This window comes from Paracoccus amoyensis (assembly GCF_014490725.1).
GTDB lineage: Bacteria > Pseudomonadota > Alphaproteobacteria > Rhodobacterales > Rhodobacteraceae > Paracoccus > Paracoccus amoyensis.
The window spans coordinates 1-55,492 of sequence record NZ_JACOQL010000001.1 but is presented as its reverse complement, the minus strand read 5'-3'; the positions used below and the strand labels follow the sequence as shown (position 1 = coordinate 55,492).

Below are 55,492 nucleotides of genomic sequence, written 5' to 3'. Positions count from 1 at the left end.
AAGGTGTCATGCATCAGCGCAAAAACGCCGTTCTCGTCGGCCTCGGTCATGGCGGCGATGGCCTCGGACTTGAGGCGCAGCGAACTGATGGGAAAGCCCAGCGGCTCGACCAGGCCGGTCAACCCGCGATCTTTCAGGACCCCTACCAGCGCATCCAGCGCCGTCACCACCTGGCTATGGGCGATCGCCGTGCCGTCATTCAAAGGGCACATGACCAACGCCCGCGCCCCGCATTCGGCGGCGTAATCGGCCATCCGCTGCGCCCGGTCGGGCAGATCGCCCGACCAGCGGTTGAAGGGGTAAAGCGCGTTGATCGACAGGATGGTGATGCCCTGGGCCGCCGCCTCGGCGCGAACGGCCTGCGGGGTCATGGCCGAGAGCACATCGGGGATGTCGTTGCGGATCTCGACCTCGTGGACGCCCAGGCGGCGGCACATGGCGAAGAAATCCGCCAAAGCCAGCCGCGGCGCCGAGATATGGTTGATGGCAAAGCGCATGGCGGCCCCTCAGCGGTACAGCGCCGGACGATCCGGCAGCGTGATGGGAACGATCTGGCCGCTGTCCTGCGCCTGCACGCAGGCATCCGAGGTGATCGCCGCCACATAGCCGTCCCAGCTGGACGGCCCGGCGGCGGTGCCTTGCGCGGCGGCCTTGATGAAATCGGCCAGTTCGACGTCATAGCTGTCGATGAAGCGATCCTTCCAATCCATCAGGATCTCGTTCTGCAGATGCGCCTGCTTGCGCAGCGTGATCGTCATCGGCTCTGGCAGGTTGGCCAGGCCTTCCTCGCCCACGATCTGGCACTGGATGTCATAGCCATAGCGGCAATTCACGAACACCTCGACATCGATGCGGACACCCTTGGCGGTTTCCAGCAGCACCACCTGCGGATCGCGCAGGCCGGCATGGGCGTGGCTGGATCTGCGCGGGAACACCACCTGCGCCGAGACATAGTCGTCATCCAGCAACCAGCGCAGCACGTCGATTTCATGGATCAGCGTGTCATGGATCGCCATCGGCGTGCCATAACTGTCGGGCACGGTCGGGTTCCGGTGCGCGGCATGGACCATCAGCGGTGTGCCGATGTCATTGTCGACGACCCGTTTCAGCATCCGGTAACCGGCGTCATAGCGGCGCATGAAGCCTACCTGCACCAGCCGCGAGCCATGCGCGACCTCGGCCTGAACGATGCGCAGGGCACCTTCGGCGGTCGTCGCCAGCGGCTTTTCGCAGAAGCAGGGCTTGCCGGCGGCGATGGCGGCCAGAACATAAGGCTCATGCGTCGCCCCGGTGGAACAGACCAGCACCGCGTCCACATCGGCGGCCGCGATCAGGTCCTCGCCGCTGTCATGGACGCGGGCGGCGGGAACAAGATCCTGCTGCACCTTCCGCGCCGCGTCGGTGCTGTAATCGCTGAGCGCGGTGATCTCTGCCCCGGCCAGCACCTGCGCGATGCGCCGCGTATGATCGCGCCCGATCATGCCTGTGCCGATGACACCAATTCTGACGGTCATTCCCCTGCCCTCACGTGAAATATGTATCCAGATAGCGCTGCATTTCGGTGCGCATGAATGTGCCGCTGTGATCGGCCTTGTCTTCCCAGGCGAAGACGCAGGCGGTCATGATGCCGTCAAAGCCGATCTCGGCCAGCGTGCGATAGAAATCGTCCCAGGGCACCTCGCCCTGGCCGATATTCAGGTGCTGATGGACCCGCGCCTGCGTGCCCGGCGGGTTCAGGATATAGCGCAGCCCGCTGCTGGCCTTGTGGTTGAAGGTGTCGGCGATATGGACATGGGCCAACACATCGGCACATTCGCGCAACATCGCCACCGTATCATCGCCGAAATAGAAGGTGTGCGGCGTGCAATACAGAAACTTCACCCGTGGCGAGTTCACCGTGCGGATCAGATCGACCGAGGGCTGCAGCGTTTCCGTCCAATCTTCGGGATGGGGCTCGATATGCAGGTTGATGCCCTCGCGTTCCAGGATCGGCACCAGTTCGTCCATGCTGCGCCACCAGGCGTCCTCGCAGGCCTCGATCATGGCACCGGTGTGGCAGCAATAGCAGCTGCCCTTGTCCGGGTGCGGGCCACGGCCGAATTCGCTGTTCATGGTGTCCACGCTTAGTTCCACCGCGATTTCGATGGCGCGCTTCCAGTGCTTCACAGCCGCCTGCCGCTCGCCCTCGTCATTCGAGGCCCAGCGATACATCGGCAGCAGGCTGGCGATGCCGACACCCGCATCCGACAGCGCGCGCTTGAAGGATTTCACCCGGTCGGGAAAGACGCGCGGGGCCTTGAACCATTCCAGAAAATCGGCGCGCGGGCTCAGCTCGATCGAGTCATAGCCAAGTTCTGCCACCTTCGAGGGCAGCTGTTCCAGCGTCAGATGGCGGTGCATGAAGGGGTCGAGAGCAATCTTCATCATGGGACCTTTCTGCGGCGTCACCTGTCCCGCGCGATGGCGCCGCATCGCAAGCGCGGTCCCGTCGCGGGGCGTGTTACTGGTAATTCTGCATGTTCTCGGGGGTGACGGGTTCGAACGGGATCCAGATGTTGCGTTCGGCCGGCTGGTCCTGTGCCATGGCCAGCGCGGTCTGCAAGGCGACCTCGCCCTGCCTGGCGGCATTCTGGAAGACGGTTACGTCCAGATCGCCCGCCGCCAGCGCCGCCAGCCCGTCCGGGGTGGCGTCGATGCCGGCCACCACCACATCGTCCATGCTGGTCCCTGCCGCCTTCATGGCCAGAATGGCGCCAATGGCCATTTCGTCATTATTGGCGATGACGGCATCGAATTCGACGCCCGAGGTCAGCCAGTTCGTCATCAGATCCTGCGCTTCCTGACGATTCCAGTTGGCGGTCTGTTCCTCGACCACCTTCATGCCCGAACAATCGGGTGTGGCGATCACGTCATGGATGTCCTTGGTGCGGATGATGGCGGAATGGTTTTCCAACGGCCCCATCATCACCAGCACATCGCCCTTGCCACCCAGAATCGCGCAGACCTCGCTTGTCTGCATGGTGCCGCTATCGACCTCGTTCGAGCCGACGAAGCTGACCCCTTCGGGCAGGCTGTCCACATCGCCCGGCGGGTGGTTCACATAGACCAGCGGCACCCCTGCCGCCGTCGCCGCCTGGGTGATGGCGGCGGTCGAATTGCCATCCACCGCATTGACGATGATCGCATCATAGCCATCGGCGATGAAATTCTGCACCTGATCCAGCTGGCGGGCCACATCCAGCTGTGCATCCTCGAACACCACATCCAGATCGGCGGTCTTTTCGGCCTCGGCGCCGATGGCCTCGCGGATGATGGTCAGGAAGGGGTTGTCGAAGGCGGTCATCGACACCGCCACCCGCGTCTCGGCCCAGGCCCCGCCCCCGATCGAGGTGGCGGCGACCAGCGCCGTCATGGTCAGGAATTTCCGCATCATCATCGCCTCCTTACGCTGCGCTGTCATATTCGGGTTGGGTCTTGGCGCCGGTGATATAGGCCACGACATCCTCGCCACTGGTGTCTTGCTTGCGCAGGTTGGCGCAGATGCGCCCGCGCCGCCACACCACGATCCGGTCGCACAGGTCCATCACCTGCCGCATGTTGTGGCTGATGAGGATCAGCGGCTCGCCCTGCCTCTTCAGGGTGCGGATGATGTTTTCAACCTGCGCGGTTTCCTGCACCCCCAGTGCGGCAGTGGGTTCGTCCATGATGGTCAGCTTGGAATGGAAGGTCGCGGTGCGCGCGATGGCCACGCATTGGCGCTGCCCGCCCGACATGTTCTGGATGGTGTTGCGGATATTGGGGATCTTCACCCCGGTCTTTTCCAGCCCCTTGCGGGTCGCCTCGCGCATGGCCTTGTAATCCAGGATCGAGAACGGCCCGAGATTGAACTTGCGGATCTCGCGGCCCAGAAACAGGTTGTCGGGCACGTCCAGATGATCGGCCAGGGCAAGGGTCTGGAACACCGTTTCGATCCCGGCTTCGCGCGCGGCCAGAGGGCCGTCGAAATCGACATAGTCGCCGTTGAACCAGACCTTGCCCGAGGTGCGTTTTTCCACCGCGGTGATCTGGCGCACGAAGGTGGATTTACCGGCGCCGTTGTCGCCCATGATCGCCACATGCTCTCCCTTGCGGATCTCGAAGTTGCAATCGACCAGGGCGTGAACACCGCCGTAATGCTTGGTCAGGCCTTCGGTGCGCAGGATCACCTCGCCCAGTGCGCCAACCGTCTGCGCCGCATCCGCGCCCGAGATATTGGTTTGCAGGTCGCTTGCCATGATATTCTCCGTTTTTCGTTATCTGATGGCCGCGCGGTGCTGCCGCCACTGGTCCAGCACCACGGCGCCGACGATGATCGCGCCCTTGACCATTTCCTGATAATAGGCGTCCAGCCTGAGGAAGGTGAAACCCGAGATGATGACCCCGAAGATCAGCGCGCCCAGCACGGTGCCAAGGATCGTCCCGCGACCGCCCGACAGGGAAATCCCGCCGATCACCGCCATGGCGATGGCGTCCAGTTCATACATCACCCCCATTCCGGCCTGCGCGGTCAGGTTCTTGGAACTGAGAACTATGGCCGCGATCCCGCCCAGCAGCCCGGCGATGGTATAGACCAGCACCTTGTGGCGCCGGACATGGATGCCCGACATCCGGGCCGCCGCCTCGTTCGAGCCGATGGCATAGGTGTGCTTGCCATAGACGGTGTATTTCAGGATCAGGTGGAACAGGATCGCCAGGCAGGCGAAGATCACCACCGGCATCATGCCGGCGCCGATGGCGGCATAGCTTTCGGTCGGGAAGGACACCGGCTGCCCCGCCGTCCACCACTTGGCGACGCCGCGCGCCGACACCATCATCCCCAGCGTGGCGATGAAGGGCGGGATGCCGGTATAGGCGATCAGCAGGCCGTTTATCAGACCGCAGGCAATCCCGCAGGCCAGCCCGATCACGATGGGAATGATGACCGGCAGATCAACCCATCCTCGGGCAAAAAAGACCGCGCGGGTGTTTTCCATGCCATTGATCTCACCCACCTGGGCAAAGCTCATCGCGATCATGGCGGTCATGCCGACCACCGACCCGGACGACAGGTCAATGCCGCCGGTGATGATGACCTGGGTCACGCCAAGCGCGATGATGCCGATGATCGAGACTTGCAGAATGATGATCTGCAAACGGGCCTGATTGAAAATGCCGGGCACATTGTCGCGGGTGTTGAACAGGAAACTGTCATGCATCAGCACCCGGCCCAGCAGTTCAAAGGCTACGACGATCAATACCAAGGCGATGGCGACACCGGCCTCGGCCGGAAGTCCGCGCCTGGACTTGTCGAAACTCAATCCGCCAACGCCGTGCGATGTATCCGACATGCTTCATCCTTCCCGCGAGACGACGCTCGCCTGACCTTGCCACGGGCGATGCATCGCGCACCGCCCGTCGATGAGGCGAACCCTCAGTTGCCTTGCGTGAACTCGCCCATGTTCTCCGGCGTGACCAGCTGGAAGGGGACGTAGACCTTCTTCTCGACCTTCTCGCCGCGCGACAGCTTCAGCGCGGCATCCAGCGCGCCACCGCCCTGCCCGGCTGCGTCCTGAAACACGGTCACGTCCAATTCACCCGCCGCCATCGCCAGCAGCCCGTCCTGCGTGGCGTCGATGCCGCCGACGACGACGTCATCCATATTGATACCGGCAGCCTTCATCGCTTGAATCGCGCCGATCGCCATTTCGTCATTGTTCGAGATCAGTGCATCAAACGCGGTGCCCGAGGACAGCCAGTTCGTCATCAGATCCTGTGCCTCGTCGCGCTGCCAGTTGGCAGTCTGTTCATCAATGATATTCAGCGTGACGGCGCATTTGCCGCCTTCCATCACGTCATGGATATCCTTGGTACGCTGAACCGCCGCCTGATTGGACAGCTCACCCATCATGACATAGACATTCGCCGGGTCCTTGCCCGCCGCCTTCAGCAGTTCGCAGACCTGAATGGTTTCCAGCGTGCCGGATTCGCGTTCGTCCGAGGCGACGAAGGCCTGATTGTCCGGCAGCGCGTCCACATTGACCGGCTCGCGGTTCACGAAGACCAGTGGCACGCCGCCCGCCGCCGCCGCATCGGTCATCGCCTGCGTGGCCGAGGTGTCAACCGGGTTCACGATGATCGCATCGACACCGGATGCGATGAAATTCTTGATCTGATCCAGTTGCCGTGCCACATCGTTCTGCGCATCCTCGATCTGGACATCGACATCGTCCATACCGCTGGCCTGTTCCTGAATTCCGTTGCGCAGAACGGTCAGGAAATTGTCGTCAAACAGCGCCATTGAAACGCCAATGTTTTCGGCGGCGGCACCGCTTGCAAGGCCCGCGACCAACGCGGTCGACAGCAAAAATGTCTTCATCATCTTCTCCTCCACAGACGGCGTCAGGATACGCCGCGATCCGTTCGGCCTGACCAGCAGACAAAGTTTATCCATCCGCCAGAAGCGGTGACTGTGCCGAAACTGTTCTTGTTTATGCCGACCCCCTCTTCCCCGGTCGACACGCGAAGAGTTCCTTATTTGGATAGCGCAATCAACGTAAACCGAACGGTATTTACATCATTCGTGATGCAATCATCCTGAACGATTGATGCAATTACATCATAAATTCACTTTCGGGGGTCCATATCTGTACCGGAAAGAACCTCTGCCCCGGCATGTCAGCAAAACCGCGCTCTGACGCGTCGATCATCTGCACGATCAGATCCGCTGTAATCTGCCGAACCGGGGTGGCAAGGACGACACTTAACGTGCCATCGCGCAGCCCGGACTGCGATTCGGGGGTCAGTTCGTTGACGATCAACACCAGATCACCGGGCTTGCGCATTTCCCGCGCGGCCTGAATCGCCCCTTCCATGCCGCCGCCTGCACAGTAGAGCCCGACAAGATCGTCATGGCGCGACAACAGGTTCATCGTCGCTTCATACGTCAATTGCCGTGTCTCCAGATTGATTTGCGTTTCCAGCAAATGAAATCCCGGCGCGGAATCGCGAAAGAAACTGCGAAATCCCGTTTCACGCAGTTCATGGCCATGAAACCGGGGACCGCCGATAAACAGCCCGACTTTGCCGGCCCGCGGCGCCAACCGCGAAATGAACCAGCCGGCCACCCGCCCGAGCTTCAGGTTGTTGGTGCCGAAATAGCTTTCCCGAACACCCTGTGCGAAATCGGAGAGCAGCGAATAGACAGGTATCCCCGCCTCTCGCAATTCCTGCACCGCCAGCGTGACCGAATGGTGGTCAAGCCCCGTCGCAGCCACAGCATCGACCCGCCCCTTCATTCCGCCCAATAGCCGGGCCAGTTCTTCGGGGTTGGAATCCTCAAGAAATTTCACAAGGATCTGCACGCGTCGCCATGTGCAGGCGCGGGCCTGAGCCTCGAATATCCGAAGTGTCTCTTGATAAAAGGCGTGCTGCGGCTTTTGTAAAATCAACCCCAGCCGAAATTCCGGCTTATCCGCCAGCATCCGGTGGCGAATGATATTCGCACCGTGATAGCCGATGCGTTCAGCAGCATCATGCACGCGCTTGACGGTTTCTTCACGCACGTTCTGGCGGCCGTTCAGCACCCGGTCCACGGTCGCGCGACCGACACCGGCAGCTTTGGCAAGATCAGCGATGGTTGGACGGCTCATGGTGTATTCGCATCATTGGGTGATGGAAACTATCAGGGACAATCTGCATTGCTGCAAGCACGCTGACTGCCCCAACCCAAGCCCTTAGCAATTTTCGCGCGTGTAGATGTTCACGGGGGTGATGGCCGGAATCCCGTCGCCCTCGGCCCGGTTGTAAAAGGCGGCAATCACACGCAATGCCGTCTCCACCTCCAATTCTGGATTTTGGTCGATCACGGCATCTATCGCGCCGCTTTGCAGCAAAGGCCTGCGATCCGCAGTCAGTTCATGCGTGATGAACACAACGTCATCAAGCCGCCCCAATCTGCGAAGCGCATCCACGACAGACGTTGCGCCCGCCGATTCATTGTAAACCCCCCGGATCAAGGGATTGCGGCGCAAGGCACGATAGACCAGATCCCCGGCCAGATCGCCCTTTTCCCTACTTTCAAAAACGCCGGTGATGCGACAGTTCGGATGACGCTCTGCCAACACTTGCTGAAATCCCGCTTGGCGTTCCTCTTGCCCGATCATGGTCAACAATCCGGCAATGACAATCACATCGCCCCCGGCCTGCCCCAGAAACCGCCCCATCAGCTCTGCCGCCAATCGCCCGGCCTTGTGATTGTCCGGGCCGACATAGGTTGCGCCACGGCAACGGATGTCGGTCGCCAGCGTAACGACCGGCTTCCCCGAATCCGCCAAACGCTGCAGCACCAGTGCCAGGGAAACGTCGTGTGGAAGACAGATGATGATGGCATCATGTTCTGCCCCCGCAGCGGCAACACGGCGGGCGGTTTCATCCGCGCGCGCAGCATCTGCGTGAAAAATGCGTGACTGGATATTGAACGGGTTCGGTCCCCGGTTCTGTGCCTGCAACGCCGTCGCCAGCGCCGCGTGAAAGGGATTCGTCGGCGGCTGCACAAAGGCAGCAATGCGCAACGTCCGCGCCGCCCGAGGGTCAAGCGCCCGATCCAATTGCAACCGCCGCGCGGCGGCAAAGACCCTGCGCTCTTTCGCCTCACTGACGCCGCCACGATTGTTCAGCACCCGATCAACCGTCGACGCCGACACGCCTGCCTCGCGCGCGACATCCTGCGCTGTCGACTTGTGGCCCATGACGTCCTCATTTGACGAAATTTCGTCAAGAATGGTGTTTGGCGCGGCGCAGGACAATCATAATTTCGCTCCGCGGCCACCAAGACGACCGATGCCACTCTTCCGCGTGCCGCACTGATGCCTGATTGCCCACCGCAGCCGATATGACGCCCCTGATCGAACCCCCAATTCGCGACCTGAACAAGGTGACACCATGACCAAGCGACTGAATATTGGACTGATCGGATCCGGCTTCATGGGACAGGCCCATGCCGATGCCTTTCGCCGGGCGGGCATGCTGTATCGAGATCTGCCGGCGGTGCCGCATCTTTACATGATCGCTGACGCGACCCCGGAATTGGCCGCTGATGCGGCCCAGCGTTTCGGCTTTGAAAAATCGACCGGCGACTGGCGCGAACTGGTTAATGATCCGGGGGTTGATGTCGTCGACATCACCTCACCCAATGCCATGCATCATGATATGGCGCTGGCAGCTATCGCAGCAGGCAAGCATGTCTATTGTGAAAAGCCGCTTTCGGTGACGGTTGCAGAGGCCGAAGAGATGGCCGCCGCCGCGCGAGCCAGGGGCGTGAATACCATGGTCGCATTCAACAATGTAAAAACACCGGCTGCCATGTTGGCCAGACAGATCATTGACGCGGGCGAAATCGGCACTCCGACACGGTTTCGCGGCTGGTTCGATCAGGGTTTCTTCAACGACCCCGACCTGCCCTTTTCCTGGCGCTGCACACGGAAGGAAGCGGGCTCTGGCGCGCTTGGCGATTTGGGCAGCCATGTCATCTCGGTCGCGCAATATCTGATGGGCGATGTCACCAGCACCATCGCGCAAACGCAGACCTTCTTTCCCACTCGCCCGGTTCCGCAGGGTGCCGGCGGCTACAGCGCCAAGGCAGCACCCGACGCCCTGCGGCGCCAGGTTGAAAACGAAGATCAGGTGCAGGCCATGATCCGTTTTTCGAACGGCGCTGGCGGCACGATAGAGGCGTCACGCATGTCTGCGGGCAAAGTCTTTGGCGTCTACTGGGAAGTCTCGGGCACCGAAGGTTCCATCATCATGGACGGAGAGCGGTTCAACGAACTAAAGGTCGCCCGCTTTGGTGATCCCAAGCGCGATCGGGGGTTCAAGACGCTGCTGGCGGGTTCGCAGGTGCCGCAATTCGCAGCCTTCTTTCCGTTCGATTTTGCGGGCGGCGGTCTGGGCTATTTCGACGTCAAGGTGATCGAGGTGCGCGATCTGATCGCGGGGATCTGCGAGGCCGATCGGTGCGACCCGGATTTCGACTTCGGGTTGAAGAACATGCGCATTATCGACGCGATGGAACGCTCATTAGAGTCGAAGACTTGGGAGGATGTCTGAGGCCCTTTCCGACCCGGCTTCCCCCGTCACGTGTGCCAGACCCGATGCAGGCTCCGCCACTTCATTGGGGCATTCTGGGGACGGGCTGGATGGCTGAAGAATTCATCCAATCCGTCCGCGTCCATACGCCACAGGATATCGCCGCTGTCGGATCGCGCAATCAAGACCAGTCCGATGCCTTTGCCCGCACATGACAGATTGGGAAATCATATGGCAGCTATCAGGCTTTGGTCGATGATGACGAACTTGATCTGATCTATGTTGCGACGCCCGACAACATGCATCACGAACATGCGCTGCTGGGCCTGGCGTCTTATCCCTTTGCGCTGCTGCCCAAACTTCCGGGACCGGCCAAAAAGAATGGTCGGGCTGAAACAGGGTGATCCAAGCGGCCTTCATGGGAAATTATGGATCAGCATGGCAAATGGGCTCTGTTGTGCAAATCAGCTGATGGCCGATATATAAATAATATCACCGCGCAACAGAAGAATGCAGCAAGCATCGGAAAAGGCAGGGCGAACCCTGCCTTTGACAGAAATGGGAGGGCCGATTATCGCCGACAGGCCAATGTCACCTCTACCGGGTTAGGCACCAGATCCAGTGTCGAGCCGTTGCTGGCGTCAACGCCTGCCCCAATAATCCCGCCAACCAGAACATTTCCGGCCATGGCTGCGCCACCGCCACCCGCAACTTTGTTCGTCACCCGAATTTGCTGGGGCTCGCACCCCTGTTTGGTAATCAGCACATTCAGTTCGGATTTACGCGGCACCTTGAAAGTGCAGGGCGTGTTGTCGCAGGACTCTCCGTTGCTCATCTTCACCTGCGCACCTGTCGGGGTTGAATTGACAACCAGAACATCATTTGTGCCCCGTGTGATTGTCGCGCAGGCAGAAACAAACATGACCGTTGAAATAACAAAATATTTAATCAGCATCATCGCCTCATTATTCAGATGAAGCGACGATGCTGTGGCGCGAACAATATTTCAACTTGATAGGATCTAGAATTTTATTACAAATATCAGCGATTTATATCATAAATTGCCGATATTTACGCTCCACTGATCCGCCAGATCACGTCGCCCACATCATCCGCCATCAGCAAGGATTTTTTATCCGGTCCGATCGCGACACCTACGGGCCGACCATAGGCGCTTTTTTCATCCTCACTCAGAAAGCCGGAAAGGATGTCTTGTGGTGGGCCAGACGGGCGGCCATTTTGGAAGGGCACGAAAATCAGCTTGTAACCGCTGAGAATTGAACGGTTCCACGATCCGTGCTGTCCGATCACCATACCGTCAGGAAACCCCGGTAGCGTCCCTGCGGGCATCCAGCACAAACCCAAAGAGGCGGTATGCCCACCAAGCGCATAATCCGGTGTGATTGCCCGCGCCACAAGGTCGGGATCTTGCGGCACACGGTCGTCAACGGTCTGGCCCCAATAGCAGTAAGGCCAGCCGTAAAAGCCACCCTCTTGCACCGATGTCAGATAATCCGGTGGGGTTTCATCGCCCAACCCGTCACGTTCGTTAACCACGGTCCACAACATACCTGTCGTTGGCTCCCATGCCGTGCCGACGGCATTGCGCAGACCGGTGGCAAATTCGCGTGTTTGCCCGGTTACCAGATCCAGCTCCCAGATCGACGCACGCCCTTGTTCGGCATCCATCCCCTGATCGGCGATATTGGTCAGCGAACCGACCCCCGCATAAATCCTGGTGCGATCAGGTGAAACGATCAGGCTGCGGGTCCAGTGACCATGCGGCTTGAACTCGACAAGGCGGCGGCCCTGACCGTGAATTTCAGTGGCATTTTCGGTATAAGGGAAAGCCACGATTCCATCGGTATTGCCGACATAGAACGTGCCATCAACCAGCGCCATGCCAAAGGGTTGCCGCTGATTTGCCAGAAACACGTGGCGGCCTTCTGCGACGCCGTCACCATCCGCATCCCGCCACAGCGTGATCCGATTAGCGCTGTCGCCAATGGCCTTTACGCGGCGCATGGTGGCCTGTGCTGCGCGATCAAACAGGGTTTTCGGTGGCCCCGGCTGTTCCCTGGATTCAGCAACCAGAACATCGCCGTTCGGCAGCACCTCGATCCAACGGGGGTGGTCCAGACCGGTCGCGAAGGCGTTGACCTTCAAGCCCGGCGCAGCGGTCGGCAGATGCCCTGGCTTCCAGCCGGTCGCAGCGGGCATTTTCAACGTCATGATCCCCTGCGGCTTTGCCTGCGGTATGACGGGGGTCAAACCAATCGCCTGCTGACGCGGAGATTCGGCCCGGCGCTGTCGCACCATGAAGCCGCCAATCATTCCAGTTATTTTGGCCAACAGGTCCATCAGATCCCCCATGAATGTTTCACCGGAGGATAAAGCAGTTAAAGGACAAACCGAAAGGCGGATTCAACAGTTCGGGCCACAAATGCGAAAAGGGCAATGCAAAGCATTACCCTAGCGCATAAACATCCATGCAGATGCTTTTTATCATTCGGCCCCGGTAAAACCGAAGCGAACGCAGGCAAGATTACTTGATCTTGCCTTCTTTGTACTCAACGTGCTGACGAACGACCGGATCGTATTTACGAACGGTCATTTTTTCAGTCATGGTACGGGCATTCTTTTTGGTCACGTAGAAGTGGCCAGTGCCGGCTGATGAGTTCAGCCGGATCTTGATGGTCGTCGGCTTCGCCATGGTTATCGCTCCTGCTGCGGGGAAAGTCGCGCAGCGCAAACCCCGTGGAATTCATTAGAGCCTGCCTTTTAGCCGCGATGATCCGCATGTCAACCGGAATCCTTGAGTTTCACCTAGTTTCAACCCGGATATGCATTTTGGGACACTCACCAGGACATCCGGCATTGCCGAAACAGGATTATCTGCGCGAAGGGCCTGTAAGCCGGATTCTGTCTGTCGGGTTGCCCCGAAACGGGATGACCATTCCTCTGGCCCGGCTGTTGCCAGCCGGATCTAGCTGCCTACCCGGACCTGCTGGGGCAAGGTAGCCCTGCAGCTTGCGCCGCGCGCGGTCCCTATTCGGCATTGCTCCCGGTGGGGCTTGCCATGCGGGGACTGTTGCCAGCCCCCCGGTGGGCTCTTACTCCACCGTTTCACCCTTACCCGCAGTTTGCGGGCGGTCTGTTCTCTGTGGCGCTTTCCCTGGGGTTGCCCCCGCCGGGCGTTACCCGGCACCGTCACCTTATGGAGTCCGGACTTTCCTCGCGGCACGAAGCCACGCGGTCATCCAGCCCTCCGCGCGATATTGGATATGGCGGGCATGGCTCGCGACGTCAATGGGGCAATAGGGGGCGCCGCCCCCGCCGCCTGACGGCGGCTCCCCCGGGGTATTTCAGCAAAGAAGAATCAGATCTGCACGCGCAGGGCGACGGAAGCGGCCGCGCGGCGGTCGGCTTCTGCTTCCGGTCCAGAGGCCCAGGGGCGAAAGCGAAGCCGGAAGGCAGCCAGCCGCTGATCAGGCGCGCTATCGGGATAGCCGATTCTGTCCAAGCTTTCGTGCAGCGGAATGTCCGCGCCACCTGCGCCCCAGATTGCCAGACCTTCACGTGCCAGGCGCTGCCAATCGAAATGCGGGCCGGGATCTGTCTTGCGATCAGGGGCCATATCGGAATGGCCGATCACACCTTCTGGCCCGATATGCCATCGCTGCATGATGTCGCGCAGCAGATCAGTCAGCGCATCCATCTGTCGGGCGGGAAATGGGGCATTGCCGGGATTGGCGATCTCTATCCCGATGCTGCGAGAGTTCACGTCATCGCGCCCCTGCCAGCTGCCCGCACCGGCATGCCAGGCCCGCTGATCTTCGGGCACCAATGCTTCCGCATGCCCGTCCTCGTCGATCAGCCAATGGGCGCTGACTTCTGCCGCAGGATCGCACAGCCGCGCGCGGGCCGAGGCGCAATCGGCCATACCGGTATAGTGAAGGACGATCAGTTCGGGTCGTTGCCCGCGCCGGTCCCCGAAATTCGGACTTGGATAACGGATGATCAAAGCTGCGGTTGGCGGAACGGAGCCGGGTTCCAGCCACAGACGAACCCATCACCGTCAGGGTCCATTCCGCGCGGGTCGCGGTCCGGGCCACCGGCGGCAAGGAACGCCGTCTGTGCCGCATCCGCCGATTGATAGCTGGCGCAAGCGCGGGTCGCCTGTGTGGCCGAGCCGGCGGTGCGGGCAAAGACACGCGTGCCCGGTGCATGCTCCTGCGCGAAGGCATAGCGGACCAGAACCGGCGTCGATCCCGGATAGGGACCGGTGGTCGTCTTGGGCAACATCGAATCGGGCACGATCTGCGACGGCGCATTCGGGTTTGCACGAACGGTTGATGTGGTTGCGACGGTTGCCGTGGTTGCGCGGCGGAAACGGCCTGCGCCCATCGTCGTGGGAACAGGAACCGGCGAAGCACCGGCAATCTGTTCAGGCGTGAACGCTTCGGCGGGAAGCGCCACCGGGATCGTTGCGGGCGATTCCGTATTCGTCACCAGCGCCTTTTCACGCGCAACCCGATATTCGCCGTAGGCGTTGGCCCCATATTGATAGTTCGGGTTCCACCCTTGATGTTCGCCACAACCGGCCAGCGCCAGCACCGAAATCACCAACCAGCCGCGCATCGTGCCTCCGTCATACCAATGATTTCGACCAACCTACCACCAGCGGTTCGGCTTGGCCACAAAACCCGCAGCTTTTTCAAGCACCAACGCCTGATTAAGTAAATCGGCTTCTTCGAAGGGACGCCCGAACAGTTGCAGTCCAAGCGGTAATCCGCGTGCATCCAGCCCGACGGGAACCGAAATTCCGGGCAGTCCGGCAAGATTCAGCGTCACGGTAAACACGTCGTTCAGATAGACCTGCACCGGGTCGGCATCGTCCATCGCGCCAAGCGGGAATGCCGACGAAGGCGTTGCAGGTGCCAGAATGGCATCGACACCGCTGGCATAGGCATTTTCGAAATCCTGCTTGATCAGGGTCCGGATCTTGCGTGCGCGGTTATAATAGGCGTCGTAGAAACCCGCAGACAGCACATAGGTGCCGATCATCACGCGGCGCTGCACCTCGGGGCCAAAGCCCTCGGCGCGGGTCTTTTCATACATCTCGACGATGCCATCGCCCTGCCCCAGCTTGGCGCGGCGGCCATAGCGGACACCGTCATAGCGGGCAAGGTTCGAGGACGCCTCGGCCGGTGCGATGACGTAATAGGCGGGCAAGGCGTATTTGGTATGGGGCAGTGAGATATCGACGATCTCGGCACCTGCATCGCGCAGCATATCTGCGCCCTGCTTCCAGACGGATGCGATATCATCGCGCAATCCATCAAGGCGATATTCGCGTGGAATACCGATTTTCTTGCCGCGAATATCGCCGGTCAGTGCCGCCTCAAAATCGGGCACGGGGCGTTCGGCACTGGTCGAATCCTTCTCATCCACCGATGCCATCGCACCCAGCATGATGGCCGCGTCGCGCACCGATTTGGTCATCGGCCCGGCCTGATCCAGCGACGACGCAAAGGCCACGACACCCCAACGGCTGACACGGCCATAGGTCGGTTTCAGGCCGACGATCCCGGTGAAGGCGGCCGGCTGACGGATCGAGCCGCCGGTATCCGTGCCCGTCGCCGCCAGGCACAGGTCCGCAGCAACAGCCGCAGCAGACCCCCCGGACGAGCCGCCCGCAGTCAGCTCTTGCCCGTCATCGGCTTTCCACGGATTGACCGAGCGGCCATAGACGCTGTTTTCGTTGGTCGAACCCATGGCGAATTCGTCTTGGTTCAGCTTGCCCAGCATGACTGCGCCCGCATCCCACAGGTTCTGCGTCACGGTCGATTCATATTCCGGGCGGAATCCTTCCAGAATCCGGCTGGCGGCCTGCGTCTGCACACCTTTGACGCAGAACAGATCCTTGATCCCGACCGGGATACCCGTCATCGGGGCCGCGTCGCCCGCTTTGATCCGCTGATCGGCGGCGCGGGCCATATCGCGGGCCATATCGGGTGTCTGATGGACGAATGCGTTCAACGCCCCCGATGTCTCGATCGCAGCAAGGCAGGCATCCGTCAGTTCGACCGAGGTTACATCGCCTTTGGCCAGCGCGTCGCGCGCCTCGGCAATGGACAGTTTGTTCAGATCGCTCATTCCACCACCTTCGGCACGGCAAAAAAGCCTTCGCGCGCATCGGGCGCGTTGGCCAGAATTTTGTCCTGCATGCCACCAGCCGTCACGATATCCTCGCGCCGCTTCAGCCGCATCGGGGTCACGCCAGTCATCGGTTCGACACCGTCAACATCGACTTCGTTCAGCTGTTCCATGAATTTCAGGATCCCGCTCAGTTCGCGCGCAAGGGCGGGCAGCTGAGCGTCATCGACTGCGATTCGTGCCAGATGGGCAACCTTGCGGGCCTCGTCCTCGGTGATCGACATGACATTTCCTTTCGTTGCGCGCGGGTCTACAACCCAACGGGCGCACCTGCAAGAACCGCGCGATACCAAAGGGGGACGGATGCAAGCTGCCCTATCAATCCTGCCGGTGATCGCGCTTGTTGCGATCGGGCACATGCTGCGGCGCACGCAAATCATCGCCACGCATAGCTGGCCGGGGATCGAGCAGCTTGGCTTCCGCGTTCTGTTCCCCGCCATCCTGCTGACCTCGATCTATCGGTCCGACCTGACCCTGGGCACGCTGGGCCCCTATCTGGGCGCGATGGCGGTGGCTTTTGCGATAGTTGGACTGTTGGCATTGGCCTTGCGTCGGCCATTGCGGCTGACAAACCCACGCACCAGTTCGATGTTTCAGGGCGCGTTGCGGTTCAACTCGCTGCTGATCCTTGCGGTTGCGGCGCAAGGTCTGGGGCCGAAAGCGCTGTCCGATCTGGCGGTCGCGCTGGCGTTTCTGATCCCGGCTTTCAACATTTCGGCCATTATCGCACTGACATTGCTGCCGCCCGAAACCGCAACCGACCAGGCCGCTACCCGCAAACAGGCCATCAAGCGCATCGGCAAAGAGATCGTCCGCAATCCGCTGGTGCTGGGCTGTGTTGCCGGCCTGCTGCTGAACCTGTCGGGGGTTGATCTGCCGTCATGGGTCATGGCGCCACTGGACTGGCTGGGCCAGGGCGCGTTGGCCATCGGCCTGCTGACCGTCGGCGCGGGAATCGAATTGCGGCGCCTGTGGCAAAGCGACAAGGCCATGTGGATCGGCGTCGGACTGCGCCTGCTGCTGTGCCCGGCAATCTTCCTGCTGATTGGGCTGCTGATCCACCTGCCCGCCTACCAAATTGCATCCGGCCTGCTGGCCACCGCCGCGCCCGGAGCCTCGGTCGGCTATATCCTTGCACGGCAGATGGGCGGGGATGCGGAATTTTTCGCCGACATGTTCACCTGGCAGACCGTGCTGTCAGCCGTGACGCTGCCCCTGTGGCTGGTGCTGGGCGGGATGATTGCGGGATAGCAGGACCTGCCGCCTCGCAAATGACACTCTCAAGGATGGCATCAGAAACGACACGCTGCGCCGTGGCCGCGGCAATGACACTGTTCTGGGGAATGACGGCCTTGCCGGAAATGACCTCATTGCAGGCGGCACAGGTAGGGATGTCGTCATCTATCGCTACTCTCACGGCGTGGATGTCATCACCGATTTTCCAAATAACGTCGACACCATTCAGATAATCAAGCCAAACTTGGATAGCTGGGCCGAATTGCGTCCATACATGAGCGCATCGGGCGCAAATGTCGTCATCAACTTCGGCTGAGGGAACCCGGTTCCTTATGTCCGCTCCGCTCGTCGGAGGGTCGATAAATGAAGGTGCTCAGGGGCGTTATTGCCCCTGACTCCTGTTCACGCAAACCCTTGGAAAGCCATCCCGCACCGCTGTTTCAACGCATCCAAATTTAATTTCAAAACTCGTAAAATTTCCTCTTGCGCCCATCCACGCCCTCGCCTAAACACCGCTCCACGCAGCCGGGAACACTGGCGGCGCTGAAAAAGTGGCCCGTTCGTCTATCGGTTAGGACGCTAGGTTTTCAACCTAGAAAGAGGGGTTCGATTCCCCTACGGGCTGCCACTTATCCATCTATTTCCCCATCGTTTCAGTATCTTGCACATCTGAATTGCCCTGCAATTTGGTGAACGAGGGCAATTTACTCATTCCGCCATCGGCCAATCGGGCACGTCCAGCGGCCTTTGTATAGGTCGCCGCCTCATGCGGCGTCTTGTGCGCAAGGAAGGCCATGATCTCAAATTCCGTAGCCCCGTGTTCCGCCAACCGGGTCGCCCCAGCCTTCCGCAGACCATGCGTGGAACAGTGCGGCAATCCCGCTGCGGTGCATTGATCTTTGAACCAGTTCGCAAAACTTTCGGGCTTGTAAGCGTGCCCTGCCCCATGGTGCAAAAACAGCATCACGTTGCGCGGCAAGCGATCCAGTTCGGCCCAAAGCTCGGGCAGGATCGGCAGATCGGCAGCTTGCCCGGTCTTTCCGCGTCGATAGCTGATGCGACCGTTCTTGACGTTCTGCCACCCCAGCCTGATCACATCTTGCCGCGCAGCGCCCGTGGACAGAACCAGCAGCATCGCAAGCCGGGGCTTTGTGCCTGCGCCAAAGGTGTCGAGGAACCGGGAAATCTCTTCCTCGGTCCACGTATGATAGCCGGTGTCGTTTTCCTTCCGTGTCATGGCTTTTTTCGCCGGATTCACGGTCAGCCATTCCTTGCGGATGCCGAAATTGAACAGGGTGGACAGGTTCTTGCGCACCGTGTTGGCAGCGGTTGGGCCTGTTTTCATGCCCATCAGGTGTTCGACATGGCGGGTGCGGATATCGTCCAGCGGCCATGTGCCCGCCTGCTGCTTGAGCCAGTCGAATTCGCGCCGCAGCGTATTCCGTCGACTATCCGAGGCGTTCAGATACTGTGCATCGCCCATGAACTGTTCGATGATCCACCCGACCGTGCCGAAGACCGCCGTCGAGAACACGGGCTTTTCTGCGCCGCGCAGCAGCGCCTCATACGCGGCCTTGAACTCAGTCGAGCCATAGGGATGGTCGATATAGGCGTCGATCACCTTCACGCCGTTGACGTGTTTCTTGAACCGCCAGCGCAGCTTGCCCCGTTGCCAGTTGCGAGACACGCCGGGAAATTCGCCGCCTTTATGCTTTGCCACGGCGCGCCTCAATCAGCTGGTCGATCCGGTTTGCACCTATCGACACCGCACCTGCGCGGAGAACGTGAATAGTGCCGTCCTGCGAAATGCGTAGCTCGCCCGGCTCGAAGCCAGCTGCCTGCGCGCCCTTGATGGCGCGGGTCACATCTGCCTGCCGGAACGGGGTAACGCGCGGCACCTTGTTGGTGCTATGGTCCTGCACGTCTGATTCTCCTACTTGGGTTTCAGGTAAGGCCGAGGCGGCTCGGTCGCCAAACTTGGACCGCCTCGGCTGGATTTCAGGGCCATCAATCCTCGGATCCGAAGGTGCGCAGCTTCTCAGCAGTTGCATGGGCGATCAGCCGCCGCATCTTTTCGATGTTGAAAGTTGTAACACGCCGAATGTCGGAGCCGGAAAACAGCGCCGTATCCCACTGATCCGCCGAGGGCACATCTTCGGGCAGACAGGCATGTCGAGAACCGACATAGGTTTCCACGTAGGCGATGGCCTTGGCCTCTGGATGCACTGTCGCCTTCACACAAATCGCGCATGCGATACGGCCCGCCGCTTCGCGCGAGTAGCCGCCCTCCATCAACTCGCGATAGAGCCAGATCGAAATCATATCATCGGGTTCAAAGTAACGGGTTCGGCCAGCCACCGTTGAGGGAACGCATTCTAGGAAGCCGTCCGAAACAGCCTCATTGAAACGGTCTCGATCAAGCCGAGCGACTTCACACGCGAAAGCTGTCGTCAGCCGTGGGGTAGTGCTGTCCATGTCATAACCTCTGGATTTTTTCCATAGATACCAAACTTGCAGAAAATGTCCAGAGGTTCTTTTCTTCGCCACGCCGTCACCGGATCAAAAATCCAGTTCAGGTTCATGCCTGTGCGCATCGCAATCCGGGTGATAATCATGTAAGGCCTTTCCCAACCTCCTCCGCATGCTCCTTCAAAGCGTCTTTGGCCTCGGCCAATTTCGCAACCGCGTCGAAGGCCACGCGATTGATCGCTTTGCCTTCCTCGGTTTGGTCACATCGTGTCGCCATTTCAATAATATCGATGTAACACATGGCTATGGCGATCAGGTCGCCAGCCTCAAGATCAAGACGTTTCATGGGTCAACCTCGTCCTCTATCTCATGAGCGAGGCGAGCGATCACTTCGAAAAGTGATATGTAGCATGTGCTGAAATTGCGGATGTTGTAAGCGGTATCGCTCGCGGCTACGCCGATGGCCGCAAGATGGCGGATTTGGGCGGCCTTCTCATCGACGCCAATACTGACACTGCCATCATACATGTGCCAATCGCGGCTCATACCGATACCTTGATCAGTTTGTTGACCTGCCTGTAAGGCCGTGCGGACATAGCTGCGCGCTTCGCGTTCGGAGTTGCTGTATATCTGCGCGGTCGCTCGGTCACGTCCAGAGCGAGGGACAGGCAGTCGTGGATTTCAAAGAGGCGGGCGGAAGGTAAGCCGGGGGTGTTCCCGGAAATCGGGTTGAGGCGCATTGTGGTCGCTCCATTGCGGTGTTAATACTGAAAGTATCAACACGACCAAGAAACGGCTGTCAATGCTAAAAGTATCAATTGAGCAAGTGAAGGCCGCGCGCGCGCTGCTGCGATGGTCGCAGGCTGACCTTGCTGGCGCATCGGGGATTTCCCTTCCGACGATCAAACGACTTGAGGCCGCGACAGGCGAAATTGGTGGGCGTGAGGATACCGCCACCGCGATCCGTGCAGCTCTCGAAGCTGGCGGGGTGATCTTCATCGACGAAAACGGCGACGGGCCGGGCGTAAGGTTAAGGAAAGACAAACCATGATCGAAATTGGCAAAAGCTACCGTCTTGTGATGATCGAGCGTGACGACGATGGATATCACACGGGTTCAATTGGCGTTACTGTAACAGGCCGGGATGGAAACCTGCTGCAAGTGAATGGCTGCGAAGTCATCAACATGGCGTCGCCCCTGTTTCACTCTCTGATCGATGAGGAAGGGCAGCGGGCATACTTCAAAAGGCTGGATGAAAAGTTCAAGGCTGGTCTATCTGGTAATGATGAGGACTTCAGTTGACAGAATTGGCCGGGACGCTTTCACGCCCCGGCTCTGATCAGCCCCGGCAGGGCTGCCGTGCTGATCCGCGCCACGCCCCGGAGAATCCAATGAGGCCGCGCCTTGACGGGGTTTTCGGCATAGGCTGCCGGGCACTATCCGTCTGATCCCAGATGCTTCGCAGCCCTCTGATCCGCAGGGCGCATCCCGACCCTATCTCATCAAGCCTCCACCAGCATTTCGAGGAACGCGCGATCCTGACTTTCGCGCGGATGCTCTTTCAGGTCGTATTCGATGCCGCCGATGCGAAGTCGCCATTCGCTGGTGATCTCGCGCGCCTCCGGCGTTGCGCGGATGGTCACGATGGCCGGGGCCTTCGCTGCCATGCGCGCCTGCATGATCTGTTCGCCGCCGCGCAGCGGCAGAACATGCGCCCAGCTGCGGAATTGCAGGTCATACCGCTGAATTACGCGGCCATCCGCGTCCTTTTCCATGAACGGCTTGAGGAATTCCGCCCGTTTGGTCAGCTGGCCCGCCGATTTCTGATCGCGCTGTGCCATGTCATTCTTGCCAGTCGATGAACTTCTGGGCGTCCAGCAGGGTCGCGCCGTCCAGCCCGGCTTCTTTGGCGGCGGCCATCGCCTGCAACATTGCGCCGAACGCTCGCGCCTTGCCACCGTGATCGAACGCCTGCATCGGGCGCACCACGTCGATGGTGACGGCATCGCCCAGCTTTTCCGACGCTTCCTCGGCCAGCAGGTTGGCGATTGGTTGCAGCACCAGCTGCGCCAGATGCCGCTGCGCCTCGCGCACCATCGGGCCGGTGGTGGACGGATTGACCAGCCCCGGCAGGATGCCGAACACGCCGTAGATCTCGCCCTTGGCCTCGGTCAGCAGCTTGTCGGCCAGCGTGTCTTTCAGATTCGGTGACAGCTGGTCGGGGCGCTGGCCGATCTGCGGGTTCATGCCCGCCGCTGTTGCCGCTGCAACGCCCTCGATCAGCAGCGATGCGCCGCGCCGACCTTTGAAGCCAGCGCGCAGGTCGGCCATATCTTCCTGACTGCCTTCGGGGACGGGGATAATCTGGCTGCCGATGGGGGCATCGCGGAACACGTCGCGCATGGCCGTGGTGATTTCGTCCAAGAGGCCGGCCGAGAGACGGGCGCGGGCCAGCGGCGCCGATCCGGCCCATGGCGTGGTGGCGTCACAACCGATGCGGAAGTGCAGCACCTCGCCCGCCAGCACGGTTTCGTTGCGACCGCCACCGATTTCCGGCAGGCCGACGCGATAGGCCCGCGGCTGGCCATAGCGCGTGGACAAGTCCCAATCGGTGCAGGGGATCAGCCGGTCGCGGATCAGGAACAGGCATTCGCCGCGCAAGGCCAGCGCCCGTGCGATCATCGCCATGCTGCGCCGGTCCAGCAAATGGTGCCCTGCACATCAGCCAGCGACAAGCCCGCTTCCCAGAGGGTGACAGAGCCTTGCACTGCCGCCGTCAGCTCGGCCAACCCGGACGCGCCGGAAATCCACGCCTCGCGCGCGGCCATCAGGGACGCGGTATAGCCCGGCTGCACCGCGCGGGTCTCAATCGGCGCGGATTTGCGCCGGAACAGATCCATCAGCCCCATGTCAGAGCCTCCATCGCTTGAGGTGGTTTGCGACAATGCGTTCCGCGACCTCGCCCACGGGCTGCCATTCTCGCGCCTCGATCTGTGCTTGCGGATAGGCGGGCCGGGTGACGGCCGAGAATTCCAGCAGCTGGGCGCGGGTGACGGTGCGCAGCATGCCCGCGCCGCGCCGCTCGATCCGTTCACCGCCCGAGGGGACGCGGAAACCGGGCGACAGCCCCCGGATCAGGCCCGAGGCATGGGCGGCAAGAAAATCCCGCGCCCAGCTGGTGCCGTCACCGATATCGGCCTCAATCACCACGGCATCATCGCCATCGGTGACGCGCAGGCTGCCCGCCGACCGTGAGGCCAGCGGGCGGTTGAAGTCGTGACCGGCCAGCAGGTGAATATCCTCGCCCGCCTCGATCCGGTCAGCGAAGGCACGGGCGGCGATAACCTCTTGCCGCCCCGGTGCCAGTTCGGTCGCCGCGCCATAGGGGAACGTCGCCCGAAGGCGGGTTGCCCCGCCCTCGCTGCGCAGTTCCAATGCGCCGAGTGACGCCCCCCACAGCATCAGGGTTCACCGATGCCGGTCAGGATGCGGGTCTGCATCCCGCGCGGGACGGTAAAGTCCGCCGTGACAAGGCCGGTCAGAACCAGCTGGCCCGACTGCGCCTTGGTGTAGGGGTCGCGGATCAGGTCAACGCCGCCATAGATGCCCAGATAGCCGGGCGCGATGCCCTGCACGGTCGCGGTCATGATCGCGGTTTCAGCAGGGATGACGTTGCTGATCGCCGGGGTGCCGACATGCTTGGTCAGCCGGTCCCATTCCGACACGGCGGTGCCGGTGATCAGCGCGTCATCCAGCTCTGCCCAGATGGCAGGGTCAAAGCCCAGATTGACCTGGCTGGCGCTGGTGATCGCATTGTCCTGCATGAACGCCACGATCTGCGCCCGGAATGCAGCCCACGTCGCGGTCGCGCCGACCGGGGTCACATCGATGCCATAGGTCGCCGCGCCGGGGATGATGCCCAGAGGCTGGCCCGCCGCGCCGGAACCGTTGATCGTCACCCGGTCCAGCTCAAAGCCGATGGCCGCGTTCAGATCACGCCGGATTGCCGCCTCGAGGCCGTCACCCGCCTGTTTCAGCGCCTTGCGGCTGATCACCATCTGCGCCCCGCCGGTGTGATCAGGGTTCAGGCTGCGCTCTGCCGTTTCAAACCGCTCCGGCCCGCCGACATTGCCAAGCTCGGTGGTCTGCCAGCCAAACACCGCGCCCGCCGTCGCCACCGGAAAGGCCAGCTCGCCCGAGGTAATGTTGATCCGCTGAATGCCCAAACGCTCGGCCACCGAACCGGGAAAGATGCGGTCGATGATCGGACGGATGGTTTTCGGGTTGATCTGATCAGCGGCAATGGTTTCGCCGGCGCGGGTTTCCAGCGCGGCCAGCGGCACCGGAATGCCCTGATAGCCGCCCGCGTTCCGCATCTCGGTGACGATCTCGGCCGTCGCCCCGGACAGCGCCTTGCCTTCATCCAGCGACAACGCGACCTGCCGCAGCTCGAAGCGCCCGACCAGCTCGGCATATTCGCGGTCGCTGCGGGTTTCCAGATCGGCCCCGGCCTCGCGGCGTTCGGTATCCTCTGACACCAGCGCCGCGCGGTAACGGGTTTCGTTGGTGCGGTATTCCGCGTCCAGCGTCCCCATCTGGCGGGTTTCGTCCTCGGTCGGGGTCTCTTTCCCGACCAGTTCGGCCAGCGATTGGCGGATTTCGCTTTGCCGCCGTGCAATCTTGATACTGTCCAGCATGGTGTTCCTCATGTTGCCGGTTTGGGTTCCGCTGCCAGTTCGGCAACGGCTTTTGCCCACGCCTTGCGGGCGGGCGACTGGATCGGGGCGGGATGCCCGCATTCGATCCGGGTCTTTCGGGTGTGGCAGGACGAACAGCGGGTGGCGCAGTTCGTCGGCGCGAAGGCCAGATGCGGATGCGTCCGCACCGGCTTCACATGGTCGATTTCCAGACGCCCGCGCTTGGTGCCGCAATCCACGCAGGCCCAACCGTCGTGCTCGAGGACGGCTTGCCGCAGAACCTGCCAGCGCTTGGTCGAGGTGACGCGCTTGGAATGGCGGGCGTAATCGTCGCGTTTCATGCCCATGCCACGCGCGCCTTCCGTGTCGGGGTGGCTTTCATCCGCGCGCCCTGCGCCACGGCCAGCACCGATGCCGCCGCCGCGTCGATCCGGCCCAAGGTGCGGCCCTTGGCCAGCTTGGCGTTGCCCGCCGGGTCGATCAGCGTCACGGCATCCGCGAAGGCAAAGCGCAGCAACAACGACGGCGTGACCTTCACGTCGCCATCGAACAGCGCGCGCCGGAACCGCTCGATATCTTCGGCCCCGTCCTTCCAGCCGAAACCGCGCCAGATGAACGGGACGCGCGCCAGCCCGGCATTGTTCATGGCCTCGGCGAATTCGGCATGGCGGAAGCGGTCGCCGACGATGCAGGCGGGCTGGATGCCGTCCAGCTGGCGGACGATCTCGGCCAGCCAAGGGCCGGGCGGCACAGTGTTCTCGCCCATCACGGACAGTTCGCCGCGTTCATGCATTTCCAGATACCGGCCCGCCACCGCATCCGCTTCGCCGCGATCCTTGAGCGACGGATAGGCCGGGAACGTGCCGAGTGCCTCAAGCCGCCCGGTGTCCGGCCAGTAAAACGCCGCCGCCGACATCGACCGCGATCCACCCAGATCCACGCCCAGAATGCAGGGTCCGTCGCGGGCGGGAAGTTCATCGGGCGCGATCTCTGCCGACAGCCATTCATCGACTGTGACCAGAACCGACTTGTTCTCGATCGACACCCGCTCGTTGCGGTTCAGGTTGCGGAAGCTGGAAAGGGCCGATCCGCCGCGCGCAATGGCGGTGCGGGCTGCCGAGACAAGCCAGTCCGGGCTGGACCCGATACCTTCGGACGCACCGGGGTTCGCCAGCAGCAGACTTTCCAGATCATCAGCAGGCAGGCCGAAGGGCGGGCGATGTTCCTGCACATAAGCACCAGGCGGCGGCTGATCGAGCCAGCGGGAAAACGTGTTGGTGTCATCCGCCGCCGAAGTCGAGATGATCAGCGCCCGGCCATCGCGCTTGCCGAGGCCCGACAGTATGGCGTTCTCGAGGTTGTCGCCCTTTTCGCGTTCCCATGCCGCGCGTTCATCCATGATCGCCAGCGTCGGCGCACCGCCCAGGATCGACTTGCCGTCAGCGGCAATGCAGCGCGCCAGTCCGCCGCCGTTGCCCTCGAATTCGATTTCCAGCTTGGAGCCGCGCCGGATGGTGAACAGCGCCTGATCTTCCTCGGGCAGGCCGTTGATGTAGCCCAGCACAAAGTTGAACGCGATGCGCGCCTGATCGCGGTTGCGGGCTGCGAAGATGATCTCGCGGTTCGGCTGCGGGTTCTCTTGCAGCGCGCCGGTCAGATCGGCCAAGGCCAGTCCGGCAGACAGCGCCGTCTTGGCGTTGCCGCGCCCGATGGAAAGGACGCCCACCGTCACGCCGCGCGCAAATGCACCTTTCACAAAATTCCGCTGGAAATTCGCCAGTTTAAGGGGTTTTCCGGCCTTTTTACCGTCAGGAACGCGCAACAGCCCCAAAAACTGGATGGCGCGCATCGCTGGCGACTTTCCCCCGATTTTTTCCAAAAGCCCGAAAGGAACACTCTGCCGACGGTCCCCTAGCGCGCGCAAAGTCGCGGCATTGGGACCAGTTCGCGCATCGGCTTCACGCGCTTCGGGCGATCCGGCGGGCAGACCATCGAGACGCGGACGCCCTTTCGGTCGCGCCGAAACATCGTCGTCACCGCCGAACATATTGCGCTGCAACTGCGTCATCTCTCTTCCTCTCCGTCTGGCCTGCCTATCGGTTCAGACCCCGAGCAAAGGTCGGGAAGCGGGTTAAGCGCCGGGGTTCTGAACCCAGCTCCCGCCCCGACCTCTGCAATCTTGACCTGCCCATTCGGACGAGCCCGTCGCTTTGGTCAGACCTGCCTTTCCCTCGGCCTGGTCCGCTCTCCCATGTTCGCCGCCAGAGGGTGGCAGCGGGGTCTTGAGGCTTGGAGAGACCGGCAAAGCCGGGATAGCTGCCCCTGCGGTTTCTCATCCGCACCGTGCGGCTGATGCCGCGCCGGTTTGCGCCTGACCCGTTCCTTGGTTGCGCTTTAAGCAAACGCGCCAGCTAACCCGTGAAAGCCCGCAGTCTGCCGAGGCCCGCGCTATGCGGGCCAGTATGTTCAGTCCCTGTCGATCAGGTCGCCATCACCCTCCCCCGACACCGCTGGCAGCTCGGCCACCAGCTGACGCATGACCGACAGTTGCCGGGTGCTGGGCGTCCAGCCCGGACGCTTGCGAGCGCGCTGGATGGACAGAGCAAAGCCCCGAGACCAGCCCGTTGCGTCGGCAATGACACGCCGCCAGCTGAACAGCAGGTGATCCACCTCGGGATCGCCGGTGTAGAATTGTTCGGCACTCATGCCCGCACCCGCCGATAGCGCCCGACGATGCGGACGAAGTGAGGCGAAAGCGCTACGGCCTTGGGATCACCCGGCCCACGCGCGTCGAAATAGGCCACCACCTGATCGAGGACAGCCTGCCTCAAGTCGGCAGGCAGGTCAGTGCCATCTGCACCGAATCCGGCCTGATACTCGATCACCACGACGCCACAGGGGCGCGGGCCGGTTGCCCGGATCGCGGGGCGCTGCCCGGTAATGACGCTGAAATCCTCAAAGGCGGTGTCGTCAGCGGTGATCTGGACGGTTGACCAGTCCAGCAGCGGCGCAATCGGCAGGGCGAAGGAACTGCCACGCGGCCAGCCATCCAGCGTCACACGCACCGTCTGATGCAGCAGCGCAATCTGGGCCAGCTCCTCGGCCTCGAGCGCGGCGGCATTGACCATGCGATACAGGTCAGCATCTTCATCGTCATGCATGACCCGAGCCAGAGACTTCGCCTCGGCCAGCATGTCGCTGGTCATGTCGGTTCGGTTCAGGCGTTGGATATTCATGCCGCCACCTGCCGTTCTGCGAAGGACAGGAACGCCGCCTGATCAGCTGGTGACAGTCTGGCGAAGGATGCGGCGCAATACGCCTTCCGTTCGGCCCGGCTGGCAAGATTGGCCCAGAAATTGGCCTCGGCCATTAGCCGACCAAATAGCGGCACCGGCTGGCCCGCCCGCAGCCCCTCATAGACCGCCTCTATGAACGGCAGGCGGTCATCAGGATCGCAGTCGATGACCGCGGAAATTAGGGCATGGGCAAGCGCTTCGCGGCGAAGGTTTCGCGCGTATTCTTCTTGCGTGAATTCGCCCGATTTCTCGCAGGGCAAATCTAGATTTTCGGAAGTGTTTTCAATGACCTCTGTCAGCCCATTCGGGCTAACAGAGGCGTTGATTTCATGAGGAAATGAAGTTGACCCTACGGGCTGCCACTCCGTCCAGATTCACAGCCCGGTCATGCGCAGTTCAACTGCGCAATGAAACCTCGTCCCGCCCATTTCATGAACCGAAGTTTGCCAGTTTTCGGCCTACGCAACGTGGCTGAAATGGTCGGCTTTGCCCAGCGTGATTGATGGGCTTGGGGGGCTTTGAGCAAAGGCCTCTCGGCATTTTCACGCATTCGAAAGGTGCAATAGCGGGCGGGATCTGCTATGCTGTCGTGCAAGGACGGTTCGGCCCGGCAGCTTTGCGGGCGGATGCCGGGGTCTTCGGCTGACGCTTTGCCCGATACCGGGCCCTCCAGACAGGGAGGATGCAGTCATGACCCGAGAAACGATTGGAAATCCATTAAGCTGGGGCGCACAACGATTGGCTGGTGCCGGTCGTGGCTTAGGTGCAGCTGTCGAGGGCGTGGCCAGTCACGACATGGCCCGCCCCAGAATCAACCGGATCGGCATGGCCGATATTCGGACAGCACTTCGCTTGGGCATTGAAGATTTTGCCGCGCTCCGCTCGGACGTGATCAGTGCTGTGGTGCTGTATCCGATTATTGGTTTTGTTTTGGCCGTTTGGACGTTCAACGCGGGCCAGATCCACCTGTTGTTCCCATTGGCCGCGGGGTTTCCCCTGATCGGGCCTGTCGCCGCGATCGGCCTTTATGAAATGAGCCGACGGAGAGAGCGGGGCGATGCAACCGACTGGCGTGCAGCATTCACGACGCTCAGGGGGCGTGTCTTGGGACCGGTGCTGACCCTGGGATTGTTGCTTGTGGCGATATTCGTCCTTTGGATGATCGTGGCACATGCGATCTGGGCGGCAACACTTGGTCCTGCGTCCTACGACAGCCTGCTGGACCTGCTGCGCGACGCCTTTACCACCAATGCGGGTTGGGCGATGATCATTCTGGGCTTTGGCGCGGGCTTCATCTTTGCAGCCGTGGTGCTGTGCATCAGCATCGTTTCATTTCCGATGCTGATCGACCGCCCGGTAGGCGTGCCGGTGGCCTTGTCGACGTCGCTGGCTTTCGCGCGCCACAATCCGGGCATGACCGCAATCTGGGGACTGATTGTCGCGCTTGCGCTGATGCTGGGTTCGGTTCCGGTTTTCGCCGGACTTATCGTGGTGCTGCCTGTCCTTGGGCATGCCACGTGGCACCTTTATCGCCGGGCAGTCAGCTGGCCCGCCTGAGCCACGCGATCTGCCCATGCGTCCATACGTGCTTGCAAACCGAACAGGGGCAAGCACGTATTTGATTCTTGCGAGGCTACAGGGCGCGGGCAATGACCAGACGCTGCACCTCGCTGGTGCCTTCATAGATTTGCGTCACGCGGACATCACGATAGATGCGTTCAACGGGGTAGTCCCGCAGATAGCCATAACCACCATGAATCTGGATCGCGTCCGAACAGACCTTTTCGGCCATCTCTGACGCCACCAGCTTTGCCATGGAGGCCTCGGTCAGGCAGGGCAGACCCGCTTCGCGCAACGCGGCTGCGTGCAGGACCATCTGATGCGCGGTCTCGATCCGCGTCGCCATATCGGCCAACATGAAGGCGACTGCCTGATGCTGGATGATGGGCTTGCCAAAGGTGATCCGCTCTTTCGCATAATCGCGGGCATGTTCGAATGCCGCACGGGCCATGCCGACGGATTGCGCGGCAATGCCGATGCGGCCGCCCTCCAGGTTGGCCAGCGCGATCTTCAGCCCCTCGCCTTCCTCGCCCAGCCGATTTTCAACCGGGATGCGCATATCGGTAAAGGACAGCGCGCAGGTATCGGTGCTGTGCAGGCCCAGCTTCTTTTCAACCGACATCACCTCGTAACCGGGGGTATCGGTCGGCACGATGAAGGCGGTGATGCCCTTCTTGCCCGCCGAAGGATCGGTCACGGCGAACACGATGATCAGCTGGCCGTTCTTGCCCGAGGTGATGAACTGTTTTGATCCGTTCAGAACATAGTGGTCGCCGTCACGCACAGCGCGGGTTCGGATCGCAGCGGCATCCGATCCGGTCGAAGGTTCAGTCAGCGCAAAGCCCCCGATCCATTCACCCGATGCCAGCTTGGGCAGGTATTTCCGCTTCTGTTCTTCGGTGCCGTATTTCACGATCGGCATGCAGCCGACTGAACTGTGCACCGACACGATGGTGGAACAGGGGCCATCGCCCGCTGCGATTTCTTCCAGCGCAAGAGCATAGGCAACCGTGCCAAGCTCCGATCCGCCATATTCTTCCGGCACCAGCATGCCCAGAAAGCCAAGCTGACCCATCTCATCCAGCTCTTCGCGGGGAAAGCGGGACTGGGCGTCGCGCTCCGCCGCACCGGGGGCCAGGCGTTCCTGCGCGAAATCGCGGGCTGCATCGCGGATTTGTTCCTGAGTGTCGTTCAGTATCATCAGTTGAACCTTTCGATTGCGACTGCGGTCGCCTCGCCCCCGCCAATGCAGAGTGAGGCAACGCCGCGATTCAGTCCATGCGTTTCCAGCGCATTCAGCAGCGTGACCATGACACGCGCACCAGATGCGCCGATCGGGTGGCCAAGCGCACAGGCACCACCGTGGATGTTCACCTTGTCATGCGGCAAATCCAGATCGCGCATCGCGGCCATGGCGACGACGGCGAACGCCTCGTTCACCTCGAACAGATCAACGTCATTCAGGTTCCAGCCGGTTTTCTGGGCCAGTTTCTTCATCGCGCCAATCGGGGCGGTCGGGAACAGGTTCGGTTTGTCGGCGTGGGTGGAATGGCCAACGATCACCGCACGCGGGGTCAGACCGCGCTTTTCCGCCTGAGACAGGCGCATCAGGACCAGCGCGGCACCGCCGTCAGAGATCGAGGAAGAGTTCGCCGCCGTGACCGTGCCATCTTCGCGGAAGGCCGGGCGAAGGGTCGGGATCTTGTCCAGACGCGCCTTGCCGGGTTGTTCGTCGATGGTGACGACAGTTTCGGTTCTGCCGGACCTGACCGTCATCGGCGCGACCTCGGCCGCGAACAGACCGTCGGCGATCGCCCGTTGCGCACGGGTCAGCGAGGTGATGGCAAATTCGTCCTGCGCTTCACGGGTGAACTGATAGGACTGGGCACAATCTTCGGCAAAGGTGCCCATCAGGCGGCCCTTGTCATAAGCGTCCTCAAGCCCGTCAAGGAACATGTGGTCCATGACCTGCCCGTGCCCCATACGAAAACCGCCCCGCGCTTTGGGCAACAGGTAGGGCGCATTCGTCATGCTTTCCATGCCACCCGCGACAATGACATCTGCCGTGCCCGCGATAAGCAGGTCATGGGCCAGCATCGCGGCCTTCATGCCCGATCCGCACATCTTGTTGATGGTGGTCGCGCCCGCGCCCAATGGCAGGCCAGCCTTGATCGCGGCCTGACGTGCCGGGGCCTGTCCCTGCCCGGCGGGTAGAACACACCCCATGATGATTTCCTCGACCGCTTCCGGGACGATGGTTGCACTCGCGACTGCGGCGCCGATTGCAGCGGCGCCCAGTTCGGCAGCCGTCGCGCCGGACAGATCGCCCTGAAAGCCGCCCATCGGGGTGCGGGCTGCGCCGACGATGACGATTGGATCTGAAGATGACATGAAATCCTCCTTACTTCGCAGCCATGCGCAAGGCACCGTCAAGCCGGATCACCTCGCCATTCAACATCTGATTTTCAACGATATGGCGGACCAGATTGGCGTATTCCGCCGGATCGCCCAACCGGGACGGGAAAGGCACCGATGCGCCCAGCGAATCCTGCACGTCCTGCGGCAAGCCCTTCATCATCGGGGTGGCGAAGATCCCCGGTGCGATGGTCACGACCCTGATCCCGTGCCGCGCCAGCTCGCGCGCGGCGGGCAGCGTCAGCGACGCCACCGCCCCCTTGGACGAGGCATAGGCCGCCTGCCCGATCTGCCCGTCATAAGCCGCGATCGAGGCCGTGTTGATCACCACGCCACGTTCACCCGACGAGCCCGGTTCGTTCCTCTGCATCGCCTCGGCCGCAAGGCGCAGCATGTTGAACGTGCCGATCAGGTTGATCGAAACGGCGCGGGCAAAGCTGTCCAGCTTATGCGGCCCGTCGCGGCCCAGAATTTTCTCGCCCGGCGCTACGCCCGCGCAGTTGACCAGCACATCGACGCGCCCAAAGGCGTCAAGCGCCGCTTGCACCGCGGCCTGCCCTTCGGCATCGCTGGTGACATCGGTGCGATGAAAGACAGCGTTCGGGCCAAGCTGATCGGCCACCGCGCGCCCCGCATCCCCGTTCACATCCAGCAGAACAGCGTGGCCCCCCTGCTGCACCACCATCTGCGCGACGGCATGCCCAAGACCGGAACCCGCGCCGGTGATCAGAAACACATGGTCTTTTATCTGCATTCTCAGCCCTCGGCCTGTTGTTTTTCGATCTCTGCCTTGCGCAGAAGAAAGCGCTGGATTTTGCCACTTGGCGTCTTGGGCAGCTCGGCCACGAAGTCGATCAAGCGGGGATAGGCATGGGCAGCCATGCGCGTTTTGACATGCTGGCGCAGGTCTTGGGCCAATTCGTCGCTGCCCGAATAACCGGGCGACAGGATCACGAAAGCCTTGACCAGTTCGGTCCGCTCGGGGTCGGGAACGCCGATCACCGCCGCCTCATTGACGGCGGGATGTTCCACCAACGCGCTTTCCACATCAAACGGACCGATGCGATAGCCCGAGGATGTGATGATATCATCCGACCGTCCGACAAAGCTGACGGACCCGTCCGGCTCGAATTCAACCGTGTCGCCAGTGCGGTAATATCCGCCAGCGATCGCGGGCGTGTCTTTCTGATGGTAGCCGGTAAAGAACAACAGTGGCGATTTCGCGATATCAATGGCCAGAATGCCCGGCTGGTTCGGTCCCAACTCTTTTCCGTGCTCGTCAAGAATGGCGACGCGATATCCCGGCATGGCGAACCCGGCCGAGCCTGCGCGGACATGATGGGTCAAACCGTGGTGATTGTTCACCGTCATGCCGGTTTCCGTCTGACCGTAATGGTCAAAGATCGGCACCGACAGGTATTCGTCAAACCAGCGGATAACCTCTGGGTTCAGCGGCTCACCGGCCGAGGAGACGCAGCGCAGTTTTCCCTTGATCCGCGTCGCGGCTTGCGGTCCTGCCGCGATCAGCAGACGAAAGGCTGTGGGCGACCCCGCAAGGCTGGTGACGCCCAGACGTTCGATCAGGTCATAGGTGCTGTCGGCGGTAAAGCCGCCCTCATACAGGGTCGTTGCAATTCCCAGCTGCAGCGGCCCGGTGATCGCGTAATAAAGGCCATAGGCCCAACCCGGATCGGCGATATTCCAGAATACGTCATCTTCCCGCAGGCCAATGGCGTTGCGCATATAAGCCCCGAAGGCCAGCATTGCGCGCAGCGGCACAGGCACCCCCTTGGGCAGGCCGGTCGTGCCGGATGTGGACATCATCATCAGCAGATCGTCGCCACGCCGCATGACCGGGGCAAATTCAGGCGATGCTGCCGCAAGCTGCGCACGCAAGTCGATATCGCCCTGCGGCAGAACCTCGCCAGCGTCGATCACGGTTGCGACCTGCGGGCAGTTGGCGATCTGGGCCAGTTTGGCGCGGTTCGCCATATTGGTGACGACCAGCTTGGCGCCGCTGGTGTTGAAGCGATGTTCGATGGCCGAAGGTCCAAAGGCGCAGAACAGCGGCTGATAAACCGCGCCCAGCCGCCACGCCCCCAGGATCGTTGCCACCAGTTCGATGGTGCGCGGCAGCAACCCCGCGACAACGTCGCCAGCGCCGATGCCCCACCCGGCCATGACGTTCGCCATCCGCGCCGACAACCGTTGCAGATCCTCGAACGTGTATTCGGTGATATGACCCGCAGCAGAAACCGCGCGCAGGGCCAGCCGGTTCTGCCCGACATAGCGGTCAACGCATTCGACGCAGCCGTTCAGATTGTCCAAATCACCTGAAAGGCGGGCGATCTCATCTTCGATCCGAAAATTACTGGCGGCGTCGTCATAGGTCATCGACGGTGGTGAAATCATTTGCGCATGCATGCGAAAGCTCCTCCTGCCATGTCCCGCCTCCTCGCGGGGTATGATAGGCGAATTTTACACTTACCCATATTGCAAACAATGACATTGAATGCAGATATAAGTGATCGATTTTACAATACCAGTCAGCCATGGAACGCGCCAACATCACCCCGGGATTCGTCAACGACGCATTGGATGCGGTGCGCAGCCATGGCATCGACGCGGCTCTGCTTCTGGCGGATGCTGGGTTGCCTGCGATGGTCGACCGTCCCGTCACGAATCATGAATATGGCCGATTGTGGTGGCGGATTGCCAAGGAAATTCAATGCGAGTTCTTTGGGCTGGGCGCGCGGGCAATGCGACCGGGCAGCCTTGATCTGATGTGTCACGCGGTCCTGCACAGCGGCAATCTGGAACGCGCCCTGCGCCGGTCGCTGCAGTTTCTGAACGTGATCCTTGACCAACCACGTGGCAGCCTGCGCGTGTCTGACGGCCTGGCCATCATCACGCTGGACGACAATGCTCAACGCCCGGCATTTGCCTATCGCGCCTATTGGCTGATTCTGATGGGGGTCGCCTGCTGGCTGATCGGTCGGCGGATACCGCTGCGGCGCCTGGATTTCGCCTGCCGCGCGCCGAAAGACCGGCAGGACTATCGATCTTTTTTCGGCGCGCCCGTCCTGTTCGACCAGCCGCAAACCAATCTGGTTTTCGATTCCACCTACCTGCCCTTGCCGGTCGTGCGAAGTGAAACCGCATTGGAAAGCTTTCTGCGCGGCACGCCGGCAAATTTGCTGATCCGTTATCGCCACGACGACGATCTATCGGCCCGTATTCGTGCACGACTGGGCGCGATCGCCCCGATCAATTGGCCGGGGTTCGAGGAAATGGCAGCACAGCTGGGTCTGTCTACAGCCACGTTGCGCCGCAGGTTGCGCAGCGATGGGCAAAGCTTCGGCGCGATCAAGGATGAATTGCGCTCGGTCCTGGCCCAGCGGCTTTTGACGCAAGATATGACCGTAGCGCAGGTCGCGACGGAATTGGGTTACAGCGAACCCAGTGCGTTTCACCGCGCCTATATGAAATGGACCGGTCAAAGCCCCGGTGCGTTCAAACGCAACGCCTGACCCGACCGCCCACCACTTATGGGATCCGTGATCTGTCGATGAACTTGCGCAGTGCAAAGCGCGACCGGACGGCGCGGATATTTTCCAGCTTCAACAGCCGCGTTTGCAAAAAGCGCTCATATTCATCTAAACTTTCGACCGCCACTTCCAGCAGGAAATCCTGACTGCCCGTCATCAGCACGCCTGTCACGACCTCGGCGAAGCCTGCCACAGCCTGCTGAAACCGGGTCAGCTCATCGACGTGCTGCCGCTCCAATTCGACCGAGACAAAGACAGTAATGCCGAACCCGCTGGCGACCGGATCGATACGCGCGTGATAATCGGCAATCACGCCGCTTTCTTCCAGCCGGGCCAAGCGTCGCTTGCAGGGCGTTGCAGACAGGCCCACCTGTTCGGCCAATTCGGCCAGGGTGATACGCCCATGCTTCTGCACGGCGGCAAGAATCTTGCGGTCAATCGAATCTATGGTGATTTTCATATGCACTTCCTCAATTGACGAGTGAATAACACTAATATTTCCGCTTCATCCAGCCGTCAGGCCCCTATTTCCACCACACTCATGCGTATAATCTGAGCCAATCCAGCCATGGGGAGATAGCAGGATGACCTTGACCCTTACCGACGAAACCCCGCCCAAAGGTTTCGAGCGTCTGGTTCGCGCCGAAGACCCGGCCTCGGGGCTGCGCGCCCTGATCTGCATCCATTCAACCGCGCTTGGCCCTGCGGCGGGCGGTTGCCGGATGTGGAATTACGCCAGATGGGATGATGCGCGCCATGATGTGCAGCGCTTGGCCGAAGGCATGACCTATAAGAACGCCATGGCCGATCTGGGGCTTGGCGGCGGCAAATCTGTCATTCTGGGCGACGCCAAACGTGACAAAACCCCGGAATTGTTCCGCGCTTTTGGCCGCGCCATCAACGCACTGAATGGCAGCTACTACACGGCCGAGGATGTCGGCACATCGCCTGCCGATATTGCGCAGGCCGCAACAGAGACGCCCTATGCCGTCGGGTTGGAGGGCGGTCAATATGGCAGCGGCGACCCCTCGCCTTTCACGGCAGAGGGCGTTTTCCAATGCCTGCGCGTTGGCGCAAAACACGTCTTTGGCAGCGAAGATCTGACCGGCCGTCAGGTGCTGGTGCAGGGGTTGGGCCATGTCGGCATGTCGCTGGCCGAAAAGCTGCATGCAGCCGGAGCGGCATTGATCGTCACCGATATTGACCAAGCCGCGCTGGATCGCGCTGCCCGTGGTCTGGGCGCTACGGTGATCGCGCCGGATCAGGTATTTGCGACACAGATGGATATTTTTGCCCCCTGTGCATTGGGCGCGGTTCTGAATGACACGACCGGGCCGCAACTGACCGCCAAACTGATCTGTGGTGCGGCCAATAACCAGCTTGCCCATCCCGGTATCGCGGGCGCCCTGCACGCCCGTGGCATCCGCTATTTACCCGATTACGTGGTCAACGCTGGCGGCATCATCAGTGTGGCCGGGGAAATCCACAAAGCCGGTCCCGGCTATCGGCGTGATCGGCTGGCAGGGATCGCAGGTCGGGTTGATGCGATGCTGACGCGCGCCGAGCAGGAAGATCGCAACACAACCGAAATCGCCGCTGATATGGTAAAAGAGATTCTCGCCTCTGCGAACAGGAACGTTGCATGACCAATACTCCGCCGCTTACCCTGAATGTGCCAGAGCCGGGTTGCCGCCCCGGCGACACACCCGACTTTTCGGATTTCGTGATCCCGCGGGCAGGTGCCGTGGATCGACCGCCAGTTGACGTCGACCCCGACGACATCCGCGACATGGCCTTTTCGATCATCCGCGTCCTGAACAAGGACGCCGAGGCCGTTGGCCCATGGGCCGAGGGCCTGTCGCAGGAGGAATTGCTGCAAGGTCTGCGGCACATGATGCTGTTGCGGGCTTTTGATGCCCGGATGCTGACCGCGCAACGCCAGGGTAAGACCAGCTTTTACATGCAGCATCTGGGGGAAGAGGCTGTCAGCTGCGCCTTCGCGATGGCGCTGGAACCCGGCGACATGAACTTTCCGACCTATCGTCAGGCCGGATTGCTGATCGCGCGGGATTACCCGATGCAGACGATGATGAACCAGATCTATTCCAACGCGAAAGATCCTCTGCATGGGCGGCAATTGCCGATCATGTATTCGTCCAAGGATCATGGCTTCTTCAGCATCTCGGGCAATCTGGGCACGCAATTCGTGCAGGCTGTCGGCTGGGCCATGGCATCGGCCATTTCGGGCGACACGCGCATTTCTGCGGCGTGGATCGGCGATGGTTCGACCGCCGAAAGCGATTTTCACAGCGCGATGGTCTTTGCCTCGACTTATAATGCGCCGGTCATCCTGAATATCGTGAACAACCAGTGGGCAATCTCGACCTTTCAGGGGATTGCGCGGGGCGGCGTGGGCACATTTGCAGCACGCGGACACGGGTTCGGGATCGCCTCGGTCCGGGTCGATGGCAATGATTATCTGGCGGTGCATGCGGTTGCCAAATGGGCGGCGGAACGCGCGCGTCTGGGCCACGGCCCGACACTGATCGAACATGTGACCTATCGCGCGGGCGGCCATTCGACCAGCGATGATCCATCCGCCTATCGCGCCGCGGATGAGGGTGCGGCATGGCCGCTGGGCGATCCCATCGACCGGCTGAAACGTCATCTGATCCGCATTGGCGCATGGTCCGAAGAACGCCACATTCAGGCCGAAGCCCAGATCAGGGATGAGGTCGTCGCAGCCCAAAAAGCCGCCGAGGCGAATGGCACCCTGGGTCAGGGCACGGCCCCATCGGCCCGCGACATGTTTGAAGGTGTATTTGAAACCATGCCGCCGCATCTTGTCCGGCAGCGTCAGGAAGCAGGGTATTAAGATGGTGCAGATGACCATGATCGAGGCCCTGCGCGACGCCCATGATGTCGCCATGGCCAATGATGACCGCGTCGTCGTCTATGGCGAAGATGTCGGCTATTTCGGTGGCGTCTTTCGCGTGACGGCGGGGCTGCAAAAGAAATACGGCAAGTCGCGCTGCTTCGACGCGCCGATCAACGAGGCCGGTATCGTCGGCACCGCCATCGGCATGGCCGCCTATGGCCTGCGCCCGGTGATCGAGATTCAGTTCGCCGATTACGTCTATCCCGGCATGGACCAGATCGTGTCCGAGGCTGCACGCCTGCGTCACCGCTCGGCCGGGGATTTCACCTGCCCGCTGGTGATCCGCATGCCCACGGGCGGCGGCATCTTTGGCGGCCAGACGCACAGCCAATCACCCGAGGCGTTTTTTACCCATTCATCGGGCCTGAAAACCGTGGTCCCATCCAATCCGCGTGACGCCAAGGGGCTGTTGCTGGCGGCAATCGCCGATCCCGATCCGGTGATCTTTCTGGAACCGAAACGACTTTATAACGGCCCCTTCGACGGTCATCATGACCGCCCGGTGACAAGCTGGAAAAAGCATCCCTTGGGCGATGTTCCCGAAGGGAACGAGATCATTCCACTGGGTAAGGCCCGCATCACCCGTGAAGGCAAGGATGTCACCGTTCTGGCCTATGGCACCATGGTCTATGTGGCCGAAGCGGCGGCGGCGGAAACCGGTATCGACGCCGAAATCATCGATCTGCGCACGCTTTTGCCGATTGATCTGGATACGATCAAAGCCTCGGTCGAGAAAACCGGCCGCTGCGTGATCGTGCATGAGGCGACGAAAACTTCGGGTTTCGGGGCCGAACTGTCGGCTTTGGTGCAGGAAAACTGCTTCTATAGTCTGGAAGCGCCGATTATCCGCGTCACCGGATGGGACACACCCTATCCACATGCGCAGGAATGGGATTACTTCCCCGGCCCGGTCCGTGTCGGCGCCGCGTTGAAAACCGTGATGGAGCGCTAAGATGGGTATCTATGCAATCCGCCTGCCCGATATCGGCGAAGGCGTGGCCGAGGCTGAACTGACCGAATGGCACGTCAAACCCGGCGATGTCGTGAAGGAAGACGACGTCCTTGCCGCCGTGATGACCGACAAAGCGGCCATCGAGGTGCCCAGTTCCGTCAGCGGAACCGTGGTCGAACTGGGTGGTGAGATCGGGGACATGATCGCCGTGGGCGGCATCCTGATCCGGCTAGAGGTCGACGGCGAAGGCAATGAATCTGCGGCCGCGCCGGCGAAACCGGCAGAGGACAAACCCGCCGCTGAAACACCAGCCGCCGAAAAAGCAGCCGAAAAAGCAGCGCCCCTGAAACCGGCGGCGAAGCCTGTCGCCCCAGTCACGACCAAACCCCAGACCCCTGCGGTTGAGCGTGCCAAGGGCACCAAACCATTGGCCGCGCCCTCGGTTCGTGCCCGTGCCCGCGAAGAAGGCATCGACCTGCGCCACGTTCCCGGCACCGGACCAGCCGGTCGGATCAGCCATGACGATCTGAACAGCTTCATCGCCTCGGGCGGCATTCAGCAAGGCGGTGTGACGCGCGGCAAGAATACCGGGGTCGAGGAAATCCGCGTCGTCGGCATGCGCCGCAAGATCGCCGAAAAGATGGCGCTGTCGAAATCGCACATCCCCCACATCACCATCGTGGAAGAGGTCGACGTTTCCTCGTTGGAGGAGCTGCGCACCGCGCTGAACAAGAAATACAAGGATGCACGTCCCAAGCTGACCATCCTGCCCTTCCTGATGCGCGCGATTGTCGAATCCGTGCGCGAACAGCCTGATCTGAACGCCCGCTATGACGATGAGGCGGGCGTGATCCATCGTTATGGCGGCGTCCATATCGGCATCGCGACGCAAACCCCGGCTGGCCTGAATGTGCCCGTTGTCCACCATGCCGAATCCGGCAACCTGTGGGACAATGCCGAACAGGTGGCCGCGCTGGCCGAAGCTGCGCGCGAAGGCTCGATCTCGCGCGAGGCGCTGTCGGGCGGGACGATCACCATCACCTCACTTGGTCCGCTAGGCGCGATCGCCACGACCCCGATCATCAATTACCCCGAGGTTGCAATTGTCGGCGTCAACAAGATGGCCGTGCGCCCGGTCTGGGACGGCCAGCAATTCCAGCCGCGCAAGATGATGAACCTGTCCTGTTCATTCGACCATCGGGTGATCGACGGTTGGGATGCGGCGGTGTTTGTCCAGAAACTGAAAACCCTGCTGGAAACTCCGGCCATGCTGTTTGTCGAGGGCTGAAATGACTGATCTGACCTGTAAGCTTCTGGTGATCGGCGCCGGTCCGGGCGGCTATGTCTGTGGCATCCGCGCCGGGCAGCTGGGGATCGACACGATTGTCGTTGATCCACAGCCGCCGGGGGGCACCTGTTTGAACGTGGGCTGCATTCCGTCCAAGGCGCTGATTCATGCTGCCGATGAGTTCTACAATATCGTCCATGCGCCGCAGGGACCGTTGGGGATCTCGGTCGCGTCACCCTCGATCGATCTGGCGCAAACGGTGGCGTGGAAGGACGGCATTGTCGGGCGGCTGAACAGCGGTGTCGCCGGCTTGCTGAAAAAGGCGGGCAGTCGGCTGATCCGGGGCCATGCGGAATTCATTGACGGCAAGACCGTTCAGGTCACCGATGGCAATGACGTGCGGCGTATCCGCGCGGAATTTATTGTTATCGCCTCGGGTTCCGAGCCGGTGGAACTGCCTTTCCTGCCGTTTGGCGACGACATCATCTCATCAACCGGGGCGCTGGCGCTGGCTCAGGTTCCCAAGCGTCTGGCGGTTGTCGGTGGCGGCTATATCGGGCTGGAAATCGGCACGGCATTTGCCAAGCTGGGCAGCAAGGTCACTGTCATCGAGGCCGCAGATCGCATTCTGCCGCAATATGACGCGGCGCTGACCCGCCCTGTCATGGCGCGGCTGAAGGCATTGGGGATCGACGTCAGGACCGGCGTCAAAGCCGAAGGTTATGCAGGCAGCGCACTGCAAACCGATGCGGGTGACATTCCCGCCGACAAGGTGCTGGTCACGGTTGGCCGTCGCCCCCGCACGGCTGGCTTCCGTTTGGAAGAACTGTCCCTGACCATGAACGGCCCGTTCATCAAGATCAACGGCATGTGCCAAACCTCGATGCGGGGCGTTTATGCGATTGGCGACGTCACGGGCGAACCTATGCTGGCCCATCGTGCCATGGCTCAGGGCGAAATGGTCGCCGAACATGTCGCCGGTCACAATGTCAGTTGGGACAAGATGGCAATTCCCGCCGTCTGCTTTACCGACCCCGAGATTGTCACCTGCGGGGCAGCCCCCGGCGGTGAAGGCAGCAAATCTTCAGAATTCCCGTTTCAGGCCAATGGTCGCGCCATGACGACCGAACGCGAAGATGGTTTCGTCCGCATCGTCTGGCGCGAGGCGGATCGTGCGGTTCTTGGCATTCAGGCGGTTGGTGTGGGTATTTCGGAATTGTCTGCGGCCTTTTCGCTGGCCATTGAAATGGGCGCGACACTGGACGATATCGCCGCCACGATCCACGCGCACCCGACGCAATCGGAAGGCCTGCAAGAAGCCGCCTTGCGCGGTTTGGGTCACGCGCTGCATATCTAGCGATTGAAGAGGCATGCCATCTGCCGACAACCCGGCTTTCCCTGTCAGGCAAGACAGGGAGGCCGGGTTTTCCATTTTTATCACCTGCGTTACCGATCTGCGTAAGCCGGAAAGCCTTCAGGGCCCATCTGCGACCTTGTCATCGGGCATACATCGGTATACATCGGCATACAATTAGCTTGCCCTGCCCATCGGAACCTTCCGCGACGCAGTGCGCCAGCCCGAACCGCCATCAGACCATAGGGATCGTCATGAGCTTGTACACCGACTACCTAACAGAAATCGAAGCCCGCAAAGCCGAGGGATTGCATCCCAAGCCCATCGACGAAGATGCATTGGTGGCAGAGCTTATCACACAGATCGAAGATGCCGGCAGCGAATACCGCAAGGATTCGCTTGATTTCTTCATCTATAACACGCTGCCTGGCACGACCAGCGCAGCATCGGTCAAGGCGCAGTTCCTGAAGAAAATCATCCTTGCGGATGTCGTCGTCCCGGAAATCACCCCGACCTTCGCCTTTGAACTGCTGTCCCATATGAAGGGTGGCCCGTCGGTCGAAGTTCTTCTGGATCTGGCGCTTGGTGCCGATGCCCAAATCGCCCGGCAGGCAGGTGACGTGCTGAAGACGCAGGTATTCCTGTATGACGCGGACATGGTGCGTCTGGGCGACGCCCATGGGGCGGGAAATCCCGTCGCGAAGGATATCCTTGAAAGCTATGCGAAGGCAGAGTTCTTTACCAAGCTTCCTGACATCGAAGATGACATCAAAGTCGTGACCTATATCGCCGCCGAAGGCGATATCTCGACCGACCTGCTGTCGCCGGGCAATCAGGCCCATTCGCGATCCGACCGTGAATTGCATGGTAAGTGCATGATCACGCCAGAAGCGCAGGCAGAAATTCAGGCATTGCAGCGGCAGCATCCAGACAAGCGTGTGATGCTGATTGCCGAAAAAGGCACGATGGGTGTGGGATCGTCGCGAATGTCGGGCGTGAACAACGTCGCCCTGTGGACAGGCAAACAGGCCAGCCCCTATGTGCCCTTCGTCAACATTGCCCCGGTGGTTGCAGGCACGAACGGGATTTCGCCGATCTTTCTGACCACGGTCGATGTGACCGGGGGGATCGGTATCAACCTGAAAAACTGGGTCAGGAAAACCGATGAAGATGGCAAGCCCATCCTGAACAACGATGGCAACCCGATCCTGGAGCAGAAATATTCGGTCGAGACTGGCACCGTTCTGATCATCAACACCAAAGACAAGAAGCTTTGCGACGAAAACGGCAAAGAGTTGGTCGATATCGCTGCCGCCTTCACGCCGCAGAAGACCGAGTTCATGAAGGCAGGCGGTTCTTATGCCATCGTCTTTGGCAAGAAGTTGCAGACATTTGCCGCAGAAACGCTTGGGATCAATCCGACCCCTGTCTTTGCCCCGAACAAAGAAATCTCGATCGAAGGTCAAGGCCTGACGGCGGTCGAGAAGATCTTCAACCGCAACGCTGTCGGTGTGCTGGGCAGCAAAATCCTCCACGCAGGATCGGACGCGCGGGTCAAGGTGAACATCGTCGGTTCGCAAGACACCACCGGCCTGATGACCGCCCAAGAGCTTGAAGCGATGGCTGCGACGGTCATTTCCCCGATCGTGGACGGTGCTTATCAGTCGGGTTGCCACACGGCTTCCGTGTGGGACAAGAAGGCCCAGGCCAATATCCCGAAACTGATGAACTTCATGAACAATTTCGGCCTGATTACCGCCCGTGATCCAAAGGGCGTCTATCACGCCATGACCGACGTGATTCACAAGGTTCTGAACGACATCACCGTGGATGATTGGGCAATCATCATCGGTGGCGACAGCCACACCCGCATGTCCAAGGGCGTCGCCTTTGGCGCGGATTCGGGCACTGTGGCATTGGCCCTTGCGACGGGCGAAGCGACCATGCCCATCCCGCAATCGGTGAAAGTGACGTTCAAAGGCACCATGCAACCGCATATGGATTTCCGCGACGTGGTTCACGCAACCCAAGCCCAGATGCTGAAGCAATGCGGCGACAACGTGTTCCAGGGCCGCGTGATCGAGGTCCATATCGGAACGTTGCTGGCCGACCAGGCCTTTACCTTTACCGACTGGACGGCCGAGATGAAGGCCAAGGCGTCTATCTGCATCTCGCAGGACGATACCCTGATCCAATCGCTGGAAATCGCGAAAAACCGTATCCAGATCATGATCGACAAGGGCATGGAGAACGGGGCCAAGACCCTGCGCGGTCTGATCGCCAAGGCCGACAAGCGTATTGCCGAAATCCGTTCGGGCGAAAAACCCGCGCTGGCCCCCGATGAGAACGCAAAATATTTTGCAGAGGTCGTGGTGGATCTGGATCTGATCGACGAACCGATGATCGCAGATCCCGATGTAAATAACGCTGATGTTTCAAAGCGCTATACCCATGACACAATCCGCCCCGTGTCCTATTACGGCGGCACGAAAAAGGTCGATCTGGGCTTTGTCGGTTCTTGCATGGTGCATAAGGGTGATATGAAAATCGTCGCCCAGATGCTGAAAAACATCGAGAAATCGCAAGGCAAGGTCGAATTCAAGGCGCCTTTGGTCGTGGCTGCGCCAACCTATAATATCATCGACGAGTTGAAAGCCGAAGGTGACTGGGAAATCTTGCAAAAGTATTCCGGCTTCGAATTTGACGATATGCTGCCCAAAAGCACCGCCCGCACGGAATACGAAAATATTCTGTATCTTGAACGGCCGGGCTGTAACCTGTGCATGGGCAATCAGGAAAAGGCCGCAAAAGGCGATACGGTTCTGGCCACTTCGACGCGCCTTTTCCAAGGGCGGGTTGTTGAGGATGCCCCTGAGAAAAAGGGTGAATCGCTGCTTGCGTCGACGCCGGTCGTTGTGCTTGCGGCAATTCTGGGCAGAACGCCCAGTGCTGACGAATACAAAGACGCCGTTCAGGGCATTGATCTGACCAAATTCGCGCCGCCGTTGGAAAAGCCGGGGATGGCGCGGTCAGTTCATTTCTAAGCGGCAGACGAAACAACCCCATTCAAACCGGCAGCAGATCCGTTCTGCTGCCGGTCGCATATAGCCACCTCTCGCCCGCATCGATGGCGTGACTGCAAACCCGCAGTTTGTGATTACGGATGGCTTCGCGGCCCAGGTATCAGATGGCGCCCACGCGACACACCGTTTGAGGGCCGTCGGGAAACTCGGGGGTTCCGGTCCAACTGGGCATCATCATATCCCCGGTATCCGAACTGATAAGGTGTGAGTTGGCCAGCAACCATGCCTTTGCAACAAGACCATCGGACTTTACCAAACGCCCTGTGGAAATCGCCAAAGACAGAAAGCCACACACCAGCGCGGCCGCGGCCGAAGTGCCACCAAACCGGCAGAAATACGAACCGAACTCGCGCAGGCGCATATCCGGGTATTCCTGTTGAAACGGGCTGCTGGAATAGCCACCCCTGCCCGGAACATCTGTCGCAATCACGTCAAAGCTGGAAAATTTGTGATTGCTGTTCGTGTCAGGCACGCCGACAGCATCATAGTCCGGGCGCATCTCATCCAGCCGCACCTCGACCCGATCGAAAACTTCTGCATCATTGCTGGGGGCGAAAACGGTCGCGCTTTCCGGGCTGGAATAACTGCTGCGATATCCTTTGGCATTGATTGCACCGACCGAAATGATGCCATTGTGGTCGGTCGCAAGATTGGCTGGATAGATGGCATTTTCCTCATTCGCGTTTCCCGCTGCGCAGATCACCGGGCATTGTTTGGACACTGCCACGATCAACTGCGCCAATTCGGTCCACATTTCCTTTTCTTCGGGTTTAAGCGGCACGCGCCGTGTCGCCTGCTGCAAATCCTGCTGACCCACCATCACATCGGTCAGTTCCGGCACGATCCGCGACGGATCGGGAATGGCACGGGGCAGTAAAATCAAATCCGCCTTGATCAGATGCGCGTAAAGAAAGGCCAGTAAAAGCGATTCAGGATGCGGATCAAAATTCGTGGATATCTGAACGATCTCGCAGGTCGGATCGACACCCATATAGGGCAAGGGCAGTTGGGAAATATGCCCCGTGATATCTACCTGAGCCGCGATCGACGGGCGCGCTCCGACCAATCCGGCCACGCAAGTCCCGTGGGTCGAGAAGGTCGGTGAGACGCAGGGCTTGATCCCGCGATAATGCGCTGTTGAGCCAATGGAGAGGCGATCAACAAATTCTGTCAGCAACCGGCGGGCATGGGGCAGCCCGTCAGAAATATCCGTTTCCCATTCCAGCGGAAGGTTTCCGATCGGCTGCTTTCCATCCATGAAGCAGGAAAATGACCCCAATCGGGCCGAAAACAGATCAAGGGAAAGATCACGATTGACCACTCCCACAAGGTTGGGATGTTCAACCGCGACCGAGGTATCGATGATGGCCACACGCGTAGGCGGGTCGCAACGCTCCACCGACCAGCCATTCGGGGCGCTGTCCGCCGCAAGGACCCCCAGGGTTTTCAGATGCCAAAGCGCATCATAGCTGGGATAGGTTTCACTGGCCGGAAGAGGATTTTCAATGTTCATCTGTTCATACCCATTCAGCAAGAGCGGCAAGCATCTGATCTTCGCACACACGTTCAAGACAAGGTGTCAGCATTCGCGCCAACTGGTATCCCGCTTCCGTATCCGATCTGTAATGCACCCCCGCCCATTCACGGTTTTCCGCAATACGACGGGCGCTGTTCATCAATTCGGAACTGGCGGGATGTTCGGGCAGAATGCGCGAAAAGATGAAGGCGACGGAAAATGACTGCAGCGAATGGTTCGACGGATACGACTGATGCGGCGGATTGGGCAAAAGCGGGTTCAACCGCGGTTCGATCTGATTGGGCCGCACCACGTTATATCGGTCTTTGTAGCGCAGCCCTATTTCATCCGTCAGGGCAATGACGACGTAAAACAACCTTTCGGTCGCCTCGAAGCCACTAAACCCTTCGATCCCAAGCGGGCGCAGATAGCCTGACAGTTCCAGATTGGCTTCGCGCAGGATTTCCTCGATTCTGTTGCTTTCAGGCTCGGTCTTACGCAACGCCTGCTTTATCAAAAGCTCTTTGGCATCGGCGCGCAACATTTCAGGGGATGGCGGTAAAGGCACGGGAAGGTCGATCCAATCCGCCTTCATTGCATGAAGTTTGTCACGCTCTTTCCACGGCTCCAAAATACCGCCATGAGTGCCGGCATCCTCGTTTCGATTGCGATTTCGGTTCCGGTTTCTGTTGCGATTGCGGTTTCGGTTCAGGGAAAGGACCGACAGGACCGACCCGGACTGGGCCGAGGTCTCGGGATTGGATACGGTTTGCACGATACCGTCGTTCAGAACCAACCCGCTGGCCGTCACCGTGAAATGGTTTGAGTGCAGAATGTCCAGCCTAACCATGAAATCTACTCCGTATATCGCTTGATCGCCTCGATCAGGGTGGCTTCTTTTTCTTTTTGAGAGATACGAAACCGCTCTTTCTGCACCTCATGATCAGCAAATTGCGGATCAGTCAGCAAAAGCGATTTATAAACGTCCTGCGCTTCGTCCCTGCGTCCTTCCAGACCAAGATTCACCAGAAGATAGCGTTTTGCAGCGTTGAAACGGGGCTGCTTGCCAAGCGCATTTCTGGCGGCAACGATGGCCTGACGGCTGTCACCGATCATTGTCGAGGTCATCGCCAGCGTTGTGTCATAACTGTAGCTGATGGGACTGAAGCCGCCCAGATAGACAGCTCTTTTCGCGGCCTTATGCGCGGCTGCATAATCCCCGATATACAGCTTGTGCAGCGCATAATGGTCCCACACGAAGGCCTGATTGCGGTTAAGGTTCAGTGCTTTTTCCAGCAAATCACCGGCGCGTTCGTGATCGCGGAACACATAACCCATGGTGTGACCCAGACAGGCCAGCGAGATTGCGTTGAACGGATTGTCATTTAACGCCTTGCGCGCCAGCCTGCTGGTTTCATTAGCTGAAAATGCGTCCAGCGTGCCAAGGTTTTCGCCGACCTTGAACGACGCGGCATAGGCCTGCAATGAGGTGTAAAGCGTGTCCGGGTATCGCTCGATCATAAGATTCAGGATCGCTTCGGTATTGGACAGCGAATTGCGGTCCAGCCGGAACATCATGTTCAGCGCCGTATAGCCCGCCAACATCGGTCCCGGGGTCTGCCGTGTATCGCGCTGTCGCGACCGCAAGATGAACTTTGCCAGACGGTCGACATTCTGGCTGACAAAGCCCGAGATGACGTTGGCGTCAGGATCATACAGCTCATCCACCGACACCTGAATCGATTGGCTCCATTCAAGCGCCATATGTGCCGCGCTATACAAAAAGAAGGTCAGCGTCAGGCTTTTATGGACCTGCAACGTGCGAACGCGAATGTAATACTCGGTCTCATATGCGCCCAGAAACCTGTCCGAAGGCGTTTCGGCATCCCGCAGATCGTAGATATCGACGGGCTGAAGTTCGCTTAAATTCTGGGCTATGCCCTCCAGCAACCGATCCGCCAGATGCATCGTTGACGCATCGCATCCTTGCTGAATATTGGGAAGAATTCCCAATGAGGATCGGGGTTCAGGATTATATGGCGCGACCAGCACTTGAACCGATCTGGACCCGGGATTGGGTTTGGGCGTGTTCTTCTGCTGTTCGAACAATGCGGCCGCTTTATCTTGCCAAAGCTGACGTTCAAACAGCAACCACTCCTCGAACTCCTCGTCACGAATATCGATGCCTTCCAACAGTTCCGTTTCAGGCTCGATCCCCAGAACAGAAAGCTGCGCCGGATCATCCTGAACAACCCAATAGTCAATCCAAAGGGCATTATCGCGAAGGGCGATAGAGTTTCGGTCGACCCGCAAGATACCGTCAGACAATCCACCAAGATCCTTGCGCAGCTCGAATATCAACTGACGCAAACTGGTTGACGATTTTTCTTCGTCGCTCTGGCTCCACAGCTTGTCTCTTAGCCAGACCCGCGTCCGCTCTCTGCGGGGGGCAAGGGCCAACAGGGCCAATAATGCCTGTGCCTTCTTGATCCGTGGTGCGCAATTTTCAGACTGACCACGCCGGAGTCCAAACGGTCCCAGCAGAAAAAGCTGGGCAACGGGTCCATTGTTACCGGGTACTTCTGTCACTTCGGTATTTGCGGGTGCGTTTGGAAGGGCGACGGGGAAAAAAACTGGCTCCCTGCCTAATATCGATACCGGTTCTTCGAACGTTCTAACCGGCGTAGCACAAAGCAGGGCACTGTCACAATCATACTTGATTTTGATAGAATGGTCCATCAACTTAGATGCCCCTGCCCTTCCAAACGCAGAATCAGCATCGGATTTCTACCGTTATTTATCCGTTAGTTAGCACTGCTGCTCATCCACAAAGAAACAAAAGAGTTCAGGTTGGAAACGCACGCCCGGTAGTTAAACCTGCTGCAAATATCGCAGGGGCAAATCGACGTCTTTGTTGGCAGTGCCACCAATTGATGAGCTTCGCGGCCTTTTGCCCCACACCCAGTCCGGCTTGAAACAGCCCCGGCTATCAGACGCTTCGCTTCCGCCCGAAAACCATCCCATGCACCCTGTCGCGCGCGTGGCATCCCCGCTCCGTTACCAGCTTATCTCGCGAACGGGAAGACCCCATGAACGCGGTAATCCATTGGAAATACGAGGATGTTTCGCGCCGTCCCGTGTCCGTCGAGGGGCACTCGAGGAGGGACACAGGCCATTCAGAGACCCATTCCGCGTCAGGCGCCCAGTCTCCGAAAAGCGGATGGCCCTGCCAACGCCCTTTGAAGCAAAAAGAAAAAAGGCTCCAATCGGGGGCCCCTGGACGGATTCGGTGTCTGAATGTGGCGGACAGTGAAAAATCCATGTGCAACCATCTACGCGCCTCAAGGAACCTCAAGAATGCCATTTACCGACCTGTAAAACATAAACTATTTCTGTCACACGCCCTCATTAGGCCGCATGCGGATTCAGGCAAGCGCAGCGCCGTTGCATACCCTTTCTCTGTCCGGGTAGCACCGGAAGGAGAAGAACCTGACCCTCACCGTCAAACAATCGAGGCCGCGAAATTCGGCGTCACGAAGGAGCGTCTCAGCGATGGCAATGGCCTTTATCCAAGGCTCTACCCGTCTGGCAAGAAGGCCTTTCAGGTGCAGATTTCGGTCACCGCAGGACGGCGCAAGCGCGTCTGGATCAATCTCGGCGATTTTCCCGGGGTCAGCCCGCGACAGGCGCAATCGGCTGAGCGTCCCCGTTCCGAAACCCCGTTTCGGGAGGTGGCCGGAATCGGGTTCACCCGCAAACGCTGCGCCCTGAAAAACGGCAAGCACTTTGCCCGGAACAGGACGACGATCACGACCCAAGCCTTTCCCAGCCTTGCCGACCGCCCCATCGGTCAGATCGAGCGGCGCGAGGTCGTCGAACCGATGCCCGACTCCTCCCCGGGAACATGCCTCGGGTTCGAGCTCATGCTCATAGTCTTCCGCCCGATGAAGTGGATTGATGGCTTGCCGGAATTAGGGCTGTGGACCAACCTTCCGGAGCGGGACAAGCGTTCCGAAACCACCTTGTGCGCCTTCGGGCCTGACGTAATCATACAGCGTCGGCCGCGAGAGCGCCGCGAGGGTGACAAGACGCTCGACAACCGACAGCTTCTGCAGGTTCTTGACCGGATAGTTTCCTGTCACGGAATAGGCTGGCACAAAGCCGTAGATTTGATATGGTTCCAACGGGCCAAGATGCTCCAGCGCCCAAGGAAAAATCTCGACGCCATTCTCGTCTTTTGCTTCCAGGCGATGCGCGCCGGTTGCGATCCCGGAATAATATACTCCGACGAATTCCGATTGAGGATACTCAGCCTGAGGTCCCCGCCAAGTCACAATACCAAAACCAAGATCGATCTTCATCGATCTACCTTGCCCCATGGCCACATTAATGACACCAAGGGCGTTATACCCAAACGGAATCAGATCATCCGGATGATAGTCTGGATCATCTGCAAAGATCTCCTCAATAACAGGTCTCAGCTGGCCGGGATCGCAGACCCAATATTTCCCACTGTTCAGCGATCCCCAACCCTCTTCAATCCACCATCGCATCAACATTTCCGGCACACGCCCGCGCCAATACGCAATCTGCTCTTCAGTCGGAAAAGTCTGAAAGGCTGGCGGCGCATATTCCTTGACCAGATCACTATACCAATCTTCATCTGTATATGCCGACATATTGCATCTCCTTCATCGTCCCGGATCGACGAAAAATCAAAAAGTGGCAGGGAGGCGGTACGGGTCGATCATGGCATGACAGGAGCGCGCCTGTCCGGCGTCGAAATGGGCACAATCCCGCACAGCAAACGCAATAGCGGCTGGCTCAGCCAACCTGTCTGATTTCACGCAATCCAAAATTGCTCGTCGTCCCCCAGTCGATCAACGTGAATGGCTGCAACTGGGCCAGAAAAGAATAATGCTCAGGAGCAGGCAGCTTTTCCAGTTTATCCAACGTTCGATACCCGCCCATAGGTAAGGCTAAACGAAAGCCGTAGCATTCACGGTAGCCAAGAGGGCCAAGTTTCCTTTTTGCACGTTTGAAGAGCAATACTCCGTATTCATCCTCTTCATCAAAAACATCAGGATCCATGCTATCTATCAGAGAGGAAAAATTTATCTCCGGCCGTTTCATAAATGATTCCGGCCTAATAAATCCATTGCATGCCATAGTTGCATTGATCAGGTTAATATCAATCCCACCGTATCTGGAGCTCCAGCAATACAACCTTCCAAAAGCGGAGTGCCCGACAACAATTGTATCACGGTGATGAAAATCCGGGTCCCCCTGAAAAATTAAAGGCAAGATTCCTGAAAACACCCCAGGATCTCCAACCAACAATCTTCCGTCATATGCCGAAAAACATTGATACTGCATAAGGAAGGAAACCGCATCAGGGGGTATTAGATATTCCTTTCCATACTTCTCCCAGTCAACCAAGTCCCCAGGGAATACCACTGGATGAGATTTTTCTACATAATATTCATAGTCTTCGCTGATTTTCGACATCAGCAATCCTCCAGCGCAACGTCCATCTTTTCTTGCTTGCCCTTGATACGTTCGGCATATTCATCCATCTTATCAAGCCTCCCTTTCTTGATCCACTTGCTGCCGATTGATGAGTTGATACCTCGGTGGCCCATTCTCCAAATTTTATCGAGCCCGCCAGCCACCAGGTCAAGCGCGTGAAGCGCGGCAAGTCCTTTGGCCTCATCGTTCGCTAGCTGTTCCGCTTGACGCTTGCTATACCCTTCAGTTTCCAGAAGCGCATCTCTTCTTTTTTCCAGCCACTCCTTCCGTGCCTCCCTTTGCGCGGCCCCGCCTCTAGTGGTCTCACCTTCTTTATAAGCTCGACGCCGTTCCAGATACTCTTCCGGCGACATGTCGTTCAGTTCTTCTTCCTGCTTTTTCAGCTGATCGCGATACTCGTCGCGGTCATATTTATCTGACACCTCGAAGCATTCGACCTCGTGCTTTTCGCTTGCGACCGCTGAGACCCGGACGCCTGCGCCCGCACCGGCCCCCGCGGGCGCCGTTGCCTGATCCTGGATATCCTCCCACGCTTGCTTTCTGATCCCATCGGCGAGGTCGTAATCACCGGCTGGAAGAGCTGTCGAACGGACCTGGGCGGCTGCGTTGCCCAGAATCTCCATCTGCGGTGCGCTCAGTCCTTTCCCCGGGGTTCCGGCATAATAATCCAACTCGCTCAGGATGCCTTCGATCCGCCGTTGCGTCGCACGACCCCCGGTAATCGCATCCACCAGCTCGATAATGAGGGATTTTCCGAAGCCACCCCGACGCCCCAGGCCTGTCTGTGGTTTCACCTGCGTCGGTGGGGCCGCACTGCCAGCTTTGCTTCCGCCGCTGAACAGGCCGCCGCCTGCATCCGTCATCGTTCCTGTCGCGGCCTGCGCGACCTGATAGGGTTCGAAAGGCATCTCCTGCGCCACCAGCGACCCGGGGAGTGGATCGTCGTCGATGGGCGCTGCATAGCTGCGCGTATCCCTGCACTGCCGATATCGTAGACGTCATAGGCGGTCGAAATGACGTTTCGCACCGCTCGAACCGTGTGCCTTGGTGCTCGGTGGGACCGGCTCGCGTTGATCGCTTGATCTAACTCAAGACCGCAGCGAGCAGATTTACGAGGCCCCTGCCTGCGGTATATCCCGGATCACGCCGGGGGTCGTAGACTGTCACCTGCATACCCGCCGCGTCGTAGGGCCGGGCTGCTTTCAACAATCTTTCTATCTCTTCCCAGGAGAATCCGTCGGCCTGGGGCGAATCCACCGCTGGCATGATAGCAGAGTCGATCGCGTCAACATCTAGATGTAGCCAGTGGTTATGACCGTGGGCTGTGATTGCAGCCAAAGCTAATTCCGTGGCTGCTTCTATCCCTTCCTCGCGCATCGCGGGGAGCGATCGATAGTAGAAGCCCGCATTCTCGATTGCCGGAATGGGAGCTTCTCGGCGACGGTTGAAGTCGCGATTGCCAAGAACTGCCACGTTGGTCGTCACGACATACGGTCGACGGCTCTCGATATTCGTCAACGCACTTGGCCCCCACCCGGTTGCCAACGCGAGATCCATGCCAGCCGCGCCGCCTGTCCCGGATTGTTCGGGGAGATAGAAATCGGTGTGCCCGTCAACGAAAAGGAGTGCGGGATCACCTAGCCGCCGCAGGCCCAACATTGAACCGATCAGCAGACTGCAATCGCCGCCAATAACCAACGGAAAACGGTCAGATTTTACGACGCTCTCGACCGCGTCTGCAAGTCGGACAGCGTGCTCGGCAATTGCCGCGATGTTGCGGATGTTGATCGAGCGCCCATCATCAGCTGAGTACGGCTGCGGCTGGACGCTGATAACCTCCGCAACGTCCAACCGCGCATGCAGTCCGAGATCGCGTAACACCGCTGGACTGTGTAGCGTACCGGGTTCGCATCCGGGCTCCGGCGGCATCAAGCCCAGATTTGAGGGCGCCTCTATAAGGACGATAGGTCGTTGTGTCATTTCGACGTTCCTCTCGCCTCGACATTCCATGTTTCAAAAGTATCGTCGTCCTGCACGACAAGAGTGTCATGTAGATTGACAACTGAGCAGGAATGGTTGGGTAGCACAAGAAATCGCTCGCCAATCCGAAGATCAGGCCCGCCGTTCCGTGAAACAAATCCATGCTCTTCTGAAAGCTTCAACACGCTGAGACGCGCGCCAGTGTCGTCCCGATCAATTGCGATTGCGGTCCCATATCCTGCGAGACCCGAACTGCCGTGCGGCCCGAGATCGGAGCTTAGCGCCTTTGAACCGGCGTCAACGATGTAGGCTCCAGCATTTCAGCTAACAATTGTAGTCACGACACCCAAGGCAATATCGCTCTCACGCCCACAGACCCAGACACTGTCCCGGCTCTCGATAAAATGTCGGTCAGGGCAGCCTCAGCAACGGGCACATTCAGCGCGTCCTTCGTGGCCTGCCCCGCGATCCCGGCAAGCGCGGCAAACAGGCCCAGCTTGCCGCCGCCAACCGTCAGGTTCATCGAGCCGCCGATGCGTTCCTGATGGTTGCTGCCGATCTCGATCGACTTGTTGCTACCCACGCTTTCGATCTGATCGTTGTCCACCCGCTTCATGCGGTTGTTGAGGACCTTCAGTGTCTGGTCCTTCTGGGCGTGGATGGCAATGTTCTCCTGCCCTTGCTCATCCTCGAACGCGATCTCGTTGAAGCCTTGTCCTTTATGCGTGTTCGACCGCCACACCGCCTTGGTCTTATGCGCGGGCAGCGGGTATGGCGCATCGTTCTTGCCGTTGAACACATTGCCCACCACGACCGGCTTGTCGGGATCGCCTTCAAGGAACTCGACCAGCACCTCCATCCCGATCCTTGGGATGACCATGCCGCCCCAGCCGGCGCCGGCCCAGTTCTGGCTGACCCGGCAGCGCATCGAATAGGCGTTCGCCAGATCCCAGTGGAACCGCACCAGGATGCGACCATATTCGTCGCAGTCGATCTCGCCCTCGCCGACGACCTCGGCGGTCTGCGGGCCCTGCACCACCGCCGCGGGCGTGCGGCGTGGCGGGGCCATCGGCGCGGTGTCGGGCATCAGGGTGTAGCTGCCGGTGAAGCTGTAGCCGTCGCTGCCGGGACCGCCCGAGCCATAGGCCTCGCTGACAAAGTGATGGCTGGCCGAGAGGCACAGATAGGTCTCACCCGTTCCCGGCACCTTGTCGCCTGACAAGGTCACCCGCATGCCGGCGCCGAGGCTGACGCAATCGCCCACCGCCCGGTTGCGCCGATCCGCGCCGCGCTCCTGCTCGGTCCTGAGCC

General features: G+C 60.1%; 59 protein-coding genes, 1 tRNA gene, 1 other RNA gene and 1 pseudogene (1 of these 62 cut by a window edge). 16 read left to right on the top strand and 46 right to left on the bottom strand.

Annotated elements, in window-relative coordinates; genetic code table 11:
- The 9 genes from H4P12_RS00300 to H4P12_RS00260 form a co-directional block, all read right to left on the bottom strand.
- Positions 1 to 497, bottom strand: partial view of a TIM barrel protein gene (locus H4P12_RS00300; RefSeq protein WP_187791611.1) — the 5' portion only. It extends 292 nt beyond the left edge of the window; only the first 497 of its 789 coding nucleotides appear in the window; its start codon is at positions 495 to 497; its stop codon lies off the left edge, out of view.
- Positions 498 to 506: 9 nt separating this feature from the next.
- Positions 507 to 1,514 carry a Gfo/Idh/MocA family protein gene (locus H4P12_RS00295; protein ID WP_187791610.1) on the bottom strand — a complete coding sequence of 336 codons (1,008 nt, stop codon included), beginning with the start codon at positions 1,512 to 1,514 and terminating at the stop codon, positions 507 to 509.
- 10 nt (positions 1,515 to 1,524) lie between these two features.
- A complete protein-coding gene (locus H4P12_RS00290) occupies positions 1,525 to 2,427 on the bottom strand; it encodes a sugar phosphate isomerase/epimerase family protein (RefSeq protein WP_246448754.1) in 903 nt (300 codons plus the stop codon).
- A 73-nt stretch (positions 2,428 to 2,500) separates the two neighbouring features.
- A complete protein-coding gene (locus H4P12_RS00285) occupies positions 2,501 to 3,433 on the bottom strand; it encodes a sugar ABC transporter substrate-binding protein (protein WP_246448753.1) in 933 nt (310 codons plus the stop codon).
- 10 nt (positions 3,434 to 3,443) lie between these two features.
- Positions 3,444 to 4,274 carry an ATP-binding cassette domain-containing protein gene (locus tag H4P12_RS00280; RefSeq protein WP_187791609.1) on the bottom strand — a complete coding sequence of 277 codons (831 nt, stop codon included), beginning with the start codon at positions 4,272 to 4,274 and terminating at the stop codon, positions 3,444 to 3,446.
- Between the two features lie 18 nt (positions 4,275 to 4,292).
- A complete protein-coding gene (locus tag H4P12_RS00275) occupies positions 4,293 to 5,366 on the bottom strand; it encodes an ABC transporter permease (protein ID WP_187791608.1) in 1,074 nt (357 codons plus the stop codon).
- Between the two features lie 83 nt (positions 5,367 to 5,449).
- Positions 5,450 to 6,394, bottom strand: coding sequence for a sugar ABC transporter substrate-binding protein (locus tag H4P12_RS00270; protein ID WP_187791607.1), 945 nt, complete (start codon positions 6,392 to 6,394; stop codon positions 5,450 to 5,452).
- 235 nt (positions 6,395 to 6,629) lie between these two features.
- Complete coding sequence (locus H4P12_RS00265; protein WP_187791606.1) at positions 6,630 to 7,667, bottom strand: LacI family DNA-binding transcriptional regulator; 1,038 nt, start codon at positions 7,665 to 7,667, stop codon at positions 6,630 to 6,632.
- An 84-nt stretch (positions 7,668 to 7,751) separates the two neighbouring features.
- A complete protein-coding gene (locus H4P12_RS00260) occupies positions 7,752 to 8,765 on the bottom strand; it encodes a LacI family DNA-binding transcriptional regulator (protein WP_187791605.1) in 1,014 nt (337 codons plus the stop codon).
- Positions 8,766 to 8,958: 193 nt separating this feature from the next.
- Between H4P12_RS00260 and H4P12_RS00255 the strand changes: the two genes are divergently transcribed.
- Together H4P12_RS00255 and H4P12_RS00250 are read left to right on the top strand one after the other, a co-directional pair.
- Positions 8,959 to 10,122: a Gfo/Idh/MocA family protein gene (locus H4P12_RS00255; protein ID WP_187791604.1), complete on the top strand. Its 1,164-nt coding sequence runs from the start codon at positions 8,959 to 8,961 to the stop codon at positions 10,120 to 10,122.
- A gap of 227 nt (positions 10,123 to 10,349) precedes the next feature.
- A complete protein-coding gene (locus H4P12_RS00250) occupies positions 10,350 to 10,505 on the top strand; it encodes a hypothetical protein (RefSeq protein WP_187791603.1) in 156 nt (51 codons plus the stop codon).
- 167 nt (positions 10,506 to 10,672) lie between these two features.
- On the opposite strand, the gene H4P12_RS00245 is transcribed toward H4P12_RS00250, so the two are convergent.
- The 8 genes from H4P12_RS00245 to gatC all read right to left on the bottom strand — a co-directional run bounded on the left by H4P12_RS00245 (position 10,673) and on the right by gatC (position 16,544).
- Positions 10,673 to 10,936 carry a hypothetical protein gene (locus H4P12_RS00245; RefSeq protein WP_246448752.1) on the bottom strand — a complete coding sequence of 88 codons (264 nt, stop codon included), beginning with the start codon at positions 10,934 to 10,936 and terminating at the stop codon, positions 10,673 to 10,675.
- Between the two features lie 236 nt (positions 10,937 to 11,172).
- Positions 11,173 to 12,462, bottom strand: coding sequence for a PQQ-dependent sugar dehydrogenase (locus H4P12_RS00240; RefSeq protein ID WP_187791601.1), 1,290 nt, complete (start codon positions 12,460 to 12,462; stop codon positions 11,173 to 11,175).
- Positions 12,463 to 12,646: 184 nt separating this feature from the next.
- Positions 12,647 to 12,814 (bottom strand): 50S ribosomal protein L33, encoded by a 168-nt coding sequence (gene rpmG / locus H4P12_RS00235; RefSeq protein WP_089344652.1) that lies wholly within the window; start codon positions 12,812 to 12,814, stop codon positions 12,647 to 12,649.
- A 182-nt stretch (positions 12,815 to 12,996) separates the two neighbouring features.
- Positions 12,997 to 13,373: RNase P RNA component class A (gene rnpB / locus H4P12_RS00230), an RNA gene on the bottom strand.
- A 107-nt stretch (positions 13,374 to 13,480) separates the two neighbouring features.
- The gene (locus H4P12_RS00225) at positions 13,481 to 14,125 is read right to left on the bottom strand and encodes an N-acetylmuramoyl-L-alanine amidase (protein WP_281390341.1); all 645 of its coding nucleotides are present in this window, start codon (positions 14,123 to 14,125) and stop codon (positions 13,481 to 13,483) included.
- Positions 14,122 to 14,742, bottom strand: coding sequence for a hypothetical protein (locus H4P12_RS00220; RefSeq protein WP_187791600.1), 621 nt, complete (start codon positions 14,740 to 14,742; stop codon positions 14,122 to 14,124). The genes H4P12_RS00225 and H4P12_RS00220 overlap by 4 nt, the downstream gene beginning before the upstream one ends.
- A gap of 33 nt (positions 14,743 to 14,775) precedes the next feature.
- Complete coding sequence (gene gatA / locus H4P12_RS00215) at positions 14,776 to 16,260, bottom strand: Asp-tRNA(Asn)/Glu-tRNA(Gln) amidotransferase subunit GatA (RefSeq protein WP_187791599.1); 1,485 nt, start codon at positions 16,258 to 16,260, stop codon at positions 14,776 to 14,778.
- On the bottom strand, positions 16,257 to 16,544 hold the full coding sequence (gene gatC, locus H4P12_RS00210) for an Asp-tRNA(Asn)/Glu-tRNA(Gln) amidotransferase subunit GatC (protein WP_187791598.1): 288 nt from the start codon (positions 16,542 to 16,544) through the stop codon (positions 16,257 to 16,259). Before gatC ends, gatA begins: the two co-directional genes overlap by 4 nt.
- A gap of 79 nt (positions 16,545 to 16,623) precedes the next feature.
- On the opposite strand from gatC, the gene H4P12_RS00205 reads away from it, so the two are divergent.
- The 3 genes from H4P12_RS00205 (at position 16,624) to H4P12_RS00195 (ending at position 18,184) form a co-directional block, all read left to right on the top strand.
- Positions 16,624 to 17,571, top strand: coding sequence for an AEC family transporter (locus H4P12_RS00205; RefSeq protein ID WP_187791597.1), 948 nt, complete (start codon positions 16,624 to 16,626; stop codon positions 17,569 to 17,571).
- Positions 17,561 to 17,872: a hypothetical protein gene (locus H4P12_RS00200; protein ID WP_187791596.1), complete on the top strand. Its 312-nt coding sequence runs from the start codon at positions 17,561 to 17,563 to the stop codon at positions 17,870 to 17,872. Before H4P12_RS00205 ends, H4P12_RS00200 begins: the two co-directional genes overlap by 11 nt.
- A gap of 237 nt (positions 17,873 to 18,109) precedes the next feature.
- Positions 18,110 to 18,184 (top strand) — tRNA-Glu (locus H4P12_RS00195).
- 9 nt (positions 18,185 to 18,193) lie between these two features.
- On the opposite strand, the gene H4P12_RS19125 is transcribed toward H4P12_RS00195, so the two are convergent.
- The 5 genes from H4P12_RS19125 to H4P12_RS00170 all read right to left on the bottom strand — a co-directional run bounded on the left by H4P12_RS19125 (position 18,194) and on the right by H4P12_RS00170 (position 20,571).
- Positions 18,194 to 19,276 carry a tyrosine-type recombinase/integrase gene (locus H4P12_RS19125; protein WP_223115655.1) on the bottom strand — a complete coding sequence of 361 codons (1,083 nt, stop codon included), beginning with the start codon at positions 19,274 to 19,276 and terminating at the stop codon, positions 18,194 to 18,196.
- Positions 19,263 to 19,478, bottom strand: coding sequence for a hypothetical protein (locus H4P12_RS00185; protein WP_223115654.1), 216 nt, complete (start codon positions 19,476 to 19,478; stop codon positions 19,263 to 19,265). Before H4P12_RS00185 ends, H4P12_RS19125 begins: the two co-directional genes overlap by 14 nt.
- A gap of 85 nt (positions 19,479 to 19,563) precedes the next feature.
- Complete coding sequence (locus H4P12_RS00180) at positions 19,564 to 20,031, bottom strand: hypothetical protein (RefSeq protein WP_223115653.1); 468 nt, start codon at positions 20,029 to 20,031, stop codon at positions 19,564 to 19,566.
- 136 nt (positions 20,032 to 20,167) lie between these two features.
- Positions 20,168 to 20,371, bottom strand: a complete 204-nt coding sequence (locus H4P12_RS00175) for a hypothetical protein (RefSeq protein WP_187791595.1) — start codon at positions 20,369 to 20,371, stop codon at positions 20,168 to 20,170.
- On the bottom strand, positions 20,368 to 20,571 hold the full coding sequence (locus H4P12_RS00170) for a hypothetical protein (protein ID WP_187791594.1): 204 nt from the start codon (positions 20,569 to 20,571) through the stop codon (positions 20,368 to 20,370). Before H4P12_RS00170 ends, H4P12_RS00175 begins: the two co-directional genes overlap by 4 nt.
- A 256-nt stretch (positions 20,572 to 20,827) precedes the next feature.
- Here H4P12_RS00170 and H4P12_RS00165 point away from each other — a divergent pair, with 256 nt between their 5' ends.
- Positions 20,828 to 21,076, top strand: a complete 249-nt coding sequence (locus H4P12_RS00165) for a helix-turn-helix domain-containing protein (RefSeq protein WP_187791593.1) — start codon at positions 20,828 to 20,830, stop codon at positions 21,074 to 21,076.
- The gene (locus H4P12_RS00160) at positions 21,073 to 21,327 is read left to right on the top strand and encodes a hypothetical protein (protein WP_187791592.1); all 255 of its coding nucleotides are present in this window, start codon (positions 21,073 to 21,075) and stop codon (positions 21,325 to 21,327) included. Before H4P12_RS00165 ends, H4P12_RS00160 begins: the two co-directional genes overlap by 4 nt.
- A gap of 200 nt (positions 21,328 to 21,527) precedes the next feature.
- Here the strand turns inward: H4P12_RS00160 and H4P12_RS00155 are convergent, their stop codons facing one another.
- From H4P12_RS00155 to H4P12_RS00115, 10 genes are all read right to left on the bottom strand, one after another.
- On the bottom strand, positions 21,528 to 21,866 hold the full coding sequence (locus tag H4P12_RS00155; protein WP_187791591.1) for a phage head closure protein: 339 nt from the start codon (positions 21,864 to 21,866) through the stop codon (positions 21,528 to 21,530).
- Position 21,867: 1 nt separating this feature from the next.
- Entirely contained in the window at positions 21,868 to 22,713 is an 846-nt protein-coding gene (locus H4P12_RS00150) for a phage portal protein (protein ID WP_246448751.1), read from the bottom strand.
- The gene (locus H4P12_RS18630) at positions 22,704 to 22,934 is read right to left on the bottom strand and encodes a hypothetical protein (RefSeq protein ID WP_246448750.1); all 231 of its coding nucleotides are present in this window, start codon (positions 22,932 to 22,934) and stop codon (positions 22,704 to 22,706) included. The genes H4P12_RS00150 and H4P12_RS18630 overlap by 10 nt, the downstream gene beginning before the upstream one ends.
- A gap of 1 nt (position 22,935) precedes the next feature.
- The gene (locus H4P12_RS00145) at positions 22,936 to 23,487 is read right to left on the bottom strand and encodes an HK97 family phage prohead protease (RefSeq protein WP_187791590.1); all 552 of its coding nucleotides are present in this window, start codon (positions 23,485 to 23,487) and stop codon (positions 22,936 to 22,938) included.
- Positions 23,487 to 24,722, bottom strand: a complete 1,236-nt coding sequence (locus H4P12_RS00140; protein WP_187791589.1) for a phage major capsid protein — start codon at positions 24,720 to 24,722, stop codon at positions 23,487 to 23,489. The genes H4P12_RS00145 and H4P12_RS00140 overlap by 1 nt, the downstream gene beginning before the upstream one ends.
- 8 nt (positions 24,723 to 24,730) lie before the next feature.
- On the bottom strand, positions 24,731 to 25,069 hold the full coding sequence (locus H4P12_RS00135; RefSeq protein ID WP_187791588.1) for an HNH endonuclease: 339 nt from the start codon (positions 25,067 to 25,069) through the stop codon (positions 24,731 to 24,733).
- A complete protein-coding gene (locus H4P12_RS00130) occupies positions 25,060 to 26,790 on the bottom strand; it encodes a terminase large subunit domain-containing protein (protein ID WP_246448749.1) in 1,731 nt (576 codons plus the stop codon). The genes H4P12_RS00135 and H4P12_RS00130 overlap by 10 nt, the downstream gene beginning before the upstream one ends.
- Before the next feature lie 398 nt (positions 26,791 to 27,188).
- Entirely contained in the window at positions 27,189 to 27,428 is a 240-nt protein-coding gene (locus H4P12_RS00125) for a hypothetical protein (RefSeq protein WP_187791587.1), read from the bottom strand.
- Positions 27,425 to 27,958: a head-tail connector protein gene (locus H4P12_RS00120; protein WP_187791586.1), complete on the bottom strand. Its 534-nt coding sequence runs from the start codon at positions 27,956 to 27,958 to the stop codon at positions 27,425 to 27,427. The genes H4P12_RS00125 and H4P12_RS00120 overlap by 4 nt, the downstream gene beginning before the upstream one ends.
- Positions 27,955 to 28,278, bottom strand: coding sequence for a hypothetical protein (locus H4P12_RS00115; protein WP_187792501.1), 324 nt, complete (start codon positions 28,276 to 28,278; stop codon positions 27,955 to 27,957). The genes H4P12_RS00120 and H4P12_RS00115 overlap by 4 nt, the downstream gene beginning before the upstream one ends.
- 430 nt (positions 28,279 to 28,708) lie before the next feature.
- Here H4P12_RS00115 and H4P12_RS00110 point away from each other — a divergent pair, with 430 nt between their 5' ends.
- Positions 28,709 to 29,575, top strand: coding sequence for a DUF2189 domain-containing protein (locus H4P12_RS00110; RefSeq protein ID WP_187791585.1), 867 nt, complete (start codon positions 28,709 to 28,711; stop codon positions 29,573 to 29,575).
- Between the two features lie 76 nt (positions 29,576 to 29,651).
- Here H4P12_RS00110 and H4P12_RS00105 read toward each other — a convergent pair whose 3' ends face one another.
- The 4 genes from H4P12_RS00105 to H4P12_RS00090 are packed head-to-tail and all read right to left on the bottom strand — an operon-like array spanning position 29,652 to position 34,417.
- Positions 29,652 to 30,779, bottom strand: a complete 1,128-nt coding sequence (locus H4P12_RS00105) for an acyl-CoA dehydrogenase (RefSeq protein WP_187791584.1) — start codon at positions 30,777 to 30,779, stop codon at positions 29,652 to 29,654.
- Complete coding sequence (locus H4P12_RS00100) at positions 30,779 to 31,969, bottom strand: acetyl-CoA C-acyltransferase (protein WP_187791583.1); 1,191 nt, start codon at positions 31,967 to 31,969, stop codon at positions 30,779 to 30,781. Before H4P12_RS00100 ends, H4P12_RS00105 begins: the two co-directional genes overlap by 1 nt.
- A 10-nt stretch (positions 31,970 to 31,979) precedes the next feature.
- Entirely contained in the window at positions 31,980 to 32,747 is a 768-nt protein-coding gene (locus H4P12_RS00095; RefSeq protein ID WP_187791582.1) for a 3-hydroxyacyl-CoA dehydrogenase, read from the bottom strand.
- 2 nt (positions 32,748 to 32,749) lie between these two features.
- Entirely contained in the window at positions 32,750 to 34,417 is a 1,668-nt protein-coding gene (locus H4P12_RS00090) for an acyl-CoA synthetase (RefSeq protein WP_187791581.1), read from the bottom strand.
- A gap of 128 nt (positions 34,418 to 34,545) precedes the next feature.
- Between H4P12_RS00090 and H4P12_RS00085 the strand changes: the two genes are divergently transcribed.
- Complete coding sequence (locus tag H4P12_RS00085) at positions 34,546 to 35,523, top strand: AraC family transcriptional regulator (RefSeq protein ID WP_187791580.1); 978 nt, start codon at positions 34,546 to 34,548, stop codon at positions 35,521 to 35,523.
- A gap of 16 nt (positions 35,524 to 35,539) precedes the next feature.
- On the opposite strand, the gene H4P12_RS00080 is transcribed toward H4P12_RS00085, so the two are convergent.
- Positions 35,540 to 36,001 (bottom strand): Lrp/AsnC family transcriptional regulator, encoded by a 462-nt coding sequence (locus tag H4P12_RS00080; protein ID WP_187791579.1) that lies wholly within the window; start codon positions 35,999 to 36,001, stop codon positions 35,540 to 35,542.
- A gap of 124 nt (positions 36,002 to 36,125) precedes the next feature.
- Between H4P12_RS00080 and H4P12_RS00075 the strand changes: the two genes are divergently transcribed.
- The 6 genes from H4P12_RS00075 to H4P12_RS00050 all read left to right on the top strand — a co-directional run bounded on the left by H4P12_RS00075 (position 36,126) and on the right by H4P12_RS00050 (position 45,117).
- On the top strand, positions 36,126 to 37,187 hold the full coding sequence (locus tag H4P12_RS00075) for a Leu/Phe/Val dehydrogenase (RefSeq protein WP_187791578.1): 1,062 nt from the start codon (positions 36,126 to 36,128) through the stop codon (positions 37,185 to 37,187).
- Positions 37,184 to 38,416 carry a 3-methyl-2-oxobutanoate dehydrogenase (2-methylpropanoyl-transferring) subunit alpha gene (locus tag H4P12_RS00070; RefSeq protein ID WP_187791577.1) on the top strand — a complete coding sequence of 411 codons (1,233 nt, stop codon included), beginning with the start codon at positions 37,184 to 37,186 and terminating at the stop codon, positions 38,414 to 38,416. Before H4P12_RS00075 ends, H4P12_RS00070 begins: the two co-directional genes overlap by 4 nt.
- Before the next feature lies 1 nt (position 38,417).
- Entirely contained in the window at positions 38,418 to 39,431 is a 1,014-nt protein-coding gene (locus tag H4P12_RS00065; RefSeq protein ID WP_187791576.1) for an alpha-ketoacid dehydrogenase subunit beta, read from the top strand.
- 1 nt (position 39,432) lies between these two features.
- Complete coding sequence (locus tag H4P12_RS00060) at positions 39,433 to 40,719, top strand: dihydrolipoamide acetyltransferase family protein (RefSeq protein ID WP_187791575.1); 1,287 nt, start codon at positions 39,433 to 39,435, stop codon at positions 40,717 to 40,719.
- A gap of 1 nt (position 40,720) precedes the next feature.
- On the top strand, positions 40,721 to 42,076 hold the full coding sequence (gene lpdA / locus H4P12_RS00055; RefSeq protein ID WP_187791574.1) for a dihydrolipoyl dehydrogenase: 1,356 nt from the start codon (positions 40,721 to 40,723) through the stop codon (positions 42,074 to 42,076).
- Between the two features lie 251 nt (positions 42,077 to 42,327).
- Positions 42,328 to 45,117, top strand: coding sequence for a bifunctional aconitate hydratase 2/2-methylisocitrate dehydratase (locus H4P12_RS00050; protein WP_187791573.1), 2,790 nt, complete (start codon positions 42,328 to 42,330; stop codon positions 45,115 to 45,117).
- Between the two features lie 139 nt (positions 45,118 to 45,256).
- Here H4P12_RS00050 and H4P12_RS00045 read toward each other — a convergent pair whose 3' ends face one another.
- The 3 genes from H4P12_RS00045 to H4P12_RS00035 are packed head-to-tail and all read right to left on the bottom strand — an operon-like array spanning position 45,257 to position 49,132.
- Positions 45,257 to 46,669 (bottom strand): S8 family serine peptidase, encoded by a 1,413-nt coding sequence (locus tag H4P12_RS00045; RefSeq protein ID WP_187791572.1) that lies wholly within the window; start codon positions 46,667 to 46,669, stop codon positions 45,257 to 45,259.
- Between the two features lie 4 nt (positions 46,670 to 46,673).
- Positions 46,674 to 47,522: a phosphatase PAP2 family protein gene (locus H4P12_RS00040; protein ID WP_187791571.1), complete on the bottom strand. Its 849-nt coding sequence runs from the start codon at positions 47,520 to 47,522 to the stop codon at positions 46,674 to 46,676.
- A 5-nt stretch (positions 47,523 to 47,527) separates the two neighbouring features.
- Positions 47,528 to 49,132, bottom strand: a complete 1,605-nt coding sequence (locus H4P12_RS00035) for a transcriptional regulator (protein ID WP_246448748.1) — start codon at positions 49,130 to 49,132, stop codon at positions 47,528 to 47,530.
- Between the two features lie 629 nt (positions 49,133 to 49,761).
- Between H4P12_RS00035 and H4P12_RS19230 the strand changes: the two are divergent.
- A pseudogene (locus tag H4P12_RS19230) lies at positions 49,762 to 50,358 on the top strand (Arm DNA-binding domain-containing protein); the annotation flags it as partial.
- A gap of 285 nt (positions 50,359 to 50,643) precedes the next feature.
- On the opposite strand, the gene H4P12_RS00030 reads toward H4P12_RS19230, so the two are convergent.
- The 6 genes from H4P12_RS00030 to H4P12_RS00005 form a co-directional block, all read right to left on the bottom strand.
- Positions 50,644 to 51,351, bottom strand: a complete 708-nt coding sequence (locus H4P12_RS00030) for a GAD-like domain-containing protein (protein WP_187791569.1) — start codon at positions 51,349 to 51,351, stop codon at positions 50,644 to 50,646.
- A gap of 145 nt (positions 51,352 to 51,496) precedes the next feature.
- The gene (locus H4P12_RS00025) at positions 51,497 to 52,180 is read right to left on the bottom strand and encodes a T6SS immunity protein Tdi1 domain-containing protein (protein WP_187791568.1); all 684 of its coding nucleotides are present in this window, start codon (positions 52,178 to 52,180) and stop codon (positions 51,497 to 51,499) included.
- Positions 52,180 to 53,121: a polymorphic toxin type 15 domain-containing protein gene (locus H4P12_RS18975; protein ID WP_187791567.1), complete on the bottom strand. Its 942-nt coding sequence runs from the start codon at positions 53,119 to 53,121 to the stop codon at positions 52,180 to 52,182. Before H4P12_RS18975 ends, H4P12_RS00025 begins: the two co-directional genes overlap by 1 nt.
- Positions 53,122 to 53,284: 163 nt before the next feature.
- Positions 53,285 to 54,181 (bottom strand): arginase family protein, encoded by an 897-nt coding sequence (locus tag H4P12_RS00015; RefSeq protein ID WP_187791566.1) that lies wholly within the window; start codon positions 54,179 to 54,181, stop codon positions 53,285 to 53,287.
- Positions 54,178 to 54,486, bottom strand: coding sequence for a type III PLP-dependent enzyme domain-containing protein (locus H4P12_RS19225; RefSeq protein ID WP_187792416.1), 309 nt, complete (start codon positions 54,484 to 54,486; stop codon positions 54,178 to 54,180). The genes H4P12_RS00015 and H4P12_RS19225 overlap by 4 nt, the downstream gene beginning before the upstream one ends.
- Before the next feature lie 32 nt (positions 54,487 to 54,518).
- Positions 54,519 to 55,492 (bottom strand): type VI secretion system Vgr family protein (locus H4P12_RS00005; RefSeq protein ID WP_187791565.1); only part of this gene is annotated, 974 nt, incomplete at its 5' end.

Excerpts from the sequence above, each read along its gene's own strand:
- H4P12_RS00295 (WP_187791610.1), bottom strand. The coding sequence starts at position 1,514 with ATGACCGTCAGAATTGGTGTCATCGGCACAGGCATGATCGGGCGCGAT.
- H4P12_RS00290 (WP_246448754.1), bottom strand. The coding sequence starts at position 2,427 with ATGATGAAGATTGCTCTCGACCCCTTCATGCACCGCCATCTGACGCTG.
- H4P12_RS00285 (WP_246448753.1), bottom strand. The coding sequence starts at position 3,433 with ATGATGCGGAAATTCCTGACCATGACGGCGCTGGTCGCCGCCACCTCG.
- H4P12_RS00280 (WP_187791609.1), bottom strand. The coding sequence starts at position 4,274 with ATGGCAAGCGACCTGCAAACCAATATCTCGGGCGCGGATGCGGCGCAG.
- H4P12_RS00275 (WP_187791608.1), bottom strand. The coding sequence starts at position 5,366 with ATGTCGGATACATCGCACGGCGTTGGCGGATTGAGTTTCGACAAGTCC.
- H4P12_RS00270 (WP_187791607.1), bottom strand. The coding sequence starts at position 6,394 with ATGAAGACATTTTTGCTGTCGACCGCGTTGGTCGCGGGCCTTGCAAGC.
- H4P12_RS00265 (WP_187791606.1), bottom strand. The coding sequence starts at position 7,667 with ATGAGCCGTCCAACCATCGCTGATCTTGCCAAAGCTGCCGGTGTCGGT.
- H4P12_RS00260 (WP_187791605.1), bottom strand. The coding sequence starts at position 8,765 with ATGGGCCACAAGTCGACAGCGCAGGATGTCGCGCGCGAGGCAGGCGTG.
- H4P12_RS00255 (WP_187791604.1), top strand. The coding sequence starts at position 8,959 with ATGACCAAGCGACTGAATATTGGACTGATCGGATCCGGCTTCATGGGA.
- H4P12_RS00245 (WP_246448752.1), bottom strand. The coding sequence starts at position 10,936 with ATGAGCAACGGAGAGTCCTGCGACAACACGCCCTGCACTTTCAAGGTG.
- H4P12_RS00240 (WP_187791601.1), bottom strand. The coding sequence starts at position 12,462 with ATGGACCTGTTGGCCAAAATAACTGGAATGATTGGCGGCTTCATGGTG.
- rpmG (WP_089344652.1), bottom strand. The coding sequence starts at position 12,814 with ATGGCGAAGCCGACGACCATCAAGATCCGGCTGAACTCATCAGCCGGC.
- H4P12_RS00220 (WP_187791600.1), bottom strand. The coding sequence starts at position 14,742 with ATGCGCGGCTGGTTGGTGATTTCGGTGCTGGCGCTGGCCGGTTGTGGC.
- gatA (WP_187791599.1), bottom strand. The coding sequence starts at position 16,260 with ATGAGCGATCTGAACAAACTGTCCATTGCCGAGGCGCGCGACGCGCTG.
- gatC (WP_187791598.1), bottom strand. The coding sequence starts at position 16,544 with ATGTCGATCACCGAGGACGAGGCCCGCAAGGTTGCCCATCTGGCACGA.
- H4P12_RS00205 (WP_187791597.1), top strand. The coding sequence starts at position 16,624 with ATGCAAGCTGCCCTATCAATCCTGCCGGTGATCGCGCTTGTTGCGATC.
- H4P12_RS00180 (WP_223115653.1), bottom strand. The coding sequence starts at position 20,031 with ATGGACAGCACTACCCCACGGCTGACGACAGCTTTCGCGTGTGAAGTC.
- H4P12_RS00175 (WP_187791595.1), bottom strand. The coding sequence starts at position 20,371 with ATGAAACGTCTTGATCTTGAGGCTGGCGACCTGATCGCCATAGCCATG.
- H4P12_RS00170 (WP_187791594.1), bottom strand. The coding sequence starts at position 20,571 with ATGAGCCGCGATTGGCACATGTATGATGGCAGTGTCAGTATTGGCGTC.
- H4P12_RS00165 (WP_187791593.1), top strand. The coding sequence starts at position 20,828 with ATGCTAAAAGTATCAATTGAGCAAGTGAAGGCCGCGCGCGCGCTGCTG.
- H4P12_RS00160 (WP_187791592.1), top strand. The coding sequence starts at position 21,073 with ATGATCGAAATTGGCAAAAGCTACCGTCTTGTGATGATCGAGCGTGAC.
- H4P12_RS00155 (WP_187791591.1), bottom strand. The coding sequence starts at position 21,866 with ATGGCACAGCGCGATCAGAAATCGGCGGGCCAGCTGACCAAACGGGCG.
- H4P12_RS00150 (WP_246448751.1), bottom strand. The coding sequence starts at position 22,713 with ATGGCGATGATCGCACGGGCGCTGGCCTTGCGCGGCGAATGCCTGTTC.
- H4P12_RS18630 (WP_246448750.1), bottom strand. The coding sequence starts at position 22,934 with ATGGGGCTGATGGATCTGTTCCGGCGCAAATCCGCGCCGATTGAGACC.
- H4P12_RS00145 (WP_187791590.1), bottom strand. The coding sequence starts at position 23,487 with ATGCTGTGGGGGGCGTCACTCGGCGCATTGGAACTGCGCAGCGAGGGC.
- H4P12_RS00140 (WP_187791589.1), bottom strand. The coding sequence starts at position 24,722 with ATGCTGGACAGTATCAAGATTGCACGGCGGCAAAGCGAAATCCGCCAA.
- H4P12_RS00135 (WP_187791588.1), bottom strand. The coding sequence starts at position 25,069 with ATGGGCATGAAACGCGACGATTACGCCCGCCATTCCAAGCGCGTCACC.
- H4P12_RS00130 (WP_246448749.1), bottom strand. The coding sequence starts at position 26,790 with ATGACGCAGTTGCAGCGCAATATGTTCGGCGGTGACGACGATGTTTCG.
- H4P12_RS00125 (WP_187791587.1), bottom strand. The coding sequence starts at position 27,428 with ATGAGTGCCGAACAATTCTACACCGGCGATCCCGAGGTGGATCACCTG.
- H4P12_RS00120 (WP_187791586.1), bottom strand. The coding sequence starts at position 27,958 with ATGAATATCCAACGCCTGAACCGAACCGACATGACCAGCGACATGCTG.
- H4P12_RS00110 (WP_187791585.1), top strand. The coding sequence starts at position 28,709 with ATGACCCGAGAAACGATTGGAAATCCATTAAGCTGGGGCGCACAACGA.
- H4P12_RS00105 (WP_187791584.1), bottom strand. The coding sequence starts at position 30,779 with ATGATACTGAACGACACTCAGGAACAAATCCGCGATGCAGCCCGCGAT.
- H4P12_RS00100 (WP_187791583.1), bottom strand. The coding sequence starts at position 31,969 with ATGTCATCTTCAGATCCAATCGTCATCGTCGGCGCAGCCCGCACCCCG.
- H4P12_RS00095 (WP_187791582.1), bottom strand. The coding sequence starts at position 32,747 with ATGCAGATAAAAGACCATGTGTTTCTGATCACCGGCGCGGGTTCCGGT.
- H4P12_RS00090 (WP_187791581.1), bottom strand. The coding sequence starts at position 34,417 with ATGCATGCGCAAATGATTTCACCACCGTCGATGACCTATGACGACGCC.
- H4P12_RS00085 (WP_187791580.1), top strand. The coding sequence starts at position 34,546 with ATGGAACGCGCCAACATCACCCCGGGATTCGTCAACGACGCATTGGAT.
- H4P12_RS00080 (WP_187791579.1), bottom strand. The coding sequence starts at position 36,001 with ATGAAAATCACCATAGATTCGATTGACCGCAAGATTCTTGCCGCCGTG.
- H4P12_RS00075 (WP_187791578.1), top strand. The coding sequence starts at position 36,126 with ATGACCTTGACCCTTACCGACGAAACCCCGCCCAAAGGTTTCGAGCGT.
- H4P12_RS00070 (WP_187791577.1), top strand. The coding sequence starts at position 37,184 with ATGACCAATACTCCGCCGCTTACCCTGAATGTGCCAGAGCCGGGTTGC.
- H4P12_RS00065 (WP_187791576.1), top strand. The coding sequence starts at position 38,418 with ATGGTGCAGATGACCATGATCGAGGCCCTGCGCGACGCCCATGATGTC.
- H4P12_RS00060 (WP_187791575.1), top strand. The coding sequence starts at position 39,433 with ATGGGTATCTATGCAATCCGCCTGCCCGATATCGGCGAAGGCGTGGCC.
- lpdA (WP_187791574.1), top strand. The coding sequence starts at position 40,721 with ATGACTGATCTGACCTGTAAGCTTCTGGTGATCGGCGCCGGTCCGGGC.
- H4P12_RS00050 (WP_187791573.1), top strand. The coding sequence starts at position 42,328 with ATGAGCTTGTACACCGACTACCTAACAGAAATCGAAGCCCGCAAAGCC.
- H4P12_RS00045 (WP_187791572.1), bottom strand. The coding sequence starts at position 46,669 with ATGAACATTGAAAATCCTCTTCCGGCCAGTGAAACCTATCCCAGCTAT.
- H4P12_RS00040 (WP_187791571.1), bottom strand. The coding sequence starts at position 47,522 with ATGGTTAGGCTGGACATTCTGCACTCAAACCATTTCACGGTGACGGCC.
- H4P12_RS00030 (WP_187791569.1), bottom strand. The coding sequence starts at position 51,351 with ATGTCGGCATATACAGATGAAGATTGGTATAGTGATCTGGTCAAGGAA.
- H4P12_RS00025 (WP_187791568.1), bottom strand. The coding sequence starts at position 52,180 with ATGTCGAAAATCAGCGAAGACTATGAATATTATGTAGAAAAATCTCAT.
- H4P12_RS00015 (WP_187791566.1), bottom strand. The coding sequence starts at position 54,181 with ATGACACAACGACCTATCGTCCTTATAGAGGCGCCCTCAAATCTGGGC.